Raw genomic sequence first — 57,671 nt, forward strand, 5'->3', positions numbered from 1 at the left:
GCTGGCAAAACTCGGTGTCTCGGGAGCGCCGCTGCCAGACAGGAGTTGGCCAAAGTCATAGAACGTCGTCTGCGCACGCAATGCAAGCGGTGCGGCGACCAACGCCATGGCAACGACGGAGGACAGGGCAAAGCGGCGATGCAGGTTCATCGGCGGTCTCCAAAGGGATGGCAAAGATGGGCCGTGCGCCGTGGAAACCCTCTGGCCGCCGCGGCGCTGATGGCCCTTTCAGGCTGACTGGAGTCTGTGCATCGGTCGCTGCAGGGGCCGTCGTGAGTCACTTTGTGTAAGGAACCATGACGGCCGAAGCGATGAAAACACCGATCCTGCGCCCGCTATTCGGGAAACACGCCGGTGGACAAGTACCGGTCGCCGCGGTCGCAAACGACGAAGACGATCGTTGCGTCGTGAAGATCACGGGCGAGTTGCAGCGCAGCCCAACAAGCGCCCGCGGCGGAGACGCCGCAGAACAGGCCCTCTTCGCGGGCAAGGCGACGAGCCATGGCCTCGGCATCGGCCTGCCGGACTTCGACAGTCTCGTCCACCGCGCTGCGGTCGTAGATCGCAGGGAGATAGGCGTCGCTCCAGCGCCGGATGCCCGGAATCCTGGAGCCTTCCGCCGGTTGGGCACCGATGACCCGCACCGCGGCATTCTTCGACTTCAGGAAGCGCGAGGTGCCAATGATCGTGCCGGTCGTTCCCATCGCGCTGACGAAGTGCGTGACGGTGCCTTCGGTGTCGCGCCAGACCTCCTGCCCGGTGGTCTGCTCGTGGATTCGCGGGTTGTCAGCGTTCGAGAACTGATCGAGGACCCGCCCGAGACCATCGCGCTGCATCTGCTGGGCCAGGTCTCGCGCATGCTCCATGCCACCTGCGCGCGGCGTCAGGATGATCCGGGCGCCGAGGGCCTTCATCGTGCGGATTCGCTCCATCGACGAGTCCTCGGGCATCAGCAGCACGAGCTCATACCCGCGAACCGCCGCGGCCATGGCCAGCGCGATGCCGGTGTTGCCCGAGGTCGCTTCGATGAGCGTATCGCCCGGCTGGATCTCACCGCGCGCCTCGGCGCCGCGAACCATTGCCAGCGCTGGCCGATCCTTCACCGAGCCGCCCGGGTTGTTGCCTTCCAGCTTCGCCAGTATCACGTTGCCGCGGCGCTCGTTGTCCACGCCGGGAAGGCGCCGCAGCTGCACCATGGGCGTCGATCCGACCAGGTCTTCGAGGGTCTTGTATTGAAGGCTCATTCTTCGAGCGCCGTGCTGGCTTGTTCGACTTGGTGGTTCATTTCGAGCGAGGGCTGCTCACAGGCCGGCCGGCCGACCACGGTGGCCAGGCTTCCCGCCACGGTGACGTGGGAAGGAACATCCTTCATCACCACGCTGCCCGCGCCCACTTTCGCGCCGTGGCCGATCTCCACGTTGCCCAGGACCAGCGCACCGGCGCCCAACAACACGCCGGAGCGCACCTTCGGGTGACGGTCGCCCGTGTCCTTGCCGGTACCGCCGAGGGTGACGTTGTGAAGGATCGAGACGCGGTCCTCGATCACCGCGGTTTCGCCGACCACCACGCCATGGGCATGGTCCAGCAGAATGCCGCGCCCGATGCGAGCGGCCGGGTGGATGTCCACGCCCAGGCGCTGCGCCACCTGGCTTTGGAGCCAGCGCGCCAGCGGCTTGCGACCCTGACGCCAGAGCCGGTGCGCAACACGGTGCACCGACAGCGCGTGCAGGCCCTTGTAGTAGAGCAGCGGATCGAGCGGGCCAGCGCATGCCGGATCCCGCTCGCAGGTGGCCTGGATGTCGGCCGCCACGGCGTCGACGATGTCCGGCTCGGAGGCGGTGGCCTGCTCGATCAGCAGGCGCAGTTTGCCGGGCCCGAGCATCGCGCCGTCGAGTCGAAGGGCCAGCACATGCGCCAGCGCCGACTCGAAGCTGGCGTGTCGCAGCACCTGCTCATGCAGCACCGTTTCCAGCGCAGGCTCCGCCTCGATCGTCGCGAAAGCGTCTCGCCGGATGGCGAGCCAGAGCCGGTCCGCCAATGCGGGCGACGCTCTGCTGGTCAGCACAGGAGCTTCCATGCCGTGACCTACGCAGCCTCGTCGACGGGGTGCGCGGGCGTCGGCCGCCTGGCCGATGCGGCGGCCGCGGCCTGGATCGCCGCCATCTCGACGATGTCGGCGCACAGCACGGCCGTCGGGGGTTCCAGCAAGCTGTGGTGCGTGCCCGAAACGCTGTGCGCATGGGCCTGCCCGCTGGTGTGCTGGCGCCAACCCCAATCGAGCTCGTCAGCGCAGGGGTGCAGCGCGAATTCGCTCACGCAGCCGGCATCGGCCCGCAGGATCAGCAGCTCAACGTCGATTCTCGGCGCCCGATAGGCGCGGTTCGCCAACACGACGGCTTCGAAGGTGCGGTAGATCGGCGCAAGTTCGTCGGCTGAAGCCGTCAGCGCGAGCCCGGCGGCGCGCAGCCGGGCGGACACGCGTTCGAGTCGCTCGGCGTGGGAACCCTCGATGGCCACCTCACCGGTCAAGGCGATGGCCTGCGGCCCGAGGTTCAGGTCTTCGACGAACCACGCGAGCAGGTCCGCACCACTGACAGCCGGCAACGCCGCCGGCGCCGGTGTGTCGACCAGGACGACGCGCTCGACGGTTCGGCCAACGCGGCGCAGCTGCGCTGCCATCTCGAAAGCGATCGGCCCGCCCGAAGACCAGCCGCCCAGCATCACCGGCCCACTCGGCTGGACCTTGTTCAGCGCCGCGACATACAGCGACGCCAAGGCCTCGACGGAATCCGCAAGCGCGCCCTGCCCCGAAACTCCAGGCGCTTCGAAGGCGCGCACCGGCCGCTTCACGGCGGCAGCGAAATGGCGATAGCACAACACATGGCCACCGGCCGGGTGGACCAGGTACAGCGGCGTGCCGGTGCCGGCCGATGACAGCAGCCTCATCCCGAGCGGCGCGTCGCTCCCCTGCCCTTGCACCAGGGCGGCCAGGCGATCGACGGTTCTGTGCTCCCAGATGTCGCCCAGCGACAACCGGGTGCCGAATCGTTCCTTGACCAGGCCGACCAGGCGCACGGCTTCGAACGATTGCCCGCCGAGTTCGAAGAAGTCGTGCCCAACCTCCTCGATGTCGCGCCGCAGCACCCGGCTCCACAGTTCCAGCAAACCGGCCTCGACCTCATTGCCCGGTGCCCGCGCTGCACGGGCAACCGTGGCCTCCACCGGCAGCTCCAGCGACTGCAGGGCACGGCGATCGATCTTGCCGTTGGCCGACAGCGGCAACTGCGGCAGGAAGGCGATGCGCGAAGGCACCATGTACTTCGGCAGCGTGGTCGCCAGGTGGTCCGACAGGCGCGCCGCATCGAGCTCCGCACCGGCCGACCGCACGACGTAGGCGGCCAGCCACGCAGACTTGCCGGGCCCGCCACCGTGCGCGACGACGACCCCCGCCGCCACGCCCGGATGGCCGGCCAGTGCGGCTTCAACCTCGCCCAACTCGATGCGGTAGCCCTGCACCTTCACCTGCGCATCGCGCCGACCGAGGAACTCGATCGTTCCGTCCGGCAGGTAGCGTCCGCAGTCGCCGGTGCGGTAAAGACGTTCGCCGGTGCGCCCGTGCACCTTGAAGGCGGCCTCGGTCTTGGCACGATCGTTCCAATAGCCCTGGGCCAGGCCGATACCGCCTATGTACAGATCGCCGGCTGTCCAGACCGGCACGTCGAGCCCTCGGTCGTCCAGCACATGCCAGCGCTGGTTTTCCATCGGGCGGCCATAAGGGATGCTGGCCCACGACGGTTCGACGGCCTCGATCTCGTACAGGATCGACCAGATCGAGGCCTCGGTGGCGCCGCCCAGGCTGACGATGCGCGCCGCCGGCGCGATGCGTCGCAGGCGGTCAGGCAGATCCAGCGGAATCCAGTCGCCACTGAGCATGACCAGGCGCAACGCCGGCAGCGTGACGCCGCGACCATCGGCGGCATCGGCGAGCAGCGCGGCCAGTGGTGGCGCCGAATTCCAGATGGTCACGGCCTCCTGTTGCATCAGGTCCAGCCAATGCGACGGGTTCAACGCCTGATCGGGATCGGGAAACACCAGCGCCGCCCCTGCGTCCGCCGCGCCAAACACGTCGTAGACCGACAGGTCGAAGCCGATCGACGACACGCCGAACAATCGGTCCGACGCCTGCACGCCGAACCGGCCGTTGATGTCGCGCACCGTGTTGATCACACCCCGGTGGTCGATCATCACGCCCTTGGGCCGCCCCGTGGAGCCGGAGGTGTAGATGATGTAGGCGAGGCTGTCGCTGTCCACGCGCTGCGCCGTCATCGATCGCTCGTTCGACGCCGACGTCGGCTCGATCGCCAGCACCGGCAAGGTCCGTGGCCAGGGGCGGTCGACCAGGCGCTCGGAGCACAGCACCGCCGCCGCGCCACAGTCGGCCAGCATCACCGCGCAGCGCTCGGTCGGCATGGTCGGGTCGATCGGCACATGAGCGCTGCCCACCAGTTGCACCGCATGCACCGCTTGCAGCCAGCCGAGTCCTCGATCGGCGACGATGGCAATCCGCTCGCCGCTGCCCACCCCGGCCTGACGCAAGGCGTGCGCAATCGCGCCCGCCCCAGCCGCGACCTCGGAATGGCAGAAGCGCTGGCCGGCGCAGACCACCGCATCAGTGCTCGTGCCGGCCATGGCCGCGACGAGGTCGCTCAGCACGCCGGACGGCACCGTCCGCGGATCGACAGGCGGCTGACGCCGTTGCTCGCGCTGCGCCTGGGGCAGCAAGTCGATGTCCGCCTGGCGCCAGATGCCGGCATCGGTGGCCAAGGCCTCGATGAAGTCGGCGTAGGCCTGCCACATCGCGTCGATGAGACCGTCCGGAAAGAACTCTTCCAGCAGGTCCCACACGTAGTACAGGCAGCCGTCGGGGAGTTCCCAGAACTGGTGGTCCAGCATCACCTGCGAGGTTTCGAGGCAGCTGAAGTCGGAACGTTCGAAGCCATCCATGAACAGCCCGCTGCCGATCACGAACGGCACCGGCGCACTGCCCATCGCGTGGCGCCCATGGTTGAGCGCCTGCATCACGCGCATGCCACCCCAGTGGGTATGGCGGCTGTCGCGGCTCACCTGCTCCTGCAGGCGCACCGCGCTCTCGCTGAACGACTTCCGCTCGCGCAGGTCCACTTCCAGCGGATACAGCGACGCGAAATTGCCCACGATGCCGCGCATCTCAGGGTGCAGATTGAGCCGCCGGGTCATCATGTTCGACAACAGGAAGTGGCGGCTGTTGCTCCATGCGGCCAGCACTTCCGCGTAGGCGGCGAAAACGGCGCTCGACGGCGTGAGCCCGGCTTCGCGGGCGTGCTCCTTCAGCCCACGCCACAGCGCGGCGTCGAGGAAGCCTTCGCGGCGATTCAGGCGCGAGCGACAACGCTTGTTCATCCCCGCGCGCAGCGGCAACGGAACGGCTTCTGGAAAGGCCGGCAACCGCTCTTCCCAATAGCGCCTGGCGGCCTGCCCGGTATCGGACGCGGCCAACCGATCGAGCGCCAGCGCCGCATCCCGGAAGCTCAACGTCAGCGGCGGCAGCTCGAGGGCGGGATCGGCATGGTAGCGATCGACCTCCTGCAGCAGCCGCGTCGTGCCATAGCCATCGGAGAAGAAATTGTTGTGGTTGTAGTGGATGCGGCAGCGCTCGCGCCCGTCTTCGCTCCACAGCGACACGCGCACGTCCAGCCACGGCCAGCGATCGATCGGCAGCTCGCTGCGCATCATCTGCGCGCGCACGGCAGCCAGGCGCTCGTGCGACACCGAAGCCGGTTCGCTCCGCCAGTCATTGACCTGCACGACCAACGGCTGCGGATCGCGAACGGTCTGCAGCAGCCCGTCGTCGGTGACGGTGACCAGCTCCGCGCTGTGCCGGCGCAGGGCTTTGTTCCACGCGGCTTCGTAGCGCGCCACATCCAGCCCGTCGGCCTGCTTCTCGATGTAGTAGTGCGGCCGGACATGGAACTCCATGTACGGGTCGTCCGCCATGTAGAAGCCCATCTGCAGGTCCGACAGCGGAAACGGCTCGTACAAGGACTGTGGCTCCGGGGTGCACTGCGGCAGCGGTGCTCCGTCGTCGACTTGGCTTTCTTGCAGCCAGCGAACGAGTTCTTGCTTGTGCACCGCCAGTTGGTCGCGCAGCGCTGGCGTGAACGCCCCCTTGGGCGCTTGCACACGCAAGCCGTTGCTGCCGTCCAGCGCCAGCGTGACACCGCTCAGGCGCAGGGTTTGCAGGATTTCGCCGAGGCTCATAGGACCATCACTTCCATGTCGTCATCCGCCGAGGAGTCGGCATCGCCGGCCAACGGCGCAGGTTGGCTGAGCGAGCGCAGCAGCGCCTTCTCGTGGATCAGGTCGAGCACCTCGCCGATCTCGACCCCGCCGATCAGCACATGGGCCGGCAGATCGACACCGAGCCAGGCGCGCATGCGGTTGCGCATCTCCATCGCCATCAGGGAGTCGAGGCCGAGCGATGACAGGCGCAACCGGTCGAAGCGCGGTGGGTCCTGAACGGGCAGTTGACCCGAGTCAAGCTTGAGCACCTGTGCCAGCTGCACCGCCAGCTCGAGACGGATGGCGGCCAGGGCCTGAGGCTTGTCCAGCGCCAGCAACTCGTCCGGCGATGGGCGCTCGCTGTCCGGCGGCGCCATGGCTTCGCCGTCGCGGGCCATTGCCCGCCATGGGCTCGCGAGCATGCCGTGTGACGAGGCGGCCAGCGCCGACCAATCGATGCGCGCGACCAGGCGCTCGGCTTCGGACCCGCACAGTGCCTGCCCCAAGGCTTCGAGCGCCTGTGCGACGCCCAGAGGCGCCAACCCGCGCCGCGCGAGTGCCTGGCGGACCGTCTCCGAATCCGCCATCCCCGCACCGGCCCAGGGACCCCACTGCAGGCTCACTGCGCGCATGCCGGAAGGCTGTGAGGCCGTGCGTCGCTGCAGCACCGCTTCCAGCATCGCGTTGGCCGCTGCGTAGTTGCACTGGCCCGGTGAGCCCAAGGGCGCAGCGGCCGACGAGAAGGCGACGAAGAAAGCCAACGGCAGCTGCCGCGTGCATTCGTCGAGCCACTGGGCGCCGCGCACCTTGGCCTGGGCCGGCCCACGCCAGCGTGCACCGTCGAGCAACGCCAGCGGCGCGTCGTCGTTGGTGCCTGCCGCGTGCACGATGCCGCGCAGCGGGATGCCCTGCTCGTCGAGACCATCGATCAGGCGCCGCACTTGGTCACGCTCGGCGACGTCGCAGGCGATCAGATCGACGCGGCAGCCACGACCGCGCCAGCTTTGCACACGGGCCGTACCGGCCGGCGCCAGCTCCGCCCGGCGGGAAACGAGGACCAGATGCCGGGTGCCGGCTTCGACGAGGCCGCCCGCCACATGCAAGCCGAGTGCCCCCGTGCCCCCGGTGACCAGCACGGCGCCGTCGACGGCGGGCCACGGCACCGCCGTCTTGGCAAGAGGCGCCGGCCGCAGCCGCCGGACATGCGCCGCGCCGGCGTGGATACGCAACTCCGTCTCGTCGCCGGACAACGCTTGCACCAGCACACGCGCGTCAGCCCCCGCACGATGGGCCGAGAGGTCGGCGTGGCGAAGCGCGAGCGACGGCAGCTCGTGCGCCGCGCTGCGCCACACAGCGGCAGCCGCCGCACCGACGATCGAGGCCGCCGCACAACCGGGGCCGGCCAGCGCATCCTCGGTAACGAGGCAGACCGTCAAACCGGCGCATTCGGCCGCGAGCTGGTCACACGCCAGCAGCGTCGCCTGCAGTGCTTCGCATCGCTGCAGTGCGCGCTCGACGTCGTCGTTGCCGGAGCCGTTCGAAAGCAAGGCGAGCAGGCCGATTCCCGGGTGCTGCGACCAAGCGCTTCGCAGCGCATCGGTCAGACCTTGCACATGCTGCCAACCACCTTCGAAGCAAGTGGCCTGGCCACCGGCTTCGGTCAGCTCGGCCGCCAGCCGGCGGGCCGACGAATCGTTGTCGGCGACCACCAGCCAGCGACGGCCGTCGGCAGAGGTCGTCTGCAGCGGCTGCCACTCGGCCACATAGGACGGGTTGTCACGGCGGCCGCCCAAAGCCGTCACCCAGCGCAGCTGCAGGCCTTCCACCTGCATCAGCGGCTGACCTCGTACATCCCAGACGCCGATGTCGACGACCGCTCCGGTGTCGTCGTGCGTGCGAAGGCAGGCCAGGGCCTTCGCGTCACCGACCACTGCGCGACCATGCCAGTGCAATGCATCGATCGCGACCGGGACCGGAGCGGCAGCGCCGTCGGCACCTTCGCCGACCAGCAACGCACCGACGCTCTGGAACACGGCGTCGAGCCACGCCGGGTGCGGCGCATGCGCGTCTGCGGCGGAACCTGCCGGCGGCATCACCGTGGCCTGAACGTGGTCGTCCGTCTTGCCCACATCACGCAGCAGGCGGAAAGCGGGTCCATAGGCCAGGCCACAGGCTGCCAGATCGGCGTACAACTTCTCATGGGGGATCGCCTGCCCGAGCAAGGGCTTCGGCAGCGGTTCAGTGGCCGTGGCGGCGCGTGGCTGCCAACGGCCCCGAGCGCAGTCCACCCAGGTGGCGTCGGCCTGCTGCTTGCCGATGCGCAGATCCCAGCTTCCGTCACGCCGCACCAGCCGCGTTTGCACACGGGTCGTTTCGTCCAGGTCCAACGGTTGATCGAACGACAACTGGCTCAGCGTGGCGCTGCTGTCGACACCCGCCATCGCCTGCAGCGCCAGCGAGATCCAGCCCGCGCCCGGCATCACCGGCCGCCCCGCCACGACGTGGTCGCGCAGCCAATCGGCGCCGGCCGGCAGCCGGGCATCGAACACGCGCATGCCCTCGTCGGCCAGGTCGATACGTTGGCCGACCAGCGGCTGCACGATCGAAGCCGGTCGCGCCGCGCTCACCGCTGCGGGGGTGAACCAATGGCGGCGGCGTTCGAACGGATAACTCGGCAATTCGACGCACCCGGGACGGCTGCGCGCCGGCCGTTGCGGCGCTGCGAGCACGCCACCGGCGGCCCACCAGGTGCCGGCCGCGGCATGCCAGGCCAATGTCGCGTCGACACCGCGTTGCAGGCTGGCGATGCGCTCGACATCGCCGTCGAGCGTGTCGCGCACCAAGGACGTGAGCGTGGCGCCCGGCCCGACCTCGATGAATGCCCTGGAACCCAGCGCATGCAGCTGCCGAATGGCCTGGACAAAGCGCACCGGCTGCCGGATCTGCTCGACCCAATAGCGCGGCTGACGCACATCCGCGTCGACAGGGCCGCCGGTGGCGACGAACGGCAACGTCATGTCGCCGAAGCGGCTGGCCGCCACCGCGGGCTCGAAGACCCCGAGCACCGGCTCCATGAGCCGTGAGTGGAACGCATGGCTGACGGCCAGTCGTTTGGCCGGCAGGCCCATGGCCTGCAAGCGAGCCACCGCCAGCTCGACCGCGGCCACGTCGCCGGACCACACCGTCTGCCGTGGGCTGTTGCAGCCGGCCACTTCCAGCGCATCGGCCAGTGGCCCCAGCGCCTGGATCGACTGCTGTTCGTCAGCTGCGACGCTGAGCATGGCGCCCTGGCCTGGTGCCTCGCTCATCAGGCGGGCGCGCAGCATGACCAGCTTCAGCGCGGTCTCGACATCCATCACACCACTGGCCACCGCCGCCGCGTACTCGCCGACGCTGTGCCCGCAAACCCACGATGGCTGCACGCCGCGATCGGCCCACAAGGCCGACAGCCCCAGCTGCAGCGCAACCAGCGCCGGCTGCCCATACCGCGTGTCTTCGAGACGGCTGCCCGCGTTCCCGAACATCAGCTCGGTCAGCGGCACGCCCAGCTCGCCAGACAACACGGCGTCGCAGCGTTCGATCGTGCGACGGAACACCGGCTCGTCGCGGTACAGGCTTTCACCCATGCCCGCGTACTGGGCGCCCTGCCCGGTAAAGAGGAAGGCGGGACGCAGCTCTGCGCGCGCCCGGCGCTTGATCAGGACGACGTGCTCGGGTGGTGTCGTCCCTTCCGTGAATGCACCGAGACCCTCCACCAGACCCCGAGCGTGCTGCGCGACAACCGCCAGCCGCTCGTCCAGGTGCGATCGGCCGGCGCGCGAGGTATGGACGAGGTCCACGGCCTGGCCCGGCTCGGCTTGGGCGAGCGCGGCTGCGTGCTGTTGAGCAAGCACTTTCAGCGCGCCATCGCTGCGCGCACTCACCAGGTGCAGCAGCGCGGCCTGCGGCGTGGCCTCGGCCTGCGGCTGCGCGGGCGCCTCCTGCAACACGACGTGCGAGTTCGTTCCGCCGAAGCCGAACGAGCTGACGCCGGCGTGGCGCGGTCGCCCGGCGCGCGCGGCCCACGCGACCGCTTCGGTGGCGGGCCGCAGTCGCTCTCCCAGCTCGATCTTGCTGTTCAGGCGGGTGAAGTTGCGGTTGGCGGGAATGAGCTCCCGCTGCAGCGCGAGGGTGGCCTTGATGACGCCCATGACACCGGCGGCGGCCTCGAGGTGCCCGATCTGCGTCTTGAGCGCCCCCAGCCAGCACGGTGCGGCAGCGGGCCCGACTTCACCGAGCACAGCGCGCAGCGCGTGCACCTCGACCGGATCACCCAGCGAGGTGCCCGTGCCATGGGTTTCGACGTAGTCGATGGCTTGGCCGTCGAGGCCCGCGCGTTGAAGCGCCGAATGCACCACGCGTTGTTGGGCCAGCCCGTTCGGCGCCGTCAGCCCATTGCTGGCGCCATCCTGGTTGACCGCCGAGCCGACGATGACGGCCCGCACCGGGTCGCCGTCGCGCAGCGCATCGTCCAGGCGCTTGAGCACCAGCACCCCGCAGCCCTCGCCGCGCACGTAGCCATCGGCGCTGTCATCGAAGGTCTTGCAGCGCCCATCGGGCGCCAGCATGCCCGCCTGGCCGAAGATCGTGCCCAGGTCTTCGCACAGCACCAGGTTGACGCCGCCGGCCAGCGCCAGCACGCACTCACCCGCGGCCAAACTTCTGCAAGCCTGATGCACAGCCACCAGCGACGACGAACAGGCCGTGTCGATCGCCAGGCTCGGGCCCTGCAGACCCAACACATACGAGATGCGGTTGGCCGCGATGCTGAGTGCGCCGCCGGTGCCGGCATGGCCGTCCGTCCCGGCCCCTTGCGAGCGCTGCAAACGGTAGTAGTCGTTCGAGCTGATGCCGATGAACACGCCCGCGGCGGAGCCGCCCAGCCGATCCGGCGCGATGTGCGCATGCTCCAGCGCATGCCAGGCCGTCTCCAGCAGCAGGCGCTGCTGCGGGTCCATGCTTTGAGCCTCGCGCGGGGCGATGCCGAACGCCGCCGCATCGAAGGCGTCGATGTCGTCGAGCAGACCCACGAAGCGGTGTGGCGCGTCGGCGGGCGGGTTCCAACCGGTCAACCGGGCGCGGTCGCTCGGCACTTCGCGAATGGCAACGGCGCCGCTGTGCAGCAGACGCCAAAAGGCCTCCAGGCCATCCGCCCCGGGCACGCGGCAACCCATGCCGACGATCGCAATCGGCACGGCCCGCTCGATCGACGCGGACGGCTGCGCCGCCTGGCTCCCGGACAACAACGCCGCCAATCGCGCGATGGTCGGGTGGTCGTACAGCAATGACGTGGGCAGCTTGCGGCCGGTGGCTCGAGACAGGTCAGCCACCAATTGCACGACCTTGACCGAGTCGAGCCCCATATCGCTGAACGGCCGCTCAACCGCCACTTCGTCGACCGAACGACCCACCAGTGCGGCAACCTGCTCACGAAGCCACTGCGTCCATTGGTGCGGCATCTGCGCCGGCAGCGGCTGGGCCGCCGGCCGCTCCCAGCGACCGATCTCGGACCACTCCTTGGCCTGCAACGAGATGCGGCAGGCACGACGCTGGATCTTGCCGCTGGAGGTCTTCGGGACGGTGGCCGGCGGCACCAGCACCACCATGTCCACCTCGATGCCGTGTTCGCGGGCCACGGCGTCGGCAATGGCCCGGCCAACGACCGAAACGTTGACCTGCTTGCGCGCCGAGCGCTCGACCTCTTGCACGATCACCACTTGCGGAGCGTCACGCTCCGAGTCGATCGTGAAGGCCGCGCCGTAGCCACCCAATCGCAGCGCGGGATGGGCTTGCTCCGCGGTACGTTCCAGGTCCTGCGGGTAGTGGTTCGCACCCCGGACGATGATCAGGTCCTTCAGGCGGCCCGTGACGTAGAGCTGCCCCTCATGCACGAAGCCAAGGTCGCCGGTGCGCAGCCAATGCACGCCCGGCCGGCCGAGCACCTGGGCGCGGAACGTCTCGGCCGTGGCCTCTTCGCGCCGCCAGTAGCCTTGCCCGACACAGGGCCCGCAGACCCAGATCTCACCCACCTCCAGCGGCTCGCAAGGTGCGCTGTCCTGCGGGCGAACGATGCAGACGTCGTAGCCGCTGCGCACATGGCCGCTGGAGACGAACGTCGCCGTGTTCTGCGCCTGCGGATCGGACAGCACGATGCGATCGGCCGCCAGCGCCGTCTTGTCGACGACCAGCCGGGGTGACACTTCGTCGAGTGCGCCGATGGTGACCACGAGCGTGGCCTCGGCCATGCCGTAGCCGCCCGACGTCAGCGCAGGGCTGGCTCGGCCGGCCGCGAAACGGTCGTTGAAGGCGTCGATGGTGCTGGCCCAGATCGGCTCCGCACCATTGAGGGCCACGCGCCAGCTGGAGAGGTCGAGCGTGGCGGCCTGCTCGGGCGTGACACGCGCCACACACAGGTCGAACGCGAAGTTCGGTGCCGCCGAAAACTCGCCACGATAGGTGTCGATTGCCTTGAGCCAGTTCAGCGGCTGCTGCACGAACGCCGCCGGCGGCATGAAGACCGCCGTGGCACCCAGCATCAGCGGCAGCACGATGCCGGCCACCAACCCCATGTCGTGGTAGATCGGCAGCCACGAGACGAACGACGTCTCGCCCCCCAGACCCGCCGAGCGGGCGATGAACGCCGCGTTCATCGCGAGGTTGGTGTGCGTGATCATCACGCCCTTGGGATCACCGGTCGAGCCGGAGGTGTACTGCAGGTACGCCAGCTCCTGCGGTTGCACCTGCTCGTTGATCCAGCCCGGGCCCGCGCCCTGCAACGCACCGAGGCCCAAGGTGTCGAGGTTCACGCCGTCTGCGGCGTTGAGTCGTTCCGACACCTCTGCGCAGAGGTTGTCGCTCGTCAACACCAGGCCGGCGCCGGCGTCGCGGGCGATGGCCACCAGGCGTCTGGAATGCCAGGTTTGCCGCGGCGGGTAGACGGGCACGGCGATCACGCCCGCATAGACGCAGGCGAGGAAGGCGACAACGTAGTCGAGCGACGAATGGAACGCGAGCAGCACCCGCTCGCCGACCAGCCCGCGATCGCGCATGGCAGCGGCGATCTGCATCGCACGCTCGTGCATCTGCCGCCGCGTCATGCGGCCGGCCTCGTTTTCTCCATCGTCCAGGAATACGAGCGCCGGGCGTTCCGGATCGAGTTCGGCCAGTTTGCCCAGCACCGAGCTCAATCGCCCGCCGCCTGCATCGAACGCATGCATCTGAAGACCCCTTGATGACATCTTGTGAGGTGTATGGGAGGCGCGCGCGATGCACCGCGCAAGTGCACGGCCGGCGCGCCAAAGCGGCACGCGCGGACGCGGTGCCATTTCAACGGCGCGGATGATGGCGATGCGGGCCCTGCCCGGTCAATGGCTGCACCCCTCCCAGATCTTGCAGGTTGTCCCTAACGCGTAGGACTTCTATGCTGCGCGCCTCCGCTCGATCGAAGCGGTAGGAGTCGCTATTCCATGTCGTTCTCGTCATCACGCCGTCGCCTGCTCGTGCCTTTGATGCTGTGGGCCGCAACGGGCGGCGCACTCGCCAAGCCGACCATCGAGACCGATGCCTCGAAGGTCGTGGATCGTGCCGAACTCGCGCTGTGGGGACGGACCATGCAGGCCGACTTCGACATGACGATCACCACGCCGTCGTGGTCGCGCACGCTGTCGCTCGCCGTTTGGATGGATCGCCCTGGCAAGTCTTTCCTGCGTGTCGTCGCACCCGCGAAGGACTACGGAATCTCGTCGCTGCGTCTGCAATCGGAGATGTGGAACTACATCCCAGCGATCGAGCGCACGCTGAAGGTGCCGCCATCGCTGATGCTGCAGCCCTGGCTCGGCAGCGATTTCACCAACGACGACCTGGTCAAGGAAAGCAGCCTCGTCGACGACTACACGCACAAGCTGCTGGAGTCGCCCGCCGCCGACGGCACGGGCCGCTACCTGATCGAGGCCATGCCCAAGCCGCAGGCCCCGGTGGTCTGGGGAAAGATCCTCTACGCGGTCGGCCCCGACTTCCTGCCGCTGAAGCAGGAATTCTTCGACGAACGCGGCCACCTCGTGCGCGCCTTGACCTACTCCGAAATCCGCAAGCTCGATGGCCGCGACGTGCCCACGCGCTGGGAAATGAAGCCGAGCGACAAGCCCGGCAAGTCGACCGTCATCACGATCAAGACCGCACGCTACGACAAGCCGATGGACGACAGCCTGTTCTCGCTGCGCAACCTGACCCGCAAGGAGTGACGCCATGGACCGAGCCAATGCCGAAGGAACTGCGCTGGTCAGCGTGCGCGGCGTGAGCAAGACCTACGCCCAGGACGAGGTGCAGGTGCATGCGCTGCGGGGCATCAACCTGACCATCAGCGGCGGCGAGTTCCTCACGCTGGTCGGGCCGTCCGGTTCGGGCAAGACCACGCTGCTGAACATGATCGGCGCGCTGGATCGTCCGACGACCGGAAACATCTCGATCGGCGACACCGACGTCGCCAGCGCCAGCGCAAAGCAGTTGTCGCAGCTGCGGCTGACCAAGATCGGCTTCGTCTTCCAGGACTACAACCTGCTGCCGGTTCTGTCGGCGCTGGAAAACGTCGAATACGTTCCACTGCTGCAAGGCGTGTCGCCGCAAGAGCGACGCCAGCGTGCAAACGAAGCGCTGGTGCAGGTGGGGCTGGATGGCTACCAGCACCGCCGGCCCGCGCAGCTTTCGGGCGGCCAGCAGCAGCGGGTCGCCGTGGCGCGGGCCATCGCCGGCCGGCCGCTGCTGGTGCTGGCGGACGAGCCGACCGCGAACCTGGATTCCGAGACCGGCGAGTCGCTGGTGCGCATGATGCGCAAGCTCAACGGGGAGCAAGGCACGACCTTCGTCTTCTCGACCCACGATGACATGGTGATGCGCCATGCCAGCCGCATCGTGCGGCTCAAGGACGGCCTCGTGGTGGAGGACGCCAGCCATGCTCTGGCTTAAGCTCGCCTGGCGCAACACCTGGCGCCACCCGCGGCGCAGTGGCCTGACAGTCGCCGTCATCGCCTTCGGTGTGACGGCGTTGGTGCTGGCGTGGTCGCTGTTCGACGGCAGCAACAACCAGTCGATCAGCACGATGACCGGGACTTTCACCGGCCATGTGCAGATCCATCGCGCCGGCTACACCGACGATCCCAGTCTCGACCTGAGCTTTGCGGCCGCGGAGGTCGACTCGGTGGCTTTGAGCCGGGTGCCCGGCGTGCTGGCAGCGGCCCCGCGTCTGCAAGCGCCGGTCATGGTCAGCACCGAGGCGCTGTCGCGTGGCGTGCTGTTGGTAGGCGTCGATCCGGCCCAGGAACGCCGGGTGACCTCATTGCACGAGAAGGTATCGACCGGGCGATGGCTTGACGACAAGGGTGGCGGCATCGTGGTCGGAAGCAGCCTCGCCAAAGCCTTGAATGTATCGGTCGGCTCCGAAATCGCGGTGCTGACGCAGGGGCTGCAGGGATCGATCGGCGCCAACCGTTTCACCGTTGCCGGCGTCTACGACACCGGCAACGAGATGATCGACGGTCTGCAGGCCTTCATCTCGCTCGGCGATGCGCGCGCGCTGCTGTCGGCCGGCGATGAGTTGAGCACGATGGTGGTGAAGCTGGACCACTACGATCGCAGCGACCCGGCCGTGCGCGAACTGGCTCGGTGGCTTGGCCCCAAGCTGGAGGTCAAGGGCTGGCGCGACCTGCTTCCCGACGTGGCGCAGAAAGTCGCCTTCCACGAATGGGTGGCCACGATCGTGATGTTCGTGCTGTTCGGGATCGTGATGGTCGGCGTGACCAATTCGGTCCTGATGGCGGCGCTGGAACGGATGCGCGAGTTCGGCACCGCCATGGCGCTGGGCACGCGCCCCGCGTATCTCTTCTTGCTCATCGTTCTCGAAGCCGCGCTTCTCGGCGTGTTGGGCTTCGTCATCGGCATCGCCATCGGTGGTGGTCTGGTGGCGCATTTGTCATCCCAGGGCATCGACCTGGCGAGCCATTCCAACGCCCTGCAACAGATGCCGGGCCTGTCGACGACGCTGCATCCTCATTTGTCGGCGTACCGTGCCTTGATGATCGGCGCCGGCGTGGCGCTCGTGACTGTCGGCGCTGCCGTGTACCCGGCCTGGAAGATCGCGCGGCTGAGTCCACTGGCAGCCATGCGGGGCCTGGCCGGCGCGTCCGGGCGCAGTCGAGCGGGGCGTGAGCGAGCCGCGGGTGCGTTGCTGCCGATGCTGGCGTTGCGCAACATCGGCCGCCACCCGGTGCGCAGCGCGTTGACCGGCTTCGGCATCGCATTCGCGCTGGCCGCCTTCGTCTTCCTGGGGGGCTTCGTCACCGGTTACTACCGGCAGATCGTCGAAAACTCCACCGGCTTCATCACCGGAGACGGCCAGGTCCAGCATCGCGACTACAAAGCCCGCCTGGACGCCAGCCTTTCGCTGGACGACGGGCCGGCACTGCTCGCCCGCATTCGTGACCTCGCCTCGGTGCGCGCCGCGTCGCCGCGCGTGCAGTCGCCCGGGCTGGTTGCCTCGCCGAAAGGGTCCGAGCCGGTTCAGTTGATTGGCGTGGCGCCGGATACCGAGCGCGACGTGACGTTCCTCTACAAGTCGATCCACGCGGGCCGCTACCTGGATTCGGCCCGCGACGGCGAGGTGGTCCTCGGCCGCAAGCTCGCGGATCGCCTTCGCGTCGCCGTCGGCGACAAGGTCGTCGTGATGGCGCAGGACGTGAAGGGCGAACTCTCGTCCGAAGCCTTTGTCGTCGTCGGGCTGTTCGACACCGGCAGCCACAGCTTCGACGAGACGATGGCACAGGTCTCGCTGCCGGCCCTGCAACGGGTGCTGGGGCTGGCCGACCGCTATTCGAGCATCACGTTCCGCGCCCGCGACACGGATGAGCCCGAAGCCGCGCTGCAGGCCGTCAGGGCGCTGGTCGAGCAGCCCAATGCGACGGTCTACAGCTGGCGGGACCTGCTGCCCGAGGTCGTGCAGATGAACGGCATGTTCAAGGGCAGCTTGTTGCTCGTGATGCTCATCGTGTTTTCGACGATCTCCATCGTGATCGCCAACACGGTGCTGATGTCGGTGCTGGAACGCACGCGCGAATTCGGCACCCTGCTGGCGCTGGGCACGCCAGGGCCGTTCATCGTGCGATTGGTGCTGCTTGAGGCGCTGATGCTCGGCGGCATCGGCGCGCTGATCGGCACCGGCTTCGGCTCGCTGATGGTGTGGGTGCATTCCATCACCGGGATGAGCATGAAGGCGCACTCGATGACGGCCATCCCTGGGACCACCGACGTGGTCTACCCGCAACTCAGCTTTGCCGTGACGGTGCCGCCAGGCGTGCTGATACCGGTGCTGATGCTGTTGGTGGCGGCCTATCCCGCATGGCGCGCATCGCGGCTGGAGCCGGTGCAGGCGATGAGGGCGGTGTGACGATGGCACGATCGGGCTCTGTGCTCAGGCCGCGCTGCGCGCGGCTTTTCGCTTGCTTCCTGCTGGCCGGTGCATGGGCGCCTGCGGCCGCGTTCGACGGTTGGCGCTTCGCGGGCTACAACAAGTCCATGCTCGTGCGTTCGCGCACCGTGATGCCGCCGGCGGACGATTTCACGCTGCTGCTCAACCGAACCCGGCTGAAGCTGAGCTACGTGGTGCCGGAAAGCCTGGAGCTGCACGTCGAGAACGACACCGAGCTGCGCGCTGGCGATTACCTCGGCACGGCCCAAGCACAAGCGGAAGCGGCCCACCCCACGCGCAGCTACTGGGATCTTCAATCGACGTGGCTCGATGGTGACCGGCGACGCATCACCAACGACTTCTTCCGCGCATATGCCAAGGCCTCGATCGGCCCTGTGGACGTGAAGGCCGGTCGCCAGCGAATCGCCATTGGCACCGGCCGGCTGTGGAGCACGCTGGACATGCTCAATCCGCTCAACCCGCTGCAGATCGAACGCGACGAGTATGTCGGCGTCGACGCGGCGCTGGCCGAGCTGCGCATGGCCTCGCTGTCGAAGCTGAGCCTGGCCTATGCGCCGCTGCCCGGCAGCGCCGATCCGCGCTGGGTCGGCGCGTGGCGAACGCATGTTGGAGAAGCGGACGTCAACCTCACGGCGGCGCGGTACTGGGGCGACCACCTGGCCGGCCTGGACCTCGCCACGCAGGTCGGCGGCATCGGCGTGCGAGCTGAGTTCACGGGAACATGGCCACGGCACGGAACGCGCTACGTGTCGACCACCATCGGCGGAGAGTACGCGTTCGAGAACACGCTGACGGTGTCTGTCGAGGCGTACTACAGCAGCCAACCTCTTCGAGAGCGGCGTGGGCAGTTTCTCACCGAGCCATCGCGCGCGCAGGCACAGCCTGCCGGAACCCGGTACGTCGGATTCACCGGCAGCTACGAGTTCACGCCCTTGTTGAAGACGACGGCGATGTGGCTGGCCAACTTGAACGACCACAGCCGATTTGCCTCGGTGTCGCTGGCTTGGTCGGCATCGGACAACCTGTTGCTGCAAGGCGGCGTCCAGCGCTTCTTCGGCGACGACGACAGCGAATACGGCCGCGGCCAGCCGCTGGCTTACCTCCAACTTCAATGGTTCTTCTAGGAGTATTTCGATGAAGCAGCTACTCGCCGAGCTGCACAAGCGCGGCATCCGTCTCCAGCGTGATGGCAACGACTTGCGCATTGCCGCCAAGGCCGGCGCCTTGGACGATTCGCTGCGTCAGCAGCTGCGTCAGCACAAGAGCGAACTGCTCGAGCTACTGCGCGCCGGCGCACTCGGCGCCACCGATGCTGACGTGTCGTTGGTGCACGACGCCGCCGGCCGTTGCGAACCCTTTGCACTGACCGACCTCCAGCACGCCTACTGGCTTGGACGCGACGCCGCACTCGACATGGGCAGCGTGGCGACGCACCTCTACGTCGAGCTGGCCTGCGACGGTCTGGACCTGGCGCGTGCCAACGATGCGCTGGTTCGGCTGATCGATCGCCACGACATGCTGCGCGCGGTGGTTCGCCCCGACGGCCAACAGGTGGTGCTGTCGACCGTGCCGCGCTACGACATCAAGACGCTCGACTGCCGCAGCGCCGGTGCGGCGACCGCCGAAGCCGCGGCGCTCGCCACGCGCGCCACGCTGTCGCATCAGGTATTGAAGGCCGACCGCTGGCCCTTGTTCGATGTGCGCGCGACCCAATTCCCTGGCGGTCAGACGCGGCTGCATGTCAGCCTGGACCTGCTGATCCTCGACGCGTGGAGCATTTTCCTGTTCTTCCGCGAGTGGCACGCGCTCTACGAGAACCCGCAGGCCGGCCGCGAGCCGGCGATCACCTACCGCGACTACCTGCAGGCCGAGCGAGCCAGTCGGAGCCAGCCGCGCTACCAGGCGGCCCGGGCCTATTGGGAAAAGCGTGTCCCACTCTTGCCGGCTGCGCCGGATCTGCCGGTGCGCGCCGACACGGCGGCACGCCACGCCCCGCGCTTTCAGCGACGTGAAGCACGCCTGGAAAAGGCTCGCTGGGACGGCCTGAAGGCCATCGCTCGCGAACGCGGCCTGACACCCTCTGCGCTGCTGCTGGCTGCCTATTCGGAAGTGCTGGCCCGATGGAGCGCGACGCCGCACTTCACGCTCAACGTGACGACGGGCGCTCGCCAACCGTGGCACGCCGATGTTCATCAGTTGCTGGGCGACTTCACGTCGCTGGTGCTGCATGAGGTGAACCGACAGCCGGGGATGTCGTTCGCCGATTTCGCGCTGCGCCAGCAGGACCGCCTGCTGCAGGACCTGGAGAACGGCCACTACAGCGGAGTCGCCGTGCGCCGTGAATGGGCACGCGCGCGCGGCGCCGGTCTTCATGCCGCGATGCCGGTCGTCTTCAGCAGCGGCCTGGTCTGGAGCGGCGAAGAAGAGGTCGGCAACCTGGAGCAGTTCGGCCGCAAGGTCTACAGCATCAGCCAGACCTCGCAGGTGTGGCTGGACCACCATGTGATGGAGCTCGGCGGCGATCTGGTGCTGATCTGGGATGCTGCCGAAGCCGTTTTCGAGCCCGGCGTTCTCGATGGCATGTTCTCGGCCTACACCACGCTGGTGAATCGCATGGCCGACGATCCCGCCGTGTGGCAGGAAGCTAGCGTGACGGCGCTGCCGCCGGACATGGACCATCGGCGCCGCCTGGCGAACGACACGGTCGCGCCGCCCAGCCACGAAGCCTTGCATGCCGGGTTCGTCAGGCAGGCTCAGCTGCAACCTGGTTCGCTCGCCGTCGTGTCGTCCACGCGCCAGATGAACTACGGCCAAGTGCTTGCCGAAGCCGTGGCCGTGGCCGACTGGTTGCTGGCCGAGGGGCTGACACCCGAGTCGCCGGTGGCAGTGGTGACACGCAAGGGATGGGAGCAACCCGTCGGGGTGCTGGGCACGCTGCTGGCCGGCGGCGCCTACGTGCCGATCGATGCTGACTTGCCGATGCGTCGGCAGGAGGAGCTGATTCGGCTGTGCGGCGCTCACCATGTGCTGACCCAGCGCGGCGTGCTGCGCGACGAGCTGCTGCAAGGCCCATGGCGCACCCACGAAATCGTCGAGGGCCGGCATGGGGAACTCGGTGATGCGCACGCCGCCTCGTTGCAGGGCGCATCGCAACGCCTGGCCTACGTCATCTTCACGTCGGGCACCACCGGCGTGCCGAAGGGCGTGATGATCGACCACGCCGGTGCCGTCAACACCATCGAGGCGATCAACCGCTCGTACCAGATCGGCTCGTCGGACCGGGTGCTCGGCGTTTCTTCGTTGAGCTTCGACCTGTCGGTGTACGACATCTTCGGCGTCCTGGCTGCCGGCGGCGCGCTGGTGTTGCCCGATCCCCGCGTTGGCCATGATCCGTCGCATTGGCATGCGCTGATGCAGACCCACAAGATCACGCTGTGGAACTCGGCGCCGCAGCTGATGCGCATGCTGGCGGACCTGCTGGAGCACTCGTCGCCGAGCCTGCAGGCGCTGCGCACCGTGCTGCTCAGTGGCGACTTCATTCCGCTCGATCTGGCGCAGCGGCTGCGCCGCCAAGGCTGCAGCGGCCACATCGTGAGCCTGGGCGGCGCCACCGAAGCATCGATCTGGTCGATCTTCCACCCGATCGAAGAGGTCCAATCGCACTGGCAGAGCATCCCCTACGGCCGTGCGCTGCCCAACCAGACCATGTGGGTGCTGGACAGCGCGCTGCAGGTCACGCCAGACCATGTTCGCGGCCGCATCTACATCGGCGGCATGGGCCTGGCGCTAGGCTACCTCGGGGACGCAGCGAAGACCGCCGAGCGCTTCATCGTGCATCCGACGACCGGCCAACGCCTGTACGACACCGGCGACCTCGGCCGCTACGACGCCGAGGGCAACATCATCATCCTGGGCCGGGACGACGGCCAGGTCAAGATCCGCGGTCACCGGGTCGAATTGAGCGAGATCGAAAGCGTGCTGCGTCACCATGAAGCAGTCGACCAGGCCGTGGTGCTCGCTCGCGACAACGCCGCCGGCACGCGGCAGCTGGCGGCCTATGTGGTGCCGAAGCACGAGGCCACCGCGACGCTGGACCCCGATGCACTGCGCGCCTTCGTCGCCGAGCGCCTGCCCGACTACATGGTGCCCCGCGTGGTCATGCCGCTGGCCGAGCTGCCACTGTCCGCCAATGGCAAGGTCAATGCGGCGGCGCTGCCGGATGTCGACGTCGACCAGGGAGGCTCCACTGCGAAGCTCGCCCCACGCACGCCGCGCGAGCAGGCCGTGCTGGACATCTGGCGGCAAGTGATCCCCGGGTTCGATATCGGCATCGAAGACAACTTCTTCGAACTGGGCGGAGATTCCGTCTTGGCGACGCAACTGCTTCGCGAGCTGAACACCACGCTGGGCGTCCAGCTCGAGATGCATGAGCTGTTCGAAAACCTCACCGTGGCGGCTCTCGCGCAGCTGCTGGATCAGCGCGATGCCGCGGCCTCGGCACACGACCAGCCGGTGCGCACCGGCTTGCTCGCCGAGGCCGAGCAGCTGCTGCGCGACGTCGCGGAGCTGACGTCAGCCGGCCTGCCGCATGGGGTGACTGCCCAGCCGACGCGGCCGCTGCGCACGGTCATGCTGACTGGCGCCACGGGTTGGGTCGGCGCCCACCTGCTCGCGCATGTGCTCCGTTCCAGTCACCTCGATGTGGTGTGCCTCGTTCGGGGCGCGGATGAGGCGGATGCACGGCGCCGTCTGGCAACCCGCCTGGCAGAAGTCGGCGAAGGCCTGCTCGAACAGGCCCAGGCCCGCGTGACTGTCCTGCGCGCAGACTTGCGGGAAGCGCGCTTCGGCCTGTCCGAGGATGCTTGGCAGACGCTTCGGGATCGGGTGGACGGCGTGTTCCACCTCGCCGCCACGGTCGGCGTGCTGCAGGCGTACGAGGCGCATCGCCAAGTCAACGTCTTGCCGCTCACCCAGTTGGTCGAGCTGGGCAAGCCGGTGTTCACCTTGTCGCCGATGACCGTCTGTCGCCGGCTGCGCGATGGGCAGGTCGAACTGCTGACCGGCGAGTCGCTGCACACAGACGCCAACGGCCTGCTGACCGGCTATGCCCAGTCGAAGTGGGTGGCCGAGCAGGTGCTGTGGCAAGCCGGAGCGGAAGGTCTGCCGGTGCGGATCTATCGCACCAGCCACGCGCTGCCGCCTTCTGCGGGCACGACCCACCTGCCGCACGACGCGACGATGACCGTGCTGGCGCTGGCCAGCGAGATCGACGTGGTGCCGCAATGGCCGCAGGCGCGCGTGCACGGTGTGCCGGTCGACCGCCTGTGCGAAATGCTCGTGCAGGACGCACTGGCCCGCGCCGGACGATCAGCCATCGTTCACCTCGAACACCTGACGCCCTCGCCGCTGGTCGAGGTGCTGCGCCACCTGGTGCGTCAACGGGTGGGACAAGACCATGTCGACGCCGTCCCACTGGCGGCCTGGCGCGAGCGCTGCCTGGAGGCGGCCGGTCGATTGCCGGCGGCCCAAGAATCGCTGGCCCGCGGCCTGTTCGAAGCGCACGGCGAGCGCGTGCCGGTCGAACACATCTTCGGCGCGGACGAGATCCAGATCCGGCACATGCTGGAGACCGGCCAGGCTGAGCGGCTGGCCAACCTGACGCCGGCAAGCTACTGGATGCGCCTGCTCGGACGCGCCCGTGTCGGCGAAGAGGTGACGACATGACACCGGAGGCACCGGGCCGGGCCTCTCATTGGGACGCCTTGATCATCGGCGGCGGATCGGCCGGTTGCGTGGTGGCCAGACGCCTGTGCGACAACCCGTCGCGCCGCGTCCTCCTGCTCGAAGCCGGCCCGCGCCTGCCGGCCGATCAGGCGCGCGCCGCTGTCCGCAACGGGAACCAGCCTGCGGTCATGCCGGGGCTGAACTGGAAGTACCGCACGGCGATCAAGGGCGAGGCGCGGCCCGGCGCGAGCGGGGGCAGCGTCTTCGATTACGAAGCCGGCCGCCTCCTCGGCGGCTCCTCGGCCGTCAATGCAACGCAGGCGCTGCGCGGTACACCCCAGGACCATGCCGAGTGGGCTGAAGCCTGCGGCGAGGCGTGGGGCTGGGATGCCGTGTTGCCGGTCTTCCGCGCGCTCGAGGACGATCCGTTGGGGCCGAGCGAGCTCCACGGTCGCGGCGGCCCGATGCCGATCCGCCGCGAGGCCATCGACGTGCTGGCGCCATTGCACGGCTCGCTGGTGCAGGCCTGCCTGGACGCCGGCTTTGCGCCAACTGACGACCACAACGATCCGTCGGGAACCGGCGTCGGTGTCATACCGCGCAACGTCGTCGATGGCGTGCGCGTCTCGGCAGCGGATGCCTATCTCGCCCCGGTCGCATCGGGCAGCAATCTGGACATCCACTGCGGTGTTCACGTGCATCGTCTTCTGTGGGACCGCACCGGCCGATGCACGGGTGTGCTGGCCGACGTCGATGGCGAGCTGCGCACCTATCACGCCGACAAGGTGATCCTGTGTGCCGGCGTGATGAGCACACCGGCGATCCTGATGCGATCGGGCGTGGGCGAGCCGACTGCGCTGCGCGACCTGCGGATCCCCGTCGAGGTGCCCCTGCATGGCGTCGGAGGCCATCTGATGGAGCATCCGGTGATCGGCATCTGGGGCGCGCCGCGCCCGGGCACCTGCGTTCGTGGCGAGCCATTGCGCCAGAGCCTGCTGCGATTCACGTCGGGCCTGTCCGGCCATGCCAACGACATGCACCTGTGCATGATGTCCGGCATCGATGCGCGGGCGATGTTCCCGCACTTGGCGTCAGCAGATGAGGCGGCGGTTGTCGCCGGGCTGACGGTGTGTTTCAACAAGCCGCTGTCGAGTGGCCAGGTTCGTCTGGCGAGCGCCGACCCGCGTACGCCCCCCATCGTGTCGAACAACCTGCTCGGCCACGCCGAAGACGCCGCGCCATTGCGCGATGCGGTGAAGCTCGGCTGGGATCTCTTGCAGCGCCCATTGCTGCGCGACAAGTTCTCTCGCCTGCTGGCCTGGACGGACGCAATGGTGCGGTCTCCGGCGGCGCTCGAGCAAGCTGTTCGCAGCTTCGTGCGACCGAGCGCGCACGGCTGCGGCACGGCCCGCATGGGCCGCTCGGCGGATGCAGGCGCCGTCGTTGATCCGACTGGACGGCTGCATGGGGCCCAGAACGTCTGGGTGGCGGATGCTTCCGTGTTCCCGAGCATTCCGAGCGCGCCGCCGCACCTGACGTGCCTCATGACTGCGGAGAAGATCGCCCATGGCCTCGCTTGAAGCCGCGCCGGTGTTGAACGTGAACGCCAAGCGCACATCGTGCATCCGGGCATGGCGCCGGCTCGACCGGCCGCGCGTTCGGATCGTCTGCTTCCCGTGGTGCGGCGCGGGAGCCAGCGTCTACCGGCGCATGGTCGACGGATTTCCCGTTGGCGCCGAAGCGCTGGCCATCCAATGGCCGGCGCGCGAAGACCGGTTCAGCGAGACGCCGCTGCGGCGCATGGATCTGCTGGTGGACCATGTGTTGCGCGAACTGGTGCCGATGAGCGACGTGCCCCTCGTGCTGTTTGGCCACAGCATGGGCGCCGTCGTGGCGCATGCCGTCGCGCGCTCGATGTCGCAACGCTTCGGCCGTGAGCCGGCGCTGCTCGTCGTCTCGGGTCATGGTGCGCCGCATCGCATGCAACTGGACCGGACCCTCTGGCACAACGCCAACGACGAAGACCTGCTGCGCAACCTCGGTGCGCTGGGCGGGACACCGGGCGCATTGCTTGCGGACCCGACGATGATGCGGATGCTGCTGCCGGCTGTACGCGCGGACTATGAAGTGCTGGAGACCTACCAGTGCAAGGAGCAGCCCGTGCTGAGTTGTCCGCTCGTGGCGTGTGCCGGAAACCAGGACGATGCCGTGACTGCCAGCGGCCTGCAGGCCTGGTCCGCATTGACCTGCGGCCCCAGCCGGACGCACTGGTTCGCGGGGGGGCACTTCTACCTTCGTGACGATGCCCAGCCACTGATGCACCACCTGGCCCATTGGATCAACGAACTCGCAGCCCCCGGGCTCCTGGCGACGCGATGACCTCTCTTGGCGACACCGGCCCCTGGGCATCATGGCCAGAGGTCTTCGACGACATCATTGTCGGCGCGGGCTCCAGCGGCGCAGTCCTCGCCGCAAGGCTTTCCGAAGAGCCCGATCGCCGCGTATTGCTGTTGGAAGCCGGGCCCGACTTTCCGACACCGGAAGCGATGCCCGCGCAGGTCCTCGACGCCCGGGCGGCCGTGCTGCGCGGCGTCAACTGGCCGCTGAACGCCTACGTGCGCAGCAGCGGGCTTGGCCAAGGTGTACGGGACATGGTGCGCTCGGCCGGCGTGCTCGCCGCCTCGCCACGCGCCGCGTGGGCCGCGGCCAAGGCCGTGGTCCAAACTGACCAGGCCGCCGGTACGTCGCTGCAGACATTCCCTTACGCGATCGGCAAGCTGGTCGGAGGATCGTCCTCGGTCAACGGCGCGGTCGCGCTACGCCCACCCGCAGCTGACTGGGAGCGCTGGTCCGCGCAGGCAGGCGACGAATGGTGCTGGGAGCAGGTGCTGCCGTGGTTCCGCGCACTCGAACATGACCACGACTTCGGTGGCCCTCTGCATGGCAATGCGGGTGCGGTTCCGATCCGCCGCGCGCCGATGGCGGAATTGAGCCCCGCGCAGGCCGCATTCCGCAGCGCCTGCCTTCAACACGGCTGGCCCCTGATCGACGACCTGAACGCTGGCGCCGAACCCGGTGTCGGTGCCCTGCCATGCAATGTCGTGGACGGGCGCCGCATGTCCAGTGCCCTGACGCATCTGCAAGCGGCCCGCACGCGCAGCAACCTGCACATCGCCGGTGGCACGCTGGTCGAGCGATTGCTCTTTGACGGCCGCACGGTCGTGGGCGTCGAGGTGTCGGGCCCAGGCGGGCGGCGCACCGTGACGAGCAAGCGGGTGATCGTTTGCGCAGGTGCGATCAACACGCCGGCGTTGCTGATGCGCTCTGGCATCGGGGACCGCGCGTTGGTGTCCGACCTTGGCATCAAGCCGGTGGCTCACCTGCCCGGCGTCGGCGCCCACCTGGTCGACCACCCCGCCGTGATGATGTGGATGGTCCCGCGCGACGCCTCCACGGCAGGCCGCGCGGCGCATGCCCAGCACCAGGTCATGGCGCGTGCGGCCAGCACGCCCGGCGGCGCGCCGGACTTGAACCTGTCCTTCCTCGGCGACTTTCCTACATCCAACATTCCCATGCTGGCCAGCATGCTCGGCTCGCCGACAGCCAATGCACTGTCGGTGATGCTGTCACGCCCCCGTTCGCACGGCCGAGTGCTGCTGCGTGATCCATCGGCCTCGTTCGACCCCGTTGTCGAACTCAACCTGGGCGCCGATGCGCACGACATCGACCGGTTGATGGCCGGCGTCCGCTTGGGGTGGCAACTGATCCAGCGTGAACCGTTGCAGGCCATCACCCGCTCTGTCTTCATGTGGCAGGAAAATCTGCTGCGCAGCGACACCCTGTTGCGCAATGCCGTGCACCGAATGCTCAGTGGAACCTGGCATGCCGTTGGCACGGCCCGCATGGGCGCGGCTGGCGATCCGATGGCCGTGGTGGACGGCCACTTCCGAGTCCACCAGCTCGAGGGCCTGCACATCGTCGACGCGTCCGTGATGCCCGCCATCCCCAGCACCCCCACCAACCTCACCTGCATGATGCTGGCCGAGCGGGCTGCGGCCTGGCTGCGAGAGGCGGCGCAGCCGACATGACGCCCGTGGCCTATGCGCCGGGCACCGATGCGGCGCTGCACGCCATCGCGGACGCGGTTGCCGCATGGCTGCCCGCAGGTTTTGCACTGGCCGCCGCCCATGCGTCAACGGAGTGGGCGATCCCGCTGGCCGATTCTCTGCTGGTGGCCAACGCGGTTGCGTCGCGTCAGCGAGACTTCATTGGCGGCCGCTGGTGCGCTCATCGTGCGCTGGCCATGGTCGGCAGCCCGGTCGACGCTTTGCCGGCCGGCGTGCGTGGCGCGCCGGCATGGCCAGCGGGGACATTGGGCAGCATCACCCACGACGCCGGCTGGTGCATCGCCGTTGCTGGCCACCACCACGAGATGACCGGCCTCGGCATCGACCTGTGCGCGGCAGATCGAGCGCCAGCGCTCCAGCCGCTCGGCGACTTGGTTCTCCATCCGGCCGAACGGGCCCAAGGGCTGGCATCACGTTTGCCATCGGCCTTCTGCATCAAGGAGGCCGTCGTCAAAGCAGTGTCGGCTGGTGTTGACCGCTACCTCGATCTGCAGGACATCGTCATCGAGTGGTCCGCTGATTCTTTCGAAGCCAAGGTGATGGGTCATGGGACAAGAATCCACGGCCGTCATGCCATGACATCAGCGGGGGTGTTCGCACTGGCCATCTGCCCCAGCACGGCTTGATCAAGCTCTGGCAGCCCGGCGAGGTTGCGACGAAGGGAGAACAAGCTGATGGAACCTGTTCTGTCGAAGGAAGTTCGAGCTGATGGATGGCGCTCCCTCGTGGCCATCGTGGCCACGGCGGGGCTTGCGGCAGTTCACGGGTACGCCAGCTTTGAGGCGGGCCTGATGTGGACCTTGGCTGCGGGCGTGATCCTGCCGCTGCTGTGCCACGTGGCGTTCTTGCGAACACTCCAGCGTGGCCTGTTGCTGATCTACGGCGTTGCGTGCAGTGGGGTGATCGTTGCCTTGGGCTTCATCGAAGGCGGCTGGCATGGTTTCTTCAAGATATACCTCGGCAACTTCCTCGCAATGCGTCATGCCCAGTATTTCTCGTGGCGCGCCGTCGACTCGTTCCCACGCGAGGCAGCCGGCATCCTGGCGTTCGTGTGCAGCCTCTACGCGCTGTTCTTCCTGCTGCGTTATCTGCGTGGCGTGGCCAGCTTCAGCCCGCAGGACTCGCCGGGTTGGCGCATGCCGATGCCGCTGCCGGCGATGGCGGTGGCCACCATGTCAGTGCTGCTCGTCGTCCAGCTCGCCGCGGCGAGCTGGACGGAACGACGGCAGCCGCCGGCCGAGCGCGAGACCATCAGAATTGGCGTGATCGTGCCTCGCTCCGGCCCCGTCGCCGCGCTCGGCACCGCCTTCGTCGAGGCCGTCGAGATGGCGCGCACCGATACCCACGGTACAAAGCACCGCTACGAGATCGTCGTGGCCGACGCGGGAAGCAACCCCATCCAGGCGCAGGCGGCGATCAAGAAACTCCTCGGGCAGGAGCGAGTCGACGCCGTGGTCGGTGGAATCTCCCAGTTAGGGCAGATGGTTCAACCGTATGCCAACCTGGCCCACGTGCCCCACATCTGCGTTTGCACGGTGCCGTCGATCGGCGACAACCGCTACAACTTCACCAACATCCCGCTGGCGGAAGATGAAGCAGTGCGATGGGCAAGCGAGGCCTTGCGCCGAGGCATTCGCTCGGTAGCGCTGTTGACGCAAGCCTATCCGAGCATCGACGGGCATCTGGACGCCTTGAAAGCTCAGCTGCCGAAGGACGGCATCAACATCGTTCACCAGCACCGCTTTTCGGCATCCACGACGGACTTCTCGGCCATCGTGGCCAATGCCCAGGCCGCCCGGCCTGACGTCTATTTCGTCGAAGCCCCTGAGCCTGCGTTGAGCCAGCTGGCGCAGAGCCTGCGAAGCGCTGGTGTGACCAACATCGCTTCAGTCGTGGCGCCGTCGGTCAGTGAACGGCCTGAACTCCTTGAAGGGACCTGGTACACCGACAGCAACCTCGTGAACCCGCAGCTGAAGGAACGCTTTGTCCGCAAGAACCCGGGCAAGCCGTTCCCGACGCACATGGTGCCGTATGCCTACGACTCATTCCGGCTGCTGGTGAGCGGCTTCGAAAACGACGGCGACGCCACCGGCTACCTTCGTCGGCTCACCGCCTATGAAGGGCAGGCGGGGCCGGTCACCAAACAGCCGGGCACCGGCAACTTCCGGTCCAAACCCGCGGTCTGGACCATCCACAACGCCCAACCCATGCTGCTGGCGCAATCATGAACAGACGATCCGTCAAATGGCTCGTTCAAGCGCTCGTGATCGCGGCCCTGCTCTTCGGCGCTCACCTGATCATCGCCAGACATGAGCTGGCGATGTCCGGTGCACCCATGCCGGGTGGCCACTCCATGGGGCACTGACGAATCAGGCCGTCAGCAGCCCGAGCTGGATCGATTTCGCGACGGCCTGTTGCCGACTCGCCGTGCCCAGCTTTGTCGAGGCATTGCGCAGATGGAAGATCGCCGTGTGCTCACTGATACCGAGCAGGCGGCCGATCTCCCAAGCGGTCTTGCCCTTGGAAGCCCAGGTCAGGCACTCCACCTCGCGCGGGCTGAGATCGCTTGGCGCGGCACTTCGCTGCGCTTCGAGCACATGCTTGCGGCAGGCTTCGTGCAGATGCTTGGAGAAGAGCAACGCATGGGTCGTCGCAGTCTCCAAGCCATCCTGCGTCACCGGTTGGGTGGTGCACAGCGTCAGTGTGGCGATCACACCGGCCAGGTCATGAATCGGCAGACACAGGCCGCCAGTGATGCCCGCACCACGCGCCGCCTCGTGCAATTGGTCGATCGGCCCCCCGGCGTCGACCGATGCCGTAGGCATCTGCGCAGTCAGCCAGGCCATGGGCACCATGTGCTGCTTCGAGCGGGCGGTGATCGGGTCGGAGCCAGACGACTCGCCGGCGTAGGCACTCCACAAGGCCGGCGGAAAGCTGTGCAGTGACCAGTCCAGCAACAGGGTCGGCCCCTGGATGACCTTGGCCGAGTAGGCCCACAGGTCAAACCCGAGCGATTGAACGATCGCTTCGGTGGCGGCGGTGAGTTCGGATTCGGATTGGCAACGTGCGAGGACTGCGAATTTCATAGATGCTCCCTGGACAGGTCCTCGGCATGCGGCAGCCTGCCGTATCCGGGCCCATCTCTGTACCGTAGCGACTGCGCGCTACTAACGCATCCCCCACCCTGTTGCCCCCGCATCCCTAGTTCGCGCGGCGTCGAAACTTGAATGCTGATCGACTGTGGGCGCGGGCATCTTAATTGCCCCAAGCCGCGTTTTCCAACGGGACAAGCATGGGTCTATCCGTCCTGGCGACTGATAACGATTCCATGTCGCCCATTGAGGGGACCGACTCATCTGATGTCGTGGTTGCCGTGCACTTGCGGACCCGTGGGGCGTCGGTCGGCAGCCGTACGGCGATATCCATCCGCTTCGGCGAACCCCCACGAATGGAGCGGGTCGCGGCCTCTTGAACTCTTGAACGAAGAGGCAGACAGCAACTTCTTCGCACGCTCGACAGCATCGCCAGTCCCGGCGGTATGCGAGGCGCAGCTTCGACCGCGCACGGCAATGCCGGATGAATTGGCGGGCGAGATGTCCGCGATGGCACCGCGAGCGGCCCCCGCACCGAACTCGCGCCGGCGGTGCTCATTCACTCATCCGCCTGCACTTCGCGTCAAGACAACGACCGAGCCATTCCTGCCTCCTGTCGCGTCAAAACGTGGCGCCAAAAAAAATGGGCACCCTTGGGTGCCCATGTCTTTGAACTCAAAGAAAGATTCGTGGCGGAGTGGACGGGGCTCGAACCCGCGACCCCCGGCGTGACAGGCCGGTATTCTAACCAACTGAACTACCACTCCGCAGTGGTGCTGAAGTTTGAGTCTTGCGACTCCGGGTATCAACCACCCGTGCCATTTACCTCGGCGTGAACCGAAGTATTTGGCGTCCCCTAGGGGATTCGAACCCCTGTTACAACCGTGAAAGGGTCGTGTCCTAGGCCTCTAGACGAAGGGGACTGTGTCCTTTCCATTCACTCGACGACGCCACCGTTCTTGGTGGAGGTAAGCGGGATCGAACCGCTGACCTCTTGCATGCCATGCAAGCGCTCTCCCAGCTGAGCTATACCCCCGTTTTGGCTTCAGCGTCGATCTGTTGCTTTCGCTTCGGATCTTGCTTCAACTTCTGCGGTAGCGCCGTTGAGCGAAGACCAAGAGTATATACCGGTTTTTAAACAGTGCGCAAGCGGTTGAGCACATCGTTGCGATCAAACAGCGACAACACCGCGTCGATAGACGGCGTTTGTGCACGGCCGCAGACGAGCACGCGCAGCGGAACCGCCAGTTGCGGCATCTTCAGTTTGTATTCGCCGATGGTGTCTTTGATGGCCTGCTGAATCGCGGCTTTGTCCCAAGCCACATCGGTAAGACGATCGCGCAACGCGACGAGCGCGGGTTTCACCGCATCGGTCACATGCGTGGCCACGTCTTCCGCACTGGGCGCGGCGGCCACAAAGTACATCGACAACCAGTCCGCCAGTTCCACCGTGGTGGCGCAACGATCCTTGAACAGCGCACACATCGGCGCAAGCGCAGCTTCGTCCTTCGCGTCGATGCCACGGCTGCGCAGCTGCGCGGTCACCATCGTGGCCAGGCGCGCATCGTCGGCTTGCTTGATGTACTGCGCATTGACCCACGAGAGCTTGGCCGCATCCCACTGTGCCGGGCTCTTGTTCAGGTGCGAACCATCGAACCAGCTGATCAGCTGCTCGCGCGAGAACAGCTCGGCATCGCCGTGGCTCCAGCCCAGGCGCGCGAGGTAGTTCAGCATCGCCTCGGGCAGGTAGCCGCCCTCCTCGTAGTTCGATACCGCCACCGCGCCGCGCCGCTTCGACAGCTTCAGGCCATCGTCACCGAGGATCACCGGCAAGTGGCCGAACTGCGGCAGCGCCGCGCCGAGCGCCATGTAGATGTTGATCTGCCACGGCGTGTTGTTGATGTGCTCGTCGCCGCGGAAGACATGGGTGATGTTCATGTCCCAGTCGTCGACCACCACCGCGAAGTTGTAGGTCGGCACCCCGTCGGCGCGTTGGATGATCAGGTCGTCGAACTCCTTGTTCGCGATGACGATCTCGCCCTTGACGAGATCGTCCCAGCGCACTTCGCCGTCGCGCGGGTTCTTGAAGCGGATCACCGGCTTCACGTCTTCGGGCACCGGCGGCAGCACCTTGCCGTGCTCCGGGCGCCAACGGCGGTCGTAGCCGGTCTTTTCGTTGCGCGCCTTCTGTTGTTCGCGCATCGCGTCGAGCTCTTCGGGCGTGGTGTAGCAGCGGTAGGCGGTGCCGGCGGCCAACATGCCGTCGATGACGGCCTGGTAACGCTCCAGGCGCTGCATCTGGTAGATCGGGCCTTCGTCGTAGTCAAGGCCCAGCCAGTGCATCGACTGCAGGATCTGGTCGACGGAGTCTTGCGTCGAGCGGGCGACGTCGGTGTCTTCGATGCGCAGCACGAACTGGCCACCGTGATGGCGCGCATAGGCCCACGAATACAGCGCCGTGCGGGCCGTGCCCAGGTGCAGAAAGCCGGTGGGCGATGGGGCGATGCGGGTGCGAACAGAGGTCATGAATTCAAGTCGAGAGGGTGGCCAGGCCGCGTTGCAGATCGGCCTTCAGGTCGTCGATGTGGTCCAGGCCCACGGCCACGCGGATCAGGCCCTGGCCGATGCCGGCGGCCTGGCGCTGCGCTTCCGTCAGGCGGCCATGCGACGTGGTCGCCGGGTGGCTGATGGTGGTCTTGGTGTCACCCAGGTTGGTGGTCAGCGAACAGACGGTCGTCGCATCCATCAACGAGAACGCGCGTTCGCGCAGCGCCTGGGCACCCTCCCCCGTCACGTCGAACGACACCACCGCGGCGCCGCTGCCCGATTGCTGTGCCATCGCCAGCGCGTGCTGCGGGTGTGATTCAAGGCCCGGGTAGTACACGCGGCCGACGGCTGGCTGCTCGGCCAGCCACTGCGCCAGCAAGAGGGCGCTGTCGCTCTGCGCCTTCATGCGGATCGCCAGCGTCTCCATGCCCTTCAGCACGACCCAGGCGTTGAACGGCGACAGCGTCATGCCGGCCGAGCGCAACACCGGTACCAGCTTGCTCTGCAGCAGGTCTTCCGGCCCGCAAACCGCGCCAGCGATCACGCGGCCCTGGCCATCGAGGTACTTGGTGCCGGAGTGGATGATGAAATCGGCACCGAACTTGACCGGCTGCTGCAGCGCCGGCGAGCAAAAGCAGTTGTCGACCGCCAGCCAGGCCCCGGTGCGATGCGCTATGTCAGCCAGCGCGGCGATGTCGCAGATTTCGGTCAGCGGATTCGTCGGCGATTCGGCGAACAGCAGCTTGGTGTTGGGCTTCAGCGCCGCACGCCACTCGTCGACATTGGTCTGCGAGACGAACGTTGCTTCGAGCCCGAAGCGGCCCATGATGTCTTGCAGCAGCTTGATCGTCGAACCGAACACGCTTTGCGAACAGATCACGTGGTCGCCAGCCTTCAGCAGCCCCATCACCAACAGCAGGATGGCCGACATGCCGCTCGCGGTCCCGATGCAGCCGCTGGTGCCTTCGAGCGCCGCGAGCCGGCGCTCCATCATCGTCACCGTCGGGTTCGAGAAGCGGCTGTAGGTGAACGACTCTTCCTCGTCCGCGAAGCGCCGTGCCGCGGTGGCCGCATCGGGGTGGACGAAGCTGCTGGTCAGGAACAGCGCCTCGGAGTTCTCGCCCCACTGCGAAGGCGGCAGGCCCTCGCGCAGTGCCAGCGTGGCCAGCCGTGCATCGGCCGGCAGCTCGACGCGTGGCAGTCGTTTCTTGCCTTCAGCCATCAGGAGTTCCCTTCACCACTTTGCAGCGCCAGGCGGCTGCGCTCGGGGGCGTCTTCATCGTCGGGTTGCGACGCGCGCTGCGCCTTTATCGCATCGAAGTCGGCCGCTGACACATCGCCGGTGATGTAGACGCCGTCGAAGCACGAGGCCTCGAAGCCCGCCAGGCTCTTGTTCAGCGCACCGACGACTCGCTTCATCGCGTCCACGTCCTGGTAGATCAGCGCATCGGCGCCGATGAACTGGCGGATCTCTTCCATCGAACGGTTGTGCGCGATCAGCTCTTCCTTGGTCGGCATGTCGATGCCGTACACGTTCGGGAAGCGCACCGGCGGCGCCGCCGACGCCATGTAGACCTTGTTCGCGCCGGCTTCGCGCGCCATCTGCACGATCTCTTTGCTGGTCGTGCCGCGGACGATCGAATCGTCGACCAGCAGCACGTTGCGGCCCTTGAACTCGACGCCGATCGCGTTGAGCTTCTGGCGCACGCTCTTCTTTCGCACCGCCTGGCCCGGCATGATGAAAGTGCGGCCGACGTAGCGGTTCTTCACGAAGCCTTCGCGGTACGGCTTGCCGATCTTCTGCGCCAGCTGCATCGCGCTCGGGCGGCTCGATTCGGGGATCGGGATCACGACGTCGATCTGCGACGGCGGCATCGTCGAAATCACACGCTGGGCCAGCGTCTCGCCCATGTTCAGGCGGGCCTGGTAGACAGAGATGCCGTCCATCACCGAATCGGGCCGTGCGAGGTAGACGAACTCGAACATGCAGGGGTTCAGCGTCGGCGACTCGGCGCACTGCTGCGCGTGAACGCGGCCTTCCAGGTCGATGAAGATGGCCTCGCCCGGGGCGACGTCCCGCTGGAACTGATGGCCCGTGCCTTCGAGCGCCACGGATTCGCTGGCGACCATCACCTCCTGGCCTTCCGGCGTGTCCAGCGTGCCGTAGCACAGCGGGCGGATGCCGAAGGGGTCGCGGAAGGCCAGCAGGCCGTAACCCGCGATCAGTGCCACCACCGCATACGAGCCCTTGATGCGCTTGTGCACGGCGCTCACCGCCTTGAACACCAGCTCGGGCGTCAACGCGAGGTCGCGGCCGGCGCGCTCGAGCTCGTGCGCCAGCACGTTGATCAACACCTCGGTGTCGCTCTCGGTGTTGATGTGGCGGCGATCGATGTCGAACAGCTCGTCCTTCATCGCGTGGGCGTTGGTCAGGTTGCCGTTGTGGACGAGCACGATGCCGAACGGCGCATTGACGTAGAAGGGCTGGGCCTCTTCTTCGCTGTAGGCGTTGCCCGCGGTCGGGTAGCGCACCTGGCCCAGACCAACCGTGCCGGGCAGCGCGCGCATGTTGCGGGTACGGAAGACGTCTTTCACCATGCCGCGGGCCTTGTGCATGAAGCACTTGGTGCCCAGCATCGTGACGATGCCCGCGGCGTCCTGGCCGCGGTGCTGCAACAGCAGCAAGGCGTCATAGATCAGCTGGTTGACCGGCTGTTTGGAGATCACGCCGACGATGCCGCACATGGGGAAATCCGTTCGTAGCTAAAAGAGGAGAAAGACCGTGAAGGCGAGCCGCTGTTTCAGGCGTCCCGCGTTGCAGCATGCTCGCGGACGGGCCACAGCGGCTTCAGCTCATGCAGCATGGCGCCGAGCCAGGCGGCCCCGACCGAGCCCTTCCAGGCGGCCGAGTTGGAAGCCGGGGGAATCAGCGAAACGACCACGGCCACCAACAACAGGATCAACAACCCGCGGGCCAGGCCGAAGCCGGCGCCCAGAGCCCGGTCGAGCACGGTCAAGGGAGTGGCCGAGATCATCATGCGCACCAGCTTGGCCATCAAGGTCCAGCCGATGAGCACCGCGAAGAAGGTCACGGCATAAGCCAGCGCCAATCGCAGTGAGCTGCCCGCCTCGCCCACCGGCAACCAGATGGCCGTACCCGCGCCGTACCATTTGGCGATAGCGAACGCGACCACCCAGCCGACCAGCGCCAGCAGCTCGTAGACCAGCCCGCGCCACAGGCCGATCGTGACCGACAGCACCAGCACGATGGCCAGCACCCAGTCGACCCAGCTGAAGCCCGCCACCATGGCCGGTCAGAGCTTCAGCACCGCGGCCTGCAGACCGCCGGACTTGATCTTCGCGGCAGCCTTGTCAGCCTCGGCCTTGGTGGCATAGGGGCCGGTGCGCACACGGATGCGGCGGCCTGAATCCGACTCGATCACCTGGGTGTAGGTCTTCAAACCCATGCCTTCGACCTTCATCCGCGCCTCGCGCGCGCTGCCTGCTTCGGCAAAGGCGCCAACCTGCACGACGAAACGGCCCTCGTCGTCCCTGGCACTGTCGCCGTTCCTGGCAACCTCAGCAGGCTTGGGCGCTTCCGCAGGCTTGGTGGCCGGCTTCGCCTCGGGCTTGGGCTCCGGTTTCGGCGGCTCCGCAGGTTTCGCGGCCGGCTTGGTGTCGGCCTTGGCTTCCGGTTTCGGCTCGGGCGGCTTGGCCGCAACCACTGGCTTCGGCAAGCTTTCTTGAGCCGCCATTGTCGTTGGCGGCTCGACCGGTGGCTTGGCCACCGGCTGGCTGCGGGCCGGCCGCGAAGCGGGGGAAACCAATGCGGGCGCGTTCTCGCGCGATGGGATTTCGATCGGAATGTCGACGGCGATCGGCCGGGGCTGGGTTTCGAACAGCAGCGGAAAGCCGATGATGCCCACGCCCAGCAGCAACGCGGCGCCGATCAGGCGACGGCGGGCCCTGGCGCGTGCATCGCGCACGATCTCATTCGCATCGGCGGTGGACGACGCACCGGGGCGCGCGTCCTTGGAGCTGGATTTGAGTTTCGACAGCAGACCCATGCGTGGCGGCGGCGAGTGGCGACCGGGGCGGTCGGGAAGGCACCCGTCGGGCGCTTGGCGCGTCAACCAAGCCGGCCGTTGCGGGCCATCCAAGCCGGTTTCAGGCTTGGTGCGGCGCGCTCAGCCGTGGCAAGCCTTGCTTCAGCACGCCGCCCACGGTATAGAACGAGCCGAAGACGACGATTCTATCAGTGGGGTTTGCCCCAACCAGCGCTGCAGCGAGCGCGTCCGTGGGGGATGCGTGGGTACTGCACGAGGCCTTGTCACCCTGCAGCGTGCGCAGCTGCGCGGCCAGGTCGTCGGCGGTGGCGGCGCGCGGCAGCGGCAGGTCGGTCAGATGCCAGTGGTCGACCAGGGGCGCTATGCGCGCCATCACACCGGCCAGATCCTTGTCGCGCATCGCGCCGAAGACGGCCAGTGTGCGTGGGAAGAAACCCATCTGGTCCAGGTTCAGCGCGAGAGCGGACACGGCTTGCGGGTTGTGCGCCACGTCCAGCACCAGCGCAGGCTGACCAGGCACGATCTGGAACCGACCTTGCAGGTCGACGCTGGCGAGCCCCAGGCGCACGGCTTGGGCGGTGATCGGCAGGCGCTCGCGCAGCGATTCCAGCGCGGCAATCGCGCCGGACGCGTTGAGCAGCTGGTTGGCCCCGCGCAGCGCCGGGTAGGCCAGTGCGTGATAGCGCCGGCCACGGCCGCTCCAGGCCCATTGCTGGCGATCGCCCTGGTGGTTGAAATCGCGCCCGTTCAGCCACAGGTCGGCACCCACTTCCAGCCCGGTGTCCAGGATCGACTGCGGAGGCATCGGGTCGGACACGATGCCCGGCCGGCCCGTGCGCAAGATGCCGGCCTTCTCGCGCCCGATGCTCTCGCGGTCGGGGCCCAGGAACTCGGTGTGGTCGAGATCGATGCTGGTGATCACCGAGCAATCGGCGTCGATCGCGTTGACTGCGTCGTAGCGACCGCCCAGCCCCACCTCCAGGATCACCAGGTCCAGCGGCTCGCGCGCCAGGCGCTGCATGATCGCCAGCGTGCTGAATTCGAAGGTCGTCAGCGCCACCTCGCCGCGTGCCCGCTCGACCGTCTCGAAGTCTTCACAGAGCGAGTCCGCACTCACTGGCGCACCGTTGACGCGGCAGCGCTCTTCGAAATGGACCAGGTGCGGCTTGATGTACAGGCCGACGCGGTAACCGGCCGCACGCGCGATCGACTCGATCATCGAGCAAGTCGAGCCTTTGCCGTTGGTACCCGCGACGGTGATCACCGGCACCGAGAACTTCAGGCCCATCGCGTCGCGCACCTGCTGCACGCGCTCGAGCGACAGGTCCATCGTCTTCGGGTGCAGGCTTTCGCTGTGGGCGAGCCACTGGTCCAGGGTGCGGGTCATCGAGGCCTCGTCGAAATGAAAACGGCCAGGCACCGGGCCTGGCCGTTGGAAGCGAAGAGCGTCAGGCGACGGCGTCGGCGTTTTGACGTTGGAGCATCGCGAGCTGGCGAGCGATCATCGGCCGCAGCTGGCGACGGTCGACGATCATGTCGATCGCACCCTTCTGCATCAGGAATTCGGCGCGCTGGAAGCCCTCGGGCAGTTCTTCGCGCACGGTGTTCTTGATCACGCGCTGGCCGGCAAAGCCGACGAGGGCCTTCGGCTCGGCGATCACCACGTCACCGACGAACGCGAAGCTAGCGGACACGCCGCCCATCGTCGGGTCGGTCAGCACGCTGATGTAGGGCAAGCGCGCCTTGGCCAGGTAGGTCAACGCAGCGTTGGTCTTGGCCATCTGGAACAGGCTGAACAGGCCCTCTTGCATGCGCGCGCCACCGGTGGCGGTGAAGCAGATGAACGGCACCTTCTGCTCGATCGCGGCTTCGACCCCGCGCACGAAGCGTTCGCCGACCACCGAACCCATCGAGCCGCCCATGAAGTCGAACTCGAAGCACGCTGCCACGGCCGGCACGCTCATCACCGCGCCGCCGATCACGACCAGCGCGTCGGTTTCGCCGGTGGTCTCGAGCGCGCCTTTCAGGCGCTCCGGGTACTTCTTGCTGTCCTTGAACTTCAGCGGGTCGATCGGCAGCACCTCGTGGCCGATCTCGTAGCGGCCTTCCGGGTCGAGGAAGGCGTTCAGGCGGTCACGCGCGCCGATGCGGTGGTGGTGATCGCACTTGGGGCAGACGTTGATGTTCTGCTCCAGGTCGGTCTTGTACAGCACCGATTCGCACGAAGGGCACTTGATCCACAGCCCCTCCGGCACCGAGCGGCGTTCGCTCGGGTCGGTCTGCTGAATCTTCGGGGGCAGCAGTTTTTCAAGCCAGCTCATGGATCAAGGCTCCTTGTCGTCGTCAGAACATCAGCCGATGCGATGGGTCACAAGGCATCGAGCGCGGCGCGGATCTCGCTGATGAAGCGGCGCGCCGCCAAACCGGCATTGTCGCGCGTTTCGTTTTCGAGGATTTGTATCAGCCGGGAGCCGATCACGACCCCGTCGGACACCCGCCCCACCGCCTGGGCGGAACCTGCGTCGCGGATACCGAAACCCACGCCGACGGGGACCTTCACGTGGCGGCGGATGCGCGGCACGGCCTCGGCCACGGCGCTGGTATCCAGGTGCCCTGCCCCGGTCACGCCCTTGAGCGACACGTAGTACACGTAGCCGCTGGCCAGCGCGCCGACCTGGGCCATGCGCGCCTCGGTGCTGGTCGGCGCCAGCAAGAAGATCAGGTCCAGCCCATGGGCCTTCAAGGTGGTGGCGAACTCGCCGCACTCCTCGGGCGGGTAGTCGACCACCAGCACACCATCGACACCGGCAGCGGCCGCGGCCTTGACGAAGGCATCGCGACCGTGCAGTTGGTCGTAACGTTCGACGGGGTTGGCATAGCCCATCAGCACGATCGGCGTGGTGGTGTTGCGGGCCCGGAAGCCGCGCACCATCTCCAGCACCTGCGGCATGCCAATGCCCTTGGCCAGCGCGCGCTCGGAGGCCTTCTGGATCACCGGGCCATCGGCCATCGGGTCGGAGAACGGCACACCGAGTTCGATCACGTCGGCTCCGCCGTCGGCCAAGGCCAGCATGATGTCGACGGTGGCGTCGGCGAACGGATCACCCGCGGTGACGTAGGGGATCAGCGCCTTGCGGCCATCTCGCTGGAGCGCTTCGAAGGTGGCGGCAATTCGGTTCAGAGTCGGGCTCATCGCGCACCTCCCTTCACCGTCTGGCCTTTGCAGGACGGGCGGCAGTAGAACTCTGCGCCGGACAGATCAGCCACCGTGCCGATGTCCTTGTCGCCCCGGCCCGACAGGTTCACCAGCAGGTGCTGGTCGGGCTTCAGCGTCGCCGCGAGCTTCATCGCATAGGCCACCGCGTGGCTCGACTCGAGCGCCGGGATGATGCCTTCGGTGCGACACAAGCGGTGGAAGGCCGCGAGCGCCTCGTCGTCGGTGATGCCGACGTACTCGGCGCGGCCGGTGTCCTTCAGGTACGCATGCTCGGGGCCGACGCCGGGATAGTCGAGTCCAGCCGAGATGGAATGCGTCTCGGTGATCTGACCGTTGTCGTCTTGCAGCAGGTAGGTGCGGTTGCCGTGCAGCACGCCCGGCGAACCGGCAGACAGGCTCGCGGCGTGCTTGCCGGTATCCAGCCCGAGGCCGGCGGCTTCGACACCGATCAGGCGCACGCCTTCGTGGGGGATGTACGGGTAGAAGATACCCATCGCATTGCTGCCGCCGCCGACGCACGCGATCACCGCATCGGGCTGGCGGTTGATCATCTCGGGCATCTGGCCCAAGCACTCTTCGCCGATCACGCTCTGGAAGTCGCGCACCATCTCCGGGTACGGCGCCGGGCCGGCCACCGTGCCGATGATGTAGAAGGTGTTCTCGACGTTGGTGACCCAGTCACGCAGCGCTTCGTTCAGCGCGTCTTTCAGCGTCTTGCTGCCCGACTCGACCGGCACCACCCTGGCACCCAGCAGGTGCATGCGATAGACGTTCGGGCTCTGGCGCTTGACGTCTTCGGAGCCCATGTAGACCACGCATTCAAGCCCGTACCGGGCGCAGATGGTGGCAGTGGCCACACCGTGCTGGCCTGCGCCAGTTTCGGCGATCACGCGCGGCTTGCCCATGCGCTTGGCCAGCAGGGCCTGGCCAATGGTGTTGTTGACCTTGTGCGCGCCGGTGTGGTTCAGGTCCTCGCGCTTCAGGTAGATCTGGGCGCCACCGATTTCACGGCTGAGCCGATCGGCGTGGTAGACCGGGCTGGGCCGGCCGACGAAATGCTTCAGTTCGCGCTTGAACTCGGCGATGAAGACCGGGTCACTGCGGTAGTGCGCGTAGGCGGCCTTCAACTCGTCCAGAGCGTGGACGAGCGTCTCGGAGACAAAGCTGCCGCCATAGGGGCCGAAATGGCCCGAGGCGTCGGGCTGCTGGTAACTTGGCATGATGGAAATCTCGCTGTTCAGGATGCCTGAGGCGGCGAGCGGCGCGGCTTTCAAGTCTGGCGACTGTCGGCTTCGCGCACCGCCTCGCAGAACCGGCGCATCAGCGCGGCGTCCTTGACGCCTTTTGCGCTCTCCACGCCGGAGCTCACGTCAACGGCCCAGGGCCGGACGCGAAGCACCCCATCGATCACGCTTGCAGGATTCAACCCACCAGACAAAACGACCGGACAAGGGACGTTGGCGGGAATGAGAGACCAATCGAACGCCTTTCCACCACCGCCATAACCCTCGACATGGGCGTCGAGCAGGAGGCCGACGGCCCCCGGGTGGCGAGACGCTAAGTCTAGCAAATCGACACCGGGCGCCATCCGGGCGGCCCTCAGGTACGGCCGACCCGCGGCAACGCACTGCTCGGGGGTTTCGTCGCCGTGAAACTGCAGCAGTGCGTTCGGCACCATCTGCAGGCCGGCATCGATCTCGGCCTGCGTGGCGTTGACGAACAGCAACACCGGGCTGACGAAGGGCGGCAACCGCCTGGCCAGCACACCGGCGCGCGCCGCATCGACATGGCGCGGGCTCTTCGCGTACAGCACCAGGCCGATGGCATCCGCGCCGGCCGCGACGGCGTCTTCGACGTCGGCTTCGCGGGTCAGGCCACAGATCTTGATGCGCGTTCGGTGGGCCATGTCAGGGGATCCAGTCCATCGCCGCCGTGGCGTCCGGCAGGCCGAGTTCGGCATCGTAAATGGGGCCGACGAAGTACAGGCCATCGGGGGCAAAGGTCGGTGCGGCCGCGTCGCGGCTTCGGGCAGCCAGCACCTCGGCCATCCAGCCGGGCGCCCGGTTGCCCTGCCCCACGGCGACCAGGCAGCCCATGATGTTGCGCACCATGTGGTGAAGAAAGGCACTGGCCTCGAACTCGAAGCGCCAATAGGCGCCATGGCGCGAGACATCCAGGCGGCGCAGTTGCTTCACCGGTGACAGCGCCTGGCACTCGGAGGAGCGGAATGAGCTGAAGTCGTGCTCGCCGACAAGCAGCGCGGCGGCGGCCTGCATGGCCGCCCCATCGAGCGGGCGGAAGATCCAGCCGCAGCCACCAAATTCGATGGCGGGCCGCACGGCAGATTCGAGCAGCAGGTAGCGGTAGCGACGGCCACGCGCGCTGTTGCGGGCGTGAAAGCCGGCCCCCACCGGCCGGCACCACTGAACGGCAATGTCTTTGGGCAGGTAACGGTTGGTGCCCCGGATCCACGAGAACTCGGGCCGATCAAGCGGGGTGTCGAAATGAACGACCTGGTTCAGGCCGTGCACGCCCGTGTCGGTGCGGCCAGCACACAAGGTGCCGACCGGCATGGCCGCGAATTCGCTCAGGGCCGCTTCGAGCTTGTCTTGCACGGTGCGGCCGCTGGGCTGGCTCTGCCAGCCGTGGTAATGGTCACCCCGGTAAGCCACGCCCAGCGCCAGGCGCCGGACCGTGGAGCCCTCAAAGGCCGAGGGGCCCGTGGCGGGCCCCTCGTGAGCGGCGGCCCCCGGGGCCTTTCCGCTATCGCTCACTCCAGCTCGTCGAGCATCGCCTGGGCCCGCGAGCGCAAGGCGCCATCGGCCTTGCCAATGACCTCTTCGAGCAGGTCGCGCGCACCTTCCATGTCGCCGATGCGGCGGAACTCGTCGGCCAGCTCCAGTTTGCGGGCCAGCGGATCCGACTCGTCGATCTCTTCGGTCTGCAGACCCCCGCGCACGGTGCTTTCCTCTCCCTTGGTTTCGCCCAGGTCGAGTGACAGCTCACCGAAGTCAAACGACGACGGGGTGGTGTGCTGGATGCTGTCGCCGTCGGTCTCACCTTCCGGCAGGTCGATCATCGGCAGGTCGAGGATGCTGTCTTCGGGCTCGAGCGGGGCCTTCGGGGCTGGCTGCTTGGGCGGCGGTGAGCGCAGGTCGCCCCGCAAGTCGGCCGGCCCGCTGTCGAGCATGCCCGACGCGGTTTCCAGAGGCCGCGTGGGCTCGACGCCTACCAGCGACGACGGCGCGCCGAGGTCGATGTCGAGGTTGCCCGGCGCGGTGTCGAGCAGCACTTCGCCCACGAACGGCTGGGTCTTTTCGACCGGCGACTCGTCTTCGACCCGCGCCGGACGGCCAAAGTCTTCGCGCAGATCGGGTGGCGGTTCGGTCGACGTGTCGATGTCGACGGCCATCACCGCGCCAGCACCGCCGTACAACGGATTGGCAGGATCGATGCCGCGGCCGAGTTCGATGGCCTTTTCCCACTCTTCACCGACGCCGCCGGTCTGCTCGAGCATCTGGCGCGCCTGGGCATCGAAGGCCTTCACATCGGCCCGCTTGGCGTACACCTCGAGCAGCTTGCTGCGGATGGCCACGCGACCCGGGTCGCTGCGCAGGGCCTCCTTCAGGATTTCTTCGGCCTGCAGATCGCGGCCATAGGCCAGGTAGACGTCAGCTTCTGCCACCGGGTCCACGTCCCCGATCGCGTCCAGCTGGCTCAGCGAGTAGCTCAACGACGAGCTGCTGTTCGCGCCATCGCGCGTGTCGACACGCTGGCCGCCGCTGACGCCGAAGAACGAATCAGGCTGCAGCTTGCTTTCGATGAACGAGGTCTCGGCCGCGCCGTCTTGCTGGCGGCGGCGCAGGCGCATCACGCCCAGGCCGGCCAGCAGCGCCACCAGACCGGCAGCGCCCGGCAGCACCCACGGGTTGCCGGACAGCGATTCGAAGAAGCTCGGCTCGGGGGCGGGTGGCGGCGGGGCCGCGCGCTTGCGCACAGGCGGTGCGGACGCAGCCACCGGCGGGGCGACCGGCACGGGTGCCGCGGCCACCTCGGTGGGCGCAGACGCCGGCGGCACCACGACAGACGGGGCCGACGCAGGCACCGAAGCCACCGGCGGCGGCGGTGCCACCACAACCGGCGAGGGCGCTGGCGCTGGCGGCGGCGGGGCCACGGTCTTGGCAGGCGCCGGCGCGGGCGGCGGCGGTGCCGGCGGAGGCGGCGCCACCGGCTTGGTCACCGGTGCCGGAGCGGGTGCGGTCGCGATCGGCAAGCCGGGCTTGGCTGGGGTCGTCGGCGCGGCGGCGACAGCCGGCGCGGCCGGTTTGGATGCGGCCTTGGTCGCATCCGACAGCTGCTTCAGCTCCTGCACGTTGCGCGACAACTCGGCCACGCGGGTCTCGGCCGCCTTTCGTTCGGTCTCCTTCGAGACCTTGGCCTCGGCGCCGGGCTTGGCACTGCCTTGTGACAGCGTCAGCTTGTCCGGCGAGGTGGCGGCAGTGTCGGTCTTGCGGTCCTTCACGGCCGCCTGCACCTGGCCGGTGGCCTGTCGTTCGGGCTCGGTGCCCTTCACGGTGGGCGCAGCGCCCGCCAAGCGTTGGCGGAAGGCAGCGAAGTCGGCGCTGTGGGCCTGGATGACCTTCTTCGCTTCGTCCGGCGTCACGTCTTTCGCGGTGGACGCGTCGGGCACGTTCAGCACCACGCCGGACTTGAGCCGGTTCATGTTGCTGTCGATGAAGGCCTGCGGGTTGCCACGGTACAGCGACACCAGCATCTGATCGAGCGATACGCCGCTGCGCGGGTGCGCCGAGGCGATGGACGACAGGGTGTCGCCGCTCCGCACCTTGTAGCTGTCGGCCCCCTCGGAGGCTGTGGACGGCGAAGGTGGCGGTGCGATTGGCCTGGGTGCCGACGGCGTCGCCGCCGGGCGGCTGGCACGCGGCGCTGCCGGTGGCGCCACCGGAGTGGTCTGCACCGGTGCGGCCGACATGACCGGCGCGGTGGTCGCAGCCGCCGGCGGCGGTGCGGCCGGACGCGTCACCGGTGGGTCGATCAGCAGCGTGTAGGCTCGCTGCAGGCGACCGCTGGACCAAGCGAAATCGATGATCACATCGACGAACGGCTCGGACACCGAGCGATCGCCGGTGACGCGGATGTAGGCCCGGCCGTCCGGCCGACGCGCCAGCGTCAGCTGAGCCCCCGTCAACACCGGATTGAAATCGACCCCTGCAGCGCGAAACGCCTCAGGCGAGGCCAGCGTGGTCCGCAGCGATGCGGCCTCGTCCGGGCTCATGTTCGTGATATCGATCTCGGCGCGCAGTGCCTCGCCAAGCGACGACTGAACGGTCAAGCGGCCCAGCGACAACGCCGATGCGCCACCCGTATGCAACAGCAGCAGAGCCGCGGTGGCGAGGGTGGTGAGCGATGCGCCTTTGGCCATGAATGAAGGGTTCTTCAAAGCGTCTCCCGAAACGCCATCAGCGAGCCTGCGCGCAGGCCCGCCGTCAACGACCGTTCTCTCCAAAGCAGTTTCCGGCGTCAACCGGCCCGAATACGAGAAAACACCATAGCATCAAGCATATAGGCTTACAAGCTCATCCAAAACCTAACATCCGGAAGTTTTCGCGTTTTCACCGAGCCGCCCCCTTCACCGCTGTTGCCCATGGGCAACGCGGCAAAGGGTACAAACCCCGATGGTTTGTGCTCACTCAGGCGGCTAGCAAGATCCTCAGCATGCGGCGAAGCGGCTCGGCAGCACCCCACAGCAGCTGGTCGCCGATCGTGAAGGCGCCCAGGTACTCCGGACCCATCGCGAGCTTGCGCAGGCGGCCCACCGGAATGGTCATCGTGCCAGTCACGGCCACCGGCGTCAGGTCACGGATCGTCGCTTCGCGGGTGTTGGGCACGACCTTCACCCACTCGTTGTCGGCCGCGATCATCGCTTCGATGTCGGCCAGCGGCACGTCCTTCTTCAGCTTGAAGGTCAGCGCCTGGCTGTGGCAGCGCATCGCGCCCACGCGAACGCAGAAGCCGTCGACGGGCACTGCCGGACTACCGAACCCTTCGCCCTGGCCAAGGATCTTGTTGGTTTCGGCCATCCCCTTCCATTCTTCCTTCGACTGGCCGTCACCCAGGTCGCGGTCGATCCAGGGGATCAGCGAGCCGCCGAGCGGCACGCCGAAGTTGGCGGTCTCTTCGGCCGACAGGCTGCGCTGCTTGGCGATGACCTTGCGGTCGATCTCGAGGATCGCGCTCTTCGGGTCGTCCAGCAGTGCCTTGACCTCACCGTACAGCGTGCCGTACTGAGTCAGCAGCTCGCGCATGTGCTGCGCGCCACCGCCTGACGCGGCCTGGTAGGTCTGGGTGCTCATCCACTCGACCAGGCCGGCCTTGTACAGCGCGCCAACGCCCATCAGCATGCAGCTGACCGTGCAATTGCCGCCGATCCAGTCCTTCTGCCCCTTGGCCAAAGCGCTCTTGATCACCGGCATGTTGACCGGATCGAGCACGATAACCGCGTCGTCCTTCATCCGCAGCGACGAGGCGGCGTCGATCCAGTGGCCATTCCAGCCGGCAGCGCGCAGCTTGGGGAAGACTTCGTTGGTGTAGTCGCCGCCTTGGGCGGTGATGACGATGTCGCAGCGCTTGAGCGCGTCGATGTCGAACGCGTCCTGCAGCTTGGTTTCGTTCTTCGCCATCGAAGGCGCGGCGCCGCCCTTGTTCGAGGTGGAGAAGAACAGCGGTTCGATCAGATCGAAGTCGCGCTCCGCGACCATGCGGTCCAGCAGCACGGAGCCGACCATGCCCCGCCAACCGACGAGACCTACGAGTGCCTGAGCCATTTTCAATTCGCCTTTGCCTGTGAGGAGAGAGTTTGCTTGGGTTCCAGACCGGTCCGGCTCGATTCGCCGGGGTCTGGGTCACAGGGGCGAAACGAACCGGAGCTCAGCTGCTCTTGGTAATGGTTTTCGCAATGGTTTTGCCAGTGACGGCAGCCACAACCGCATCGCCCATCTCGCGCGTGCCCACCTTCTGGGTGCCCTCGCTCCAGATGTCGGGCGTACGGTAGCCCGAGGCCAGCACGGAGCGAACCGCCGACTCGATACGGTCGGCAGCCTCGGGCTGTTGGAGTGAGAAACGGAGCATCATGGCGGCAGACAATATTGTAGCCAGAGGGTTTGCAATTCCCTTGCCGGCGATGTCCGGCGCGCTGCCGTGGCTGGGTTCGTACAGGCCCTGGTTCTTCGCGTTCAGCGACGCCGAGGGCAGCATGCCGATCGAGCCGGTCAGCATCGCGGCCTCGTCGGACAGGATGTCTCCGAACATGTTGCCGGTGACGATGACGTCGAACTTTTTCGGCGCCTTCACGAGCTGCATCGCGGCGTTGTCGACGTACATGTGGTCCAGCGCCACGTCCGGATACTGGGCGGAAACCTCGGTGACGACATCCTTCCAGAACTGGAAGGTTTCGAGCACGTTGGCCTTGTCGACACTGGTCACACGCTTGCCGCGCTTGCGCGCCGCCTGGAACGCGACGTGGGCAATGCGCTCGATCTCGGGCCGGCTGTAGCGCATCGTGTCGAAGGCCTCCTGGGCGCCAGGGAAATGTCCGTCCACCGCGGTACGCCGGCCACGCGGTTGGCCGAAGTAGATGTCACCGGTCAGCTCGCGGATCAGCAAGATGTCCAGCCCTGCCACCAGTTCGGGCTTCAGGCTCGAGGCGTGCGTCAGTTGCTCGTAGCAGATCGCCGGGCGGAAGTTGGCGAACAGACCCAGGTGCTTGCGCAGCCCAAGGATGGCCTGCTCGGGGCGCAGCGAGCGCTCGAGCGTGTCGTACTTCCAGTCGCCGACGGCGCCGAACAGCACCGCGTCGGCGGCCTGCGCCAACTTGAGCGTCGCCTCGGGCAGCGGGTGGCCGTGGGCTTCATAGGCGGCACCGCCGACCTTGGCCTCTTCCATCTCGAACGGCAGGTCGAGCACGTTCAGCACGCGCACGGCTTCTGCAACGATTTCGGTGCCAATGCCGTCACCGGGCAGGATGGCGATTTTCATGTCAGGGCTCCTTGAAGAAGAAATCTCGTTCGGGGGCGGTCGCACCGATCAACCCAGCCAGCTGATGCCGGGCAAGGCCTGCAACGCGACCAGCGATTGCTCGTAGGCCGTTTTGAACTGTTGTCGCTCTGCTTCGCGCCAGGGCTCGAAGGGTGACAGTCCATCGCCCGAAATCACCCGCTCGACCGATGGCCGCACGCGGGTGGCGTCGTCGGCGCCGACGCGGCGGTAGATGTCATCCAGCAGTTCAACCGCCAGGTTGGACAAGGACTGGCGGTCGCGTCGATCGCCGACCGGTGGCATCGCCGCACGCCGGATACCGAACAGCGCCGAGGTGATCGGCGCACGCAACTCGTCCAGCGACTCGTAGCGCCAGCAGACCAGCTTGGCCGCCGGAAAGGCCTGCTGCACATCGCGGGCTACGTACTCCCAGCCGCGGCTGGCCAGATCGAAATGGTCGTAGGCCTCGCGGAACGGCCGGTACGGGCCATGACGCAGCGTTTCGCAGTAGGCCGATCGAAGGAACGAGCCGTATTCGCGCACGGACAGCCAGATGCGAAGCTCGTAGCCCTTCAGCACCTCGGCCAGTCGCTCCATCCGCGCCTGCGCGCTGGCATACAGCGCTCTCTGCGCAAACAGGCGCTCGGATGAGCCAATGAGATTTTCGTCCGACAGCACCAGGGATGGCACGCGACGGCCCCAATCGCCGAGCCAATCGACGGCCCTTTGGCGTCGGCGTTCACCTTCAGCGGGGCCGGCGCTCTTGACGGAGGGCGGGTTGCAGACCGGTGTCAGCTGGGCGCGCACCTCGTTCAATGGTGGGCACATCGCCGTCGCCCCCGCCACCTGGCTGCAGGCCGCCCAATAGTGTCGAAGGTAGGTCGTCGCGGTCTTGTGAGCGCCCAGGTGCAGATCAATGCGCATCGGGCTCGACCCCGTCGGCCCCGTCGTCTTCAGGAGGGTCACCCAACCAATGGGCGAGCCGGTATTCGCAGACCTTGAACACCACGTAGGCGGCCATCGACAGATAGCCCGTGACCAGCAGCTCAAGCAGTTGCTCGCCACCGCCATCGGCCAGAGCCATCCAGCCGTTCTCGATCACCAGGCTGGTGTTGGCGCGCAACAGGTAGAACAGGTTCAGCGTACCGACGCCAAAACCGAAGAAGCTCAGCCCCAGCATCAGAAAACTGAGCCAGACACGACTCAGCACCAGGCGCTGGAACCAGCGCGGCAACGATGGCGACCTGCGTGTGCCCAAGCTCAGAGCACGCGTTGGTTCAGCCAGGGCATGCGGGCCAGCCGCTCGGACTCGAACGCGCGGATCTTGTCGGCGTGGCGCAGTGTCAGGCCGATGTCGTCGAAGCCGTTGACCAGGCAGTACTTGCGGAAAGGCTGCACGTCGAAGGCCAGCTCGCTGCCATCGGGTTTCACCACCACCTGGCGCGGCAGGTCGATCGTCAGCTGGTAGCCAGGGAAGGCGTTGACCTCGTCGAACAACCGCGCCACCTGCGACTCGGGCAACACGATCGGCAACACGCCGTTCTTGAAGCAGTTGTTGAAGAAGATGTCGGCAAAGCTCGGTGCGATCAGCGCGCGGAAGCCGTATTGCTCAAGCGCCCACGGCGCGTGCTCGCGACTCGAGCCGCAACCGAAGTTGTCACGCGCCAAAAGGACCGACGCTCCGGCATAACGCGGCTGGTTCAGCACGAAGTCCGGGTTCAGCTTGCGCGTGGCCGGGTCCTGGCCCGGCTCGCCCTGGTCCAGGTAGCGCCATTCGTCGAACAGGTTCGGGCCGAAGCCTGTGCGCTTGATCGACTTCAGGAACTGCTTCGGGATGATCGCGTCGGTGTCGACGTTGGCGCGATCCATTGGGGCCACCAGGCCCTTGTGGAGGGTGAAGGCTTGCATCGGTGTCCTTATTTCTTCTTGGCTGTTTCTTCGATCTTTTCGCCGGCTTTTTGCATGTCCTTGCCAAAGCCTTCCACCGTGTTGCAGCCGGACAACCAGCCCAGCCACGCCAAAGTCATCAGGGTGATCGACAACTTCTTCATGATCCCCACTCCTTCGTCAGGACACGCGGCGCACATCCACGAAGTGCCCGGCCATCGCCGCCGCGGCGGCCATCGCCGGGCTGACCAGGTGGGTGCGGCCGCCGGCGCCCTGGCGGCCTTCGAAATTGCGGTTGCTGGTCGATGCGCAGCGTTCGCCCGGCTCCAGCCGATCGGCGTTCATCGCCAGGCACATGCTGCAGCCCGGCTCGCGCCATTCGAAGCCGGCCGCCGTGAAAACCTTGTCCAGCCCTTCGGCTTCGGCCTGCGCCTTGACCAGGCCCGAACCCGGCACCACCAGCGCCAACTTCACGTTGGCGGCGATGCGCCCTCCCAAGCGCCGCACCACCGCGGCGGCTTCGCGCATGTCTTCGATGCGGCTGTTGGTGCACGAGCCGATGAAGACCTTGTCGATGCGGATGTCGCTGATCGGTTTGTTCGGCTCCAGCGCCATGTACTGCAGCGCGCGTTCGATCGCGCCGCGCTTGACGCTGTCTTTTTCCTTGTCGGGGTCCGGCACCCGGTCCTCGATCGACAGCACCATCTCGGGCGAGGTGCCCCAGGTGACCTGCGGTCGCAGCTGCGTCGCGTCGATCTCGACCACCTTGTCGAAGTGCGCGCCGGCGTCGGTGTGCAGGGTGCGCCAGTAGGAGATGGCCTGCTCCAGCTCGACACCCTTGGGCGAGAACGGCCGGCCCTTCACATAGTCGGTCGTCGTGTCGTCCACGCCCACCAGGCCGGCGCGCGCACCCGCCTCGATGGCCATGTTGCAGACCGTCATCCGGCCTTCCATGCTCAGGCCGCGGATCGTCGAGCCGGCGAACTCGATCGTGTAGCCGGTGCCGCCGGCCGTGCCGATCTTGCCGATGATGGCCAGCACCACGTCTTTGGCGCCGCAGCCCTTCGGCAGCGCACCTTCGACCTTCACCAGCATGTTCTTGGCCTTCTTGGCCAGCAGCGTCTGCGTGGCCAGCACGTGCTCGACTTCGCTGGTGCCGATGCCGTGTGCCAGCGCGCCGAACGCACCATGGGTGCTGGTGTGGCTGTCGCCGCAGACCACCGTCATGCCCGGTAGCGTGGCGCCCTGCTCGGGGCCGATCACATGCACGATGCCCTGGCGCCTGTCGCTCATCTTGAACTGCGTGATGCCGAAACGGTCGCAGTTCGAATCGAGCGTGTCGACCTGCAGCTTCGACACCGGATCCGCAATGCCGTGCGAGCGGTCGGTCGTCGGCACGTTGTGGTCGCTGACGGCCAGGTTGGCCGACAGGCGCCACACCTTGCGGCCGGCAATGTCCAGCCCTTCAAAGGCCTGCGGGCTGGTCACCTCGTGCACCAGGTGGCGATCGATGTAGAGGGTGGCCGTGCCATCTTCCTCGGTGTGGACGACGTGTTCGTCCCAAAGCTTGTCGTACAGGGTGCGTGCGGTCATGGCAGGCTTTTCGTTCAGGCGGCCGCCTCGGGGCGCGGCCAGAAGGTGAATTGTCAGGGATTCGGGGCAGTGTGGGCGTCGGCGGCGTCGGCCGCCGACGCCAGCCCGGCCAACCGGTCGACGAAGCGTTGCACCACCGTCGGCAGCACCTCTTGCGCCTGGGCAGCCAGCAGATAGCGCCGGTGCGCCCAGGGCTCGTCCAGCGGCCGCACGCTGATCGCGAACAGCTTGGCGAAGCGCTCGGCCACCACCGCCGGCAGCACGGCGACACCGAGGCCCTCGCCAACCAATTGGGCAATGGCATCGAAGCCGCGCACCTGCAACCTGGCGTTCAGCGTGCGGCCACGCTCCAGCGCGCGTTGCAGCATCAGCTCGTGCACCGACGCACCGATGTGCAGCCCCACCATGTCGTAATCGAGCAGCGCGTCGAAGCGCAGGCCCCCCCGGCCTCTGGCCAATGCGTGCCCCTTCGGCAGTACCACCGCCAGCTCGCCGGCCCGATAGGGCCAGGTCGCCAGGCGCTGGTCGGTCAGCGGTGGCGCAAACACACCGACATCGGCCCGCCCTTCGGCCACGGCCTGCTGCACGTTCGCGCTGGTCATGTCTTCCAGGCTGATACGGATCTGCGGATGCTCGCGCGAGAACGCCGCCAAGTCCGCCGGCAGCGCCTCGGCGATCGCCGCCGCATTGGCTGCGATGCGCAGGTGCCCCTTGATGCCGCGGCTGAACTCGACCACCTCGCTTTCCAGCGCATGCAGCGATGCGTTCAGGCTGCGGATGTGGCGCACCAGCGCCCTGCCCGCCTCGGTAGGCTCGACGCCCCGGGCGCGTCGCTCGAACAGCTGCACGCCCAGCCGCGTCTCCAGATCTTTCAACCGCTTGCTCGCCGCCGCCAGCGCCAAGTGCTCACGCTCCGCCGCGCGCGTGATGCTGCGCGAGTCGGCGATCGCGAGGACAAGGTTGAGGGTGACGAGGTCGAAACGCATGACAAAGGAATTGGGGCGCGACAGCCCGCCTTCACCCGCACCGCGCAAGCCCCTGTAAGGGCCAACGGCCGGGGCTGGCACCTGACCGGTAAGCCCGGCGCCAGCAGCCCATCGCGGTACCAATGGTGAACGAAGGCTTCGTACCGCGCACACGGAAGTAGCCAAGCAAGGCTTCGCGCGGCACGAAGGATAGCGGCATTCGCTCTGGTGGCGAAACCGTTTTCGTTGCGCGCAGCGTCGTCCGCCGCTCAAGCAGCCACCCCTAAGCTCGGGGGCCTGCGTTCACTACTCAGGGGATGCTTGCGACGGGACCGTCGCCCTAGAGTTCTTCTCGCGGAGCGTCGCTGTTTTCACCGCCCCGTACCTTGTCGGCGTTGAGGGCGCATCGGCCTTCGGGAAGAAGCCGTTTGCAGCCGTACCTCGGTCCGTCGACAAGGCCCTCACCGGCTTGCAGCCCGATGCAAGCGTTCCATCTTTCCCCAGGAGAAATCCATGTTGAACCGAGGTCGTACCCTCTCGGCGCTTGCCGCCGCCTGCCTGTTGACCAGTGGCATCGTCGCTTCGGTGCCCGCCGCGGCCGCCACGCTGAACGAGCTGGCCACCGCGTCGCGCTTCATCGTGCACAGCCGTGTCAGCAAGGTCGAATATGCGCAGTCCGAGGCCGCCAAGGGCCAGCCTGGCGTGCCGCACACGATCGTCACCTTCGACGTCGTCAAACCGCTGCAAGGCAACGTCGGTGCTGCTTCATTCACGTTGCGTTTCATCGGTGGTCCGGATGGCCGCGGCCGCTTCATGCAGGCCTCCAACGTGCCGGTGTTCCAGCTCGGCGATGAAGACATCCTCTTCGTGCAGGGCAACGGCAGCAAGGGTTGCGCGCTGGCAGGCTGCGCGGATGGACGCTTCCGCGTGCTGAACGGGCTGGTGTATGACGGCACGGGCACGCCGGTGCTGCGCGTCGAGTCGGGCCGCGTCGTCGCCAGCGGCGAAACGCCGGCCGAGCTGAGCACCATCCGCTTTCCGCGGCCTTCTTTCGACGCGCTGATGAAGAACGCCGAAGCGCGCCAGGCGATCGCCAGCCAGGGCTTGTCCGCCACTGAAGCGCGCCAGCGCTACGAAGCGCAAGCGCCGGCCATGATCGAGATGTCGGCGATCAATGGTGGCCGTTCGGGGTCAGACCGTGGCGGCCATGGGACCGGTCAGGAAAGCGGTACGGCGGCGCCGATCACCGGGCGCACGATGTCGGCCGACAGCTTTGTTTCCAAGCTGGCTGGCCTGTCCGTCGCCCGCGCCGAAGGCAGCCCGGCTTTCGAAAGCATCGATGCGCAAGCCCGCATCGCGGCGCCGTCCACGCAAGCGGCCATTCCGCCGAAGGTGCGCGCCGATCGCGCCGGCTCGACCCGCAGCGCGGCTGAAGAAGCCGCCGCCATCACCCAGCTCAAGCAGCAGTGAGCACCAGGCTCGCGCCTTTGCCTTGAAACCTATTTCGAAAGCATCGTCATGAAAGCAAGACTGACACTCGCCGCGGCCGCCTTGGCGTGCCTCAGCGCCACCCCCGCCTTCGCCTACCGAGTCAATACCTGCCTGGGCGTGCCCGTCAAATGGGCCACCAACAACCCGCAGGTGCGCATCAGCCCGGTGAGCTTCCCTGATGGCTACTGGCGCAACGGTATCCAGCGCACGCTCAATCTGACCAATCAGAATCCGACGCCGTTCTGGTTCTCATCGACAACCGACACCGACGGCCTTGGCCTGGGCAACGGCCAAAGCGAAACCTGGGGCAGCACCGATGGCGGCATCCTGGGGGGCTCGCCCGCCATCGCCTACTGGTACGACACCTGCTACTGGTTCTTCGGTGTCGTCTCCCACCGAGACGAAGCCGATGTGATCTTCGACTACAACGCGCCGTTCCAATGGACGGCCGATGAGTCGAAGTACAGCCTGATCATGTACGGCGGCAGCCGTCGCCAGTTGCAAGGCACCGGTATCCACGAATTCGGCCACGCGCTGGGCCTGCTGCATGTGAACACCGAGTACAACGTGATGGGCGCCGACTTCGAGCACATCTGGGCCAACGGCTCGTGGGCGCACGGCTACCTGGGCGAAGACGCGGCCGACGGCGCGACCTACCTCTACGGCCCCTGGTCATACAGCTGGCAGGACCTGGGCGTTGCGCACTGGAAGTATTCGTACGCCAGCGGCGAGTACTCGCGCCACGTCAGGACGGCTGTCTACGACGCGTTCGGCACGCTGCTGCCGACCGTGACGGTCGGAACCGAAACCGGCTACCGGGTCAACAAGGGTCAGACGGTCCAGGTCGAGTTCACCTACGAGAACAATGGCCGTGACACCCAGACGGTCGACACCGGCTGGTATCTGTCCAACGACGACTACATCTCGACTGCTGACCGCTGGCTGGGCACGAACACCGGCATGACGCTGTCGCGCGGTGACGTGCTGACCTATCGGCGCACGGTGACGATCCCGAGCGATCTGGTCAGCGGTTGGAACTACTGGGTCGGCACGGTCGTGGACATCGGCCACGTCGTGGCGGACGCCGTCTCCGAGAACAACGCAACGTACATCCCGATTCGGGTGAACTGACGCCCGCGGCCTAAATGCGCGCAGGGCCCCTGCCGGGGCCCTGCTCACGTCTTACTGGCAGGCGGTTTACTCGGCGGGAGGCACCAAGTCCACGTTGAGCGTGACATCGTGCTGGATGTTCTTGCTGGAATCTTCCGGCCACAGACTGATCCCCAAGCCGCCACCAGAGTAGTGCTGCGGCTTGGTCACGCGCAGCTTCCAGTAGGTGTCGGTGGAAGACGGGTCGATCTCCACTTGCAGCATGCTCGGGCCAGAGCTGTGATGCACGGAAGTCGGAATGGAAGAGGTGAACTCCACCACCATCTCGTCGTCGGTGGATTCGACGCCGATGCTGTTGTTGCCGATATCTGAAGTCAGCGATGACAGCACGTTCCCGTTGACCTTGACCTCAGCCTGCAGCTGCGGCGTGATCGTCACCTCGTAGGGCAGCGAAGCATTCTCCACAGGATGGTGACTGCTGCACGCCTGGTTCTTGCACAGCACCACAGTGAGCTGACCCTGGTAAACGCCGGACGCGAGGTTCACTTGAGGGTACAGCTTGACCTGGAAGCTGGTATCGGACAACTGCACCACCTCGATCGGCCGACCACCAAAGCCAGAGCCGCTGTCCTGCACAGCGATGTAGGTATCGCCGTCAGGCGGGTCAGTCGCGGTAACGGAGAGCGTCACGCTTGCGTCTTCGAACGCATTGGTGTCGGCCATCTGGTCACGGAATGCGGTGGCCCGAATCCGGTCGGTGTCATAGGACAGTCGGGTGGCTGGTTCGCTGCCGCCGCCGCCACAGGCGGCAAGCAGAACGGCGGACAAGGTGGCGGTGAGGGCGACGATGCGCCGGAACGAATACAACATGAACGGTCAGAGAAGGAGGGGTTCAGCCGAAGCGGCCGCGCATTGTCTGGGCTTCCTTCCCGCTGGCGACACGGTAGCCACAGCCGAAGCCAAACATTTGGTTACTTTTCCACCAATTCCCTGATCTGCTGCAGCGCCGCCGGGTCTTCCATCGTCGTCAGGTCACCCGGATCGCGACCTTCGCAGACCGCCTGAATCGCGCGGCGCAGCAGCTTGCCCGAGCGTGTCTTGGGCAGCACGGTGACGAAGCGCACCCGAGCCGGCCGCGCGACTGCGCCGAGCTGGTCGTCGACGACCTTCATGATCTCGCCTTCGAGCTTCAGGACGCCGGCCGCGTCGGCCGCTCGGGTCGGATCCTTCAACACCGCGAAGGCCATCGCGACCTGCCCTTTGAGTTGATCGGCCACGCCGACCACCGCCACTTCGGCCACGTTGGCGTGGCTGGCAATGCTTTCTTCGATCTCGCGCGTGCCCAAGCGGTGGCCGGCCACGTTGATCACGTCGTCGGTGCGGCCGAGGATGAAGAAGTAGCCGTCTTCGTCGCGGATGCCCCAGTCGAAGGTCGAGTACAACTGTCGGCCCGGGATGCTGGACCAGTAAGTCTTGACGAAGCGCGCGTCGTCGCGCCACACCGTCTGCATGCAGCCTGGCGGCAACGGGCCGGCGATCGCGACCACGCCCTTCTGGTTCGGTGCTTTCAACTCTTCGCCGGTCGACTCGTCGATCAGCTTGACGTCGTAGCCGTAGACTGCCTTGCCCGGCGAGCCGAACTTCGACGGTGCTTTCTCGACACCGTTGCAGATCGTCAGGATCGGCCACCCAGTCTCGGTCTGCCAGTAGTTGTCGATAATGGGCTTGCCCAGGGCTTCGGCGATCCAGGTCGCGGTCGGTTCGTCCAGTGGCTCGCCGGCGAGGAACAGCGCTCGCAGCGACGACAGGTCGTGCTTGTGCAGCGCCGCCGGGTCTTGCTTCTTCAGCACCCGCACGGCAGTCGGCGCGCTGAACATCGCCGTCACCTTGTACTTCTCGACCAGGCTCCACCAGATCGACGCATCGGGGCGGATCGGCAACCCTTCGTACATGATGGTCGCCATGC

40 protein-coding genes, 3 tRNA genes and 1 pseudogene (2 of these 44 cut by a window edge) are annotated in these 57,671 nt (G+C 67.1%); 13 read left to right on the top strand and 31 right to left on the bottom strand.

What is annotated here, in order from left to right:
• From VFY73_RS21080 to VFY73_RS21100, 5 genes are all read right to left on the bottom strand, one after another.
• Nucleotides 1-150 carry the beginning of a hypothetical protein gene (locus VFY73_RS21080; RefSeq protein ID WP_329722472.1) on the bottom strand. Its footprint begins 387 nt before the window's first position, so 150 of the gene's 537 nt are visible here — the first part of the coding sequence; its start codon is at nt 148-150; the stop codon falls past the left edge of the window.
• 185 nt (nt 151-335) lie between these two features.
• A complete protein-coding gene (gene cysM / locus VFY73_RS21085) occupies nt 336-1,244 on the bottom strand; it encodes a cysteine synthase CysM (RefSeq protein WP_329722474.1) in 909 nt (302 codons plus the stop codon).
• A complete protein-coding gene (cysE, locus tag VFY73_RS21090) occupies nt 1,241-2,065 on the bottom strand; it encodes a serine O-acetyltransferase (RefSeq protein ID WP_329722476.1) in 825 nt (274 codons plus the stop codon). The genes cysM and cysE overlap by 4 nt, the downstream gene beginning before the upstream one ends.
• Before the next feature lie 20 nt (nt 2,066-2,085).
• Nucleotides 2,086-6,297 (bottom strand): amino acid adenylation domain-containing protein, encoded by a 4,212-nt coding sequence (locus tag VFY73_RS21095; RefSeq protein ID WP_329722478.1) that lies wholly within the window; start codon nt 6,295-6,297, stop codon nt 2,086-2,088.
• The gene (locus tag VFY73_RS21100; RefSeq protein ID WP_329722480.1) at nt 6,294-13,574 is read right to left on the bottom strand and encodes an SDR family NAD(P)-dependent oxidoreductase; all 7,281 of its coding nucleotides are present in this window, start codon (nt 13,572-13,574) and stop codon (nt 6,294-6,296) included. The genes VFY73_RS21095 and VFY73_RS21100 overlap by 4 nt, the downstream gene beginning before the upstream one ends.
• A 249-nt stretch (nt 13,575-13,823) precedes the next feature.
• Between VFY73_RS21100 and VFY73_RS21105 the strand changes: the two genes are divergently transcribed.
• From VFY73_RS21105 to VFY73_RS21155, 11 genes are all read left to right on the top strand, one after another.
• Nucleotides 13,824-14,597 (top strand): outer membrane lipoprotein-sorting protein, encoded by a 774-nt coding sequence (locus VFY73_RS21105; protein ID WP_329722482.1) that lies wholly within the window; start codon nt 13,824-13,826, stop codon nt 14,595-14,597.
• A gap of 4 nt (nt 14,598-14,601) precedes the next feature.
• Entirely contained in the window at nt 14,602-15,318 is a 717-nt protein-coding gene (locus tag VFY73_RS21110) for an ABC transporter ATP-binding protein (RefSeq protein ID WP_329722484.1), read from the top strand.
• A complete protein-coding gene (locus tag VFY73_RS21115; protein WP_329722486.1) occupies nt 15,305-17,791 on the top strand; it encodes an ABC transporter permease in 2,487 nt (828 codons plus the stop codon). Before VFY73_RS21110 ends, VFY73_RS21115 begins: the two co-directional genes overlap by 14 nt.
• A gap of 128 nt (nt 17,792-17,919) precedes the next feature.
• Nucleotides 17,920-18,957: a hypothetical protein gene (locus tag VFY73_RS21120; RefSeq protein WP_329722488.1), complete on the top strand. Its 1,038-nt coding sequence runs from the start codon at nt 17,920-17,922 to the stop codon at nt 18,955-18,957.
• A 10-nt stretch (nt 18,958-18,967) separates the two neighbouring features.
• Complete coding sequence (locus VFY73_RS21125; protein ID WP_329722490.1) at nt 18,968-23,557, top strand: non-ribosomal peptide synthetase; 4,590 nt, start codon at nt 18,968-18,970, stop codon at nt 23,555-23,557.
• On the top strand, nt 23,554-25,137 hold the full coding sequence (locus VFY73_RS21130) for a GMC family oxidoreductase (RefSeq protein WP_329722492.1): 1,584 nt from the start codon (nt 23,554-23,556) through the stop codon (nt 25,135-25,137). The genes VFY73_RS21125 and VFY73_RS21130 overlap by 4 nt, the downstream gene beginning before the upstream one ends.
• Nucleotides 25,124-25,936, top strand: a complete 813-nt coding sequence (locus VFY73_RS21135; RefSeq protein ID WP_329722494.1) for a thioesterase II family protein — start codon at nt 25,124-25,126, stop codon at nt 25,934-25,936. The genes VFY73_RS21130 and VFY73_RS21135 overlap by 14 nt, the downstream gene beginning before the upstream one ends.
• Entirely contained in the window at nt 25,933-27,645 is a 1,713-nt protein-coding gene (locus VFY73_RS21140) for a GMC family oxidoreductase (RefSeq protein ID WP_329722496.1), read from the top strand. The genes VFY73_RS21135 and VFY73_RS21140 overlap by 4 nt, the downstream gene beginning before the upstream one ends.
• The gene (locus tag VFY73_RS21145) at nt 27,642-28,310 is read left to right on the top strand and encodes a 4'-phosphopantetheinyl transferase family protein (protein ID WP_329722498.1); all 669 of its coding nucleotides are present in this window, start codon (nt 27,642-27,644) and stop codon (nt 28,308-28,310) included. The genes VFY73_RS21140 and VFY73_RS21145 overlap by 4 nt, the downstream gene beginning before the upstream one ends.
• Nucleotides 28,311-28,475: 165 nt before the next feature.
• Nucleotides 28,476-29,912 carry an ABC transporter substrate-binding protein gene (locus VFY73_RS21150; protein ID WP_329722500.1) on the top strand — a complete coding sequence of 479 codons (1,437 nt, stop codon included), beginning with the start codon at nt 28,476-28,478 and terminating at the stop codon, nt 29,910-29,912.
• Complete coding sequence (locus tag VFY73_RS21155; RefSeq protein ID WP_329722502.1) at nt 29,909-30,049, top strand: hypothetical protein; 141 nt, start codon at nt 29,909-29,911, stop codon at nt 30,047-30,049. Before VFY73_RS21150 ends, VFY73_RS21155 begins: the two co-directional genes overlap by 4 nt.
• A gap of 4 nt (nt 30,050-30,053) precedes the next feature.
• Here the strand turns inward: VFY73_RS21155 and VFY73_RS21160 are convergent, their stop codons facing one another.
• From VFY73_RS21160 to VFY73_RS21275, 24 genes are all read right to left on the bottom strand, one after another.
• Complete coding sequence (locus tag VFY73_RS21160; RefSeq protein ID WP_329722504.1) at nt 30,054-30,770, bottom strand: helix-turn-helix transcriptional regulator; 717 nt, start codon at nt 30,768-30,770, stop codon at nt 30,054-30,056.
• Nucleotides 30,771-31,466: 696 nt separating this feature from the next.
• Nucleotides 31,467-31,543, bottom strand: a tRNA-Asp gene (locus VFY73_RS21165).
• 80 nt (nt 31,544-31,623) lie between these two features.
• Nucleotides 31,624-31,699 (bottom strand) — tRNA-Glu (locus VFY73_RS21170).
• Between the two features lie 37 nt (nt 31,700-31,736).
• Nucleotides 31,737-31,812, bottom strand: a tRNA-Ala gene (locus VFY73_RS21175).
• Between the two features lie 98 nt (nt 31,813-31,910).
• Nucleotides 31,911-33,302, bottom strand: coding sequence for a glutamate--tRNA ligase (gltX, locus tag VFY73_RS21180; protein ID WP_329722506.1), 1,392 nt, complete (start codon nt 33,300-33,302; stop codon nt 31,911-31,913).
• Between the two features lie 4 nt (nt 33,303-33,306).
• Nucleotides 33,307-34,545 carry an O-succinylhomoserine sulfhydrylase gene (locus tag VFY73_RS21185; protein ID WP_329722508.1) on the bottom strand — a complete coding sequence of 413 codons (1,239 nt, stop codon included), beginning with the start codon at nt 34,543-34,545 and terminating at the stop codon, nt 33,307-33,309.
• Nucleotides 34,545-36,068, bottom strand: a complete 1,524-nt coding sequence (purF, locus tag VFY73_RS21190; protein ID WP_329722510.1) for an amidophosphoribosyltransferase — start codon at nt 36,066-36,068, stop codon at nt 34,545-34,547. Before purF ends, VFY73_RS21185 begins: the two co-directional genes overlap by 1 nt.
• Nucleotides 36,069-36,124: 56 nt before the next feature.
• Nucleotides 36,125-36,631, bottom strand: a complete 507-nt coding sequence (locus tag VFY73_RS21195) for a CvpA family protein (RefSeq protein ID WP_329722512.1) — start codon at nt 36,629-36,631, stop codon at nt 36,125-36,127.
• 6 nt (nt 36,632-36,637) lie between these two features.
• Complete coding sequence (locus VFY73_RS21200; RefSeq protein ID WP_329722514.1) at nt 36,638-37,390, bottom strand: SPOR domain-containing protein; 753 nt, start codon at nt 37,388-37,390, stop codon at nt 36,638-36,640.
• 100 nt (nt 37,391-37,490) lie between these two features.
• Entirely contained in the window at nt 37,491-38,777 is a 1,287-nt protein-coding gene (folC, locus tag VFY73_RS21205; RefSeq protein WP_329722516.1) for a bifunctional tetrahydrofolate synthase/dihydrofolate synthase, read from the bottom strand.
• A gap of 61 nt (nt 38,778-38,838) precedes the next feature.
• Entirely contained in the window at nt 38,839-39,711 is an 873-nt protein-coding gene (gene accD, locus VFY73_RS21210; protein ID WP_329722518.1) for an acetyl-CoA carboxylase, carboxyltransferase subunit beta, read from the bottom strand.
• A gap of 47 nt (nt 39,712-39,758) precedes the next feature.
• Nucleotides 39,759-40,571, bottom strand: a complete 813-nt coding sequence (gene trpA, locus VFY73_RS21215; protein WP_329722575.1) for a tryptophan synthase subunit alpha — start codon at nt 40,569-40,571, stop codon at nt 39,759-39,761.
• An 8-nt stretch (nt 40,572-40,579) separates the two neighbouring features.
• Nucleotides 40,580-41,827, bottom strand: coding sequence for a tryptophan synthase subunit beta (trpB, locus tag VFY73_RS21220; protein WP_329722520.1), 1,248 nt, complete (start codon nt 41,825-41,827; stop codon nt 40,580-40,582).
• A 50-nt stretch (nt 41,828-41,877) separates the two neighbouring features.
• Nucleotides 41,878-42,513, bottom strand: a complete 636-nt coding sequence (locus VFY73_RS21225; RefSeq protein WP_329722522.1) for a phosphoribosylanthranilate isomerase — start codon at nt 42,511-42,513, stop codon at nt 41,878-41,880.
• A gap of 1 nt (nt 42,514) precedes the next feature.
• On the bottom strand, nt 42,515-43,285 hold the full coding sequence (gene truA / locus VFY73_RS21230; RefSeq protein WP_329722577.1) for a tRNA pseudouridine(38-40) synthase TruA: 771 nt from the start codon (nt 43,283-43,285) through the stop codon (nt 42,515-42,517).
• Between the two features lie 92 nt (nt 43,286-43,377).
• A complete protein-coding gene (locus VFY73_RS21235; protein WP_329722524.1) occupies nt 43,378-46,065 on the bottom strand; it encodes a FimV/HubP family polar landmark protein in 2,688 nt (895 codons plus the stop codon).
• Nucleotides 46,066-46,315: 250 nt separating this feature from the next.
• Complete coding sequence (gene asd, locus VFY73_RS21240; protein ID WP_329722526.1) at nt 46,316-47,449, bottom strand: aspartate-semialdehyde dehydrogenase; 1,134 nt, start codon at nt 47,447-47,449, stop codon at nt 46,316-46,318.
• A 103-nt stretch (nt 47,450-47,552) separates the two neighbouring features.
• Nucleotides 47,553-48,659, bottom strand: a complete 1,107-nt coding sequence (gene leuB, locus VFY73_RS21245) for a 3-isopropylmalate dehydrogenase (RefSeq protein WP_329722528.1) — start codon at nt 48,657-48,659, stop codon at nt 47,553-47,555.
• A 48-nt stretch (nt 48,660-48,707) separates the two neighbouring features.
• The gene (locus VFY73_RS21250) at nt 48,708-49,583 is read right to left on the bottom strand and encodes a hypothetical protein (RefSeq protein ID WP_329722530.1); all 876 of its coding nucleotides are present in this window, start codon (nt 49,581-49,583) and stop codon (nt 48,708-48,710) included.
• Nucleotides 49,573-49,917: a hypothetical protein gene (locus VFY73_RS21255; RefSeq protein WP_329722532.1), complete on the bottom strand. Its 345-nt coding sequence runs from the start codon at nt 49,915-49,917 to the stop codon at nt 49,573-49,575. Before VFY73_RS21255 ends, VFY73_RS21250 begins: the two co-directional genes overlap by 11 nt.
• A 2-nt stretch (nt 49,918-49,919) precedes the next feature.
• On the bottom strand, nt 49,920-50,567 hold the full coding sequence (leuD, locus tag VFY73_RS21260) for a 3-isopropylmalate dehydratase small subunit (RefSeq protein ID WP_329722534.1): 648 nt from the start codon (nt 50,565-50,567) through the stop codon (nt 49,920-49,922).
• An 8-nt stretch (nt 50,568-50,575) separates the two neighbouring features.
• Nucleotides 50,576-50,710, bottom strand: coding sequence for an entericidin A/B family lipoprotein (locus VFY73_RS21265; protein WP_329722536.1), 135 nt, complete (start codon nt 50,708-50,710; stop codon nt 50,576-50,578).
• A 16-nt stretch (nt 50,711-50,726) separates the two neighbouring features.
• On the bottom strand, nt 50,727-52,139 hold the full coding sequence (gene leuC, locus VFY73_RS21270) for a 3-isopropylmalate dehydratase large subunit (protein ID WP_329722538.1): 1,413 nt from the start codon (nt 52,137-52,139) through the stop codon (nt 50,727-50,729).
• A gap of 53 nt (nt 52,140-52,192) precedes the next feature.
• Complete coding sequence (locus VFY73_RS21275) at nt 52,193-53,125, bottom strand: LysR family transcriptional regulator (RefSeq protein ID WP_329722540.1); 933 nt, start codon at nt 53,123-53,125, stop codon at nt 52,193-52,195.
• A gap of 492 nt (nt 53,126-53,617) precedes the next feature.
• Here VFY73_RS21275 and VFY73_RS21280 point away from each other — a divergent pair, with 492 nt between their 5' ends.
• Both VFY73_RS21280 and VFY73_RS21285 read left to right on the top strand, forming a co-directional pair.
• Nucleotides 53,618-54,574, top strand: a complete 957-nt coding sequence (locus VFY73_RS21280; RefSeq protein WP_329722542.1) for a hypothetical protein — start codon at nt 53,618-53,620, stop codon at nt 54,572-54,574.
• A 48-nt stretch (nt 54,575-54,622) separates the two neighbouring features.
• On the top strand, nt 54,623-55,726 hold the full coding sequence (locus tag VFY73_RS21285; protein ID WP_329722544.1) for a matrixin family metalloprotease: 1,104 nt from the start codon (nt 54,623-54,625) through the stop codon (nt 55,724-55,726).
• Nucleotides 55,727-55,792: 66 nt separating this feature from the next.
• Here the strand turns inward: VFY73_RS21285 and VFY73_RS21290 are convergent, their stop codons facing one another.
• Together VFY73_RS21290 and VFY73_RS21295 are read right to left on the bottom strand one after the other, a co-directional pair.
• A complete protein-coding gene (locus VFY73_RS21290) occupies nt 55,793-56,575 on the bottom strand; it encodes a hypothetical protein (RefSeq protein WP_329722546.1) in 783 nt (260 codons plus the stop codon).
• Between the two features lie 101 nt (nt 56,576-56,676).
• A pseudogene (locus VFY73_RS21295) lies at nt 56,677-57,671 on the bottom strand (propionate--CoA ligase) (its annotated part continues 904 nt past the right edge of the window); the annotation flags it as partial.

Origin of the sequence: Ideonella sp. (assembly GCF_036277275.1) — a bacterium.
Classification (GTDB): Bacteria; Pseudomonadota; Gammaproteobacteria; order Burkholderiales; family Burkholderiaceae_C; genus Ideonella.

Excerpts from the sequence above, each read along its gene's own strand:
- VFY73_RS21290 (WP_329722546.1), bottom strand. The coding sequence starts at position 56,575 with ATGTTGTATTCGTTCCGGCGCATCGTCGCCCTCACCGCCACCTTGTCC.
- VFY73_RS21115 (WP_329722486.1), top strand. The coding sequence starts at position 15,305 with ATGCTCTGGCTTAAGCTCGCCTGGCGCAACACCTGGCGCCACCCGCGG.
- cysM (WP_329722474.1), bottom strand. The coding sequence starts at position 1,244 with ATGAGCCTTCAATACAAGACCCTCGAAGACCTGGTCGGATCGACGCCC.
- leuB (WP_329722528.1), bottom strand. The coding sequence starts at position 48,659 with ATGAAAATCGCCATCCTGCCCGGTGACGGCATTGGCACCGAAATCGTT.
- leuC (WP_329722538.1), bottom strand. The coding sequence starts at position 52,139 with ATGACCGCACGCACCCTGTACGACAAGCTTTGGGACGAACACGTCGTC.
- VFY73_RS21120 (WP_329722488.1), top strand. The coding sequence starts at position 17,920 with ATGCTCGTGCGTTCGCGCACCGTGATGCCGCCGGCGGACGATTTCACG.
- VFY73_RS21285 (WP_329722544.1), top strand. The coding sequence starts at position 54,623 with ATGAAAGCAAGACTGACACTCGCCGCGGCCGCCTTGGCGTGCCTCAGC.
- VFY73_RS21185 (WP_329722508.1), bottom strand. The coding sequence starts at position 34,545 with ATGGCTGAAGGCAAGAAACGACTGCCACGCGTCGAGCTGCCGGCCGAT.
- VFY73_RS21130 (WP_329722492.1), top strand. The coding sequence starts at position 23,554 with ATGACACCGGAGGCACCGGGCCGGGCCTCTCATTGGGACGCCTTGATC.
- gltX (WP_329722506.1), bottom strand. The coding sequence starts at position 33,302 with ATGACCTCTGTTCGCACCCGCATCGCCCCATCGCCCACCGGCTTTCTG.
- purF (WP_329722510.1), bottom strand. The coding sequence starts at position 36,068 with ATGTGCGGCATCGTCGGCGTGATCTCCAAACAGCCGGTCAACCAGCTG.
- VFY73_RS21250 (WP_329722530.1), bottom strand. The coding sequence starts at position 49,583 with ATGCGCATTGATCTGCACCTGGGCGCTCACAAGACCGCGACGACCTAC.
- VFY73_RS21280 (WP_329722542.1), top strand. The coding sequence starts at position 53,618 with ATGTTGAACCGAGGTCGTACCCTCTCGGCGCTTGCCGCCGCCTGCCTG.
- VFY73_RS21200 (WP_329722514.1), bottom strand. The coding sequence starts at position 37,390 with ATGGGTCTGCTGTCGAAACTCAAATCCAGCTCCAAGGACGCGCGCCCC.
- VFY73_RS21155 (WP_329722502.1), top strand. The coding sequence starts at position 29,909 with ATGAACAGACGATCCGTCAAATGGCTCGTTCAAGCGCTCGTGATCGCG.
- VFY73_RS21265 (WP_329722536.1), bottom strand. The coding sequence starts at position 50,710 with ATGAAGAAGTTGTCGATCACCCTGATGACTTTGGCGTGGCTGGGCTGG.
- VFY73_RS21195 (WP_329722512.1), bottom strand. The coding sequence starts at position 36,631 with ATGGTGGCGGGCTTCAGCTGGGTCGACTGGGTGCTGGCCATCGTGCTG.
- leuD (WP_329722534.1), bottom strand. The coding sequence starts at position 50,567 with ATGCAAGCCTTCACCCTCCACAAGGGCCTGGTGGCCCCAATGGATCGC.
- asd (WP_329722526.1), bottom strand. The coding sequence starts at position 47,449 with ATGGCTCAGGCACTCGTAGGTCTCGTCGGTTGGCGGGGCATGGTCGGC.
- VFY73_RS21105 (WP_329722482.1), top strand. The coding sequence starts at position 13,824 with ATGTCGTTCTCGTCATCACGCCGTCGCCTGCTCGTGCCTTTGATGCTG.
- VFY73_RS21135 (WP_329722494.1), top strand. The coding sequence starts at position 25,124 with ATGGCCTCGCTTGAAGCCGCGCCGGTGTTGAACGTGAACGCCAAGCGC.
- VFY73_RS21225 (WP_329722522.1), bottom strand. The coding sequence starts at position 42,513 with ATGGCCCACCGAACGCGCATCAAGATCTGTGGCCTGACCCGCGAAGCC.
- accD (WP_329722518.1), bottom strand. The coding sequence starts at position 39,711 with ATGAGCTGGCTTGAAAAACTGCTGCCCCCGAAGATTCAGCAGACCGAC.
- VFY73_RS21095 (WP_329722478.1), bottom strand. The coding sequence starts at position 6,297 with ATGAGCCTCGGCGAAATCCTGCAAACCCTGCGCCTGAGCGGTGTCACG.
- VFY73_RS21150 (WP_329722500.1), top strand. The coding sequence starts at position 28,476 with ATGTGGACCTTGGCTGCGGGCGTGATCCTGCCGCTGCTGTGCCACGTG.
- VFY73_RS21140 (WP_329722496.1), top strand. The coding sequence starts at position 25,933 with ATGACCTCTCTTGGCGACACCGGCCCCTGGGCATCATGGCCAGAGGTC.
- VFY73_RS21160 (WP_329722504.1), bottom strand. The coding sequence starts at position 30,770 with ATGAAATTCGCAGTCCTCGCACGTTGCCAATCCGAATCCGAACTCACC.
- VFY73_RS21275 (WP_329722540.1), bottom strand. The coding sequence starts at position 53,125 with ATGCGTTTCGACCTCGTCACCCTCAACCTTGTCCTCGCGATCGCCGAC.
- VFY73_RS21125 (WP_329722490.1), top strand. The coding sequence starts at position 18,968 with ATGAAGCAGCTACTCGCCGAGCTGCACAAGCGCGGCATCCGTCTCCAG.
- VFY73_RS21100 (WP_329722480.1), bottom strand. The coding sequence starts at position 13,574 with ATGCATGCGTTCGATGCAGGCGGCGGGCGATTGAGCTCGGTGCTGGGC.
- VFY73_RS21145 (WP_329722498.1), top strand. The coding sequence starts at position 27,642 with ATGACGCCCGTGGCCTATGCGCCGGGCACCGATGCGGCGCTGCACGCC.
- VFY73_RS21110 (WP_329722484.1), top strand. The coding sequence starts at position 14,602 with ATGGACCGAGCCAATGCCGAAGGAACTGCGCTGGTCAGCGTGCGCGGC.
- folC (WP_329722516.1), bottom strand. The coding sequence starts at position 38,777 with ATGACCCGCACCCTGGACCAGTGGCTCGCCCACAGCGAAAGCCTGCAC.
- trpB (WP_329722520.1), bottom strand. The coding sequence starts at position 41,827 with ATGCCAAGTTACCAGCAGCCCGACGCCTCGGGCCATTTCGGCCCCTAT.